Consider the following 57671-nt stretch of genomic DNA (forward strand, 5'->3'; position numbering starts at 1 on the left):
GCCCATCAAAAAATCGGCAAGCTGAAGTATTGTACTTTCGTGAGACTTGACATTCTGAATGTTTCGAAACACCCCGTATTTAGTATTCAGAATTTCTTTGAGCTTGCCCACTTTGTAAGCGCTCAAACTATCCTTAATATCGATGTACACATTATAAGTGAAGTTGCTTTTAATATTGTGGTTTAAAAGGTAGTAGTACATTTTATAATAAAATGTATCGTAATCCTGATTAAAAGCACCGTTGTTGATTTTATTTTTCCGAACAACAACAGTCCTAAAGCGAAGTTCGGTATCAAAAAAATAATCGACTAATTCTTTGTAAAATTGAAACTGAGAATTGGACACATTAGACCATTTTATTTCACCATAAAAATTGTGCTTTTTCTTTAGGTCGTTTATTCTTTCGGTATGACGTTTTACTTGATTGTATGCCGAACTCACATAGCCCAAAAGCATGAACGCTTTGTGATCGTTTTCGAGATGACAACTTTCATCACAATAAATATTGAATGTTTTTGAAATCATAATGCAACTTTATTTTTTCTTGAAATTTTTAAAGTGGTCGAATTCGACCAATTTAAAATCTTGTAATATCTCTTGGTATTTTTTTGAAAATGATATGATGCTTTAGCATAAAATCTTTTTCGAGCAAACAGTTGTCGGCATAGATGATGTATTGACTGGCTTTGTGTTTTATTTTTGCCATAAAATCATAATCTACTGTGGTTACTCCATCAACAATATAGTAAAAATAATAGTCGGTTTGGTCTTTTGTACCAATACGATAATTGTCCTTTTCTAAATTATCTACCGGAATAAACGTTGTTCTTGTTTCTGAATACCAAATGTATTTTAGGATATTCTCAATTCCGACAGCTTCATTTAGTATGTCTTCTTCGAGAAACAAAGGTTCGCCAAGTTGATAATAATCAAAACTTCCGCCAGTTCCTTCTACTGTTTTTTTATCTTCACCATAACCATTGATTACACGTTTTACACGTTCAGCAGTAATGGTGTTGGCATAATCTTCCATTTCTATCAAGATGAACTTTCTATTGCCTCCGTCTTGTTTGTTTAAGTTTAAAACTGCGTGCGCCGTTGTACCTGAACCTGCGAAACTGTCCAAGATTATGGAGTTTTCATCAGATCCAATTGAAATAAATCTTTTTAATAAATCAACTGGCTTTGGAAAAGAGAATTTTTTATCACCAAAAATGTGTTGTACTTCAGCCGTTCCTTTTCTGCTAGAAACCTCCGTATCTATTTGCATAGATCTCATTACTTTCGAATCTAGTCTCGTTTTTTGAACAATTCGATATTCACCGCTTCCTGTCACATATCCTATAATTTCTTTATTTAATTCACTAGCAGCCTTGGGTTTTCCCCATCTCCACACCCTAGGGATACCCTCCTTTTGAGATACTACAGGGTATACTTCAATCCAATCATTTTTCTTTTCCAATCCTATCTCATAAAAATCATTTTCAATTTTATTATTAGGGTTTAAGTAAAAAGGATAATATAAATTAGGTCGAGTTTCTGGATTAAAGGCTACATTACCATTGTATAATGGATATAAATTAAACTCTCCTTTGTCGTCTTTATACTTAAATTTTTTATCCTCTTCTTTTAGTTGGAAAGTAACTGTTGAGTTATAATTTTTAGAATAAAAAAGTGCATATTCATGAGTTTTTCCAATAGGACCATAATCAATTCCACTTGGAGAAGAGCTTATTACAAAATCTCCTAAAAAGTTTTTTTGCCCAAAAATTTCATCCATCAGTAACTTCAAATGTGCATGCTCATTATCATCAATACTAATAAAAATGACACCTTCTTTTGCCAACAATTTATGAAGCAATTTTAAGCGGGGATACATCATACACAACCATTTGTCATGGCGTGTTAAATCTTCTCCGTCTTTGCCTACTACTTCGCCTAACCATTTTTTAATTTTCGGATGGTTTACGTTGTCGTTATACACCCAACTTTCGTTTCCGGTGTTGTATGGCGGGTCTATATAGATACAATTTACTTTTCCTTCGAATTCCGGCAGCAAACTTTTTAGTGCTTCGAGGTTGTCACCGTGAATAATCTTGTTGCCACTGTTATTGGGTTCGGATTGTTGCACTCCATCAGCAAAGCCGTATTGAGGTTCCAGTATTTTGTATGGTACATCTTGGTGATGGTTGATTACTTTTTCTTTTCCTATCCAGTTTAATGTTGGCATCTTTAAATTTTAAATTACAAATTATGCCGACATGCGGCAGGAATATACATTTTGTAATCTTAAATATAATAGATTACAAAACACATCCTCTAAGCTACAAACATACAAAAAAAGCAATCTATAGTAATATGTTTTGATACAATATAACCAACTGAAATGTAATCAGCTTATTACATTTTAGTCTTTTTGATTGAGTTGTATCTTTCCCGAATTGAGTACAAGGGCTTTCAAAATTATTTAATTCTTTAAAACATAACACGAATAAATTTCAAATGAGTTCCTAGTTGTATTCTACCGAAAATTAACTTTTCGAATTCTATTCTGGAGTTGTCCAGCTCCGATTAATCAAAATAACCACTTAATTCATTTAACAGTTCTTCAAGCGTTTTTGTTTTTTTTAAAATTCCAATTCTTTTAAATCCAGTTCTATCACATTTCGGGACTAATACAGGACTAATTTTTGATAGTGTTTTTTCCAGTATTGTGTTTTTTCCAATTCATGACTATTATTTTTCATCTTGTAAAAACCCCTCGGGAAAATTAGTCAATCGGATATTTACGGTTTGACCTACTTGTATTTTTCCAGAATTCAGTACTGGAATTTATAAATTCGCTAAAATTTTAGAGAATAAAAAAACGAGTTTTTGCAAATGCTTTGCAAAAGAAAAGTAATGTTCGCAAAAGCCCGCATTACCCTCAATCCATATAAATTCCCGTCTAATATTTGCACGTAACAATCAAAATATTAGCCTAATACTCTAAGAAAGAAACGAAAATGCGAAAATGGATATTGATAACTTGTTACAAAGAAATTTATTAGGAGGTCAAGAGTACGAGCCGTTGTTTCCCAAGGTTGATTGTTACAATTACATCTTGAATAATTTATAAAACCAATACAACCTTTTAGTAATAGATGAGAAATATGAATTTAAATCACTGAAATGAGAAAAACCCCGCAATAATAGCGAGGCTCTTCCGTCTTATGAAAACAAATTTTGAATTATTTCTTATTTATATCATGGATTTTAAATTTTGAATTAAAAATTAGTTCTATTCCAAAATTGTCGTTTACTAATCTGGTTCATCTTGCTCAAAGCTCAATAACCCGTCTTCAATAACCAAGTTGTGCAATTCATACATTAGTTTCTCAACAATAACATTCATCTGAAGAGCCTCTTCTTTTTTGAGCTTAGACAACTTATGATGAAGGGTCATATGCTTATCTAAATAAGGAAAGAAATCAGTCCAGAACTGCTCTATTAGAGAATTATACTTTCGTATGTCTGAATCTGCATAGAGACATAACTGCCATAATGTTTGATTAGAAAGATAATTAGGCAGGTAATACGTTTTTACAAAAATGTACGTTCTGCAAAATGACATGAAAAATAATGCAAAAAGGTATTCTAAACCTTGATAGTTTTCTTTATCATCATTGGCTATTGCAAAAAATTGCAGGGCAATATTTTTGGTCGGCTTATAATAAAAATGCAGATCAGCGTGATAAGGATTGTGAGGAACCTCCCAGTGAAACTCAGGAAGATATTTACTCGATGAATATATCAGATATTCGTTTTGAATAATGCTGGAAAAGAAACTCTGATTCTGATACAGATTAGTCTGAATCCAGTAACGGCTGTGGCTTAACAAAACAAAATCATGTTTTCCGTCTATTTTGCTTTTTAGAGATTGAGTGATTAGCTTTAATTTTTCATTACCCGCCCCGACAGCTATAAGCATCAGATAATAAGTCGTTTTTTCGCCGTAGGTAATTTGATGATATAAGTAGATTTCTTCAACTTCTGCCATCTCTAATATAGTTTCTATTGCAGTATCTAAAATTATATTCTCCGGCTTCTTTTCAATTTCATATACAGCCTCATTACTTTCATGCAGTCCTTTCTTTATAAGCTTCTTTAATTCGGCAAGCCTTTTTTCCACAAGAAAATAGAGACTTCGCTGGGCAATTCCAACAGCTTCATACATTTCTTCCTTATAAATTACATCATCATCGGCAGACGCTTCTTTTGCTTTTGTAAATAAATCAGTAAGATAAAATTTGCTGCGGTTGTTTCTCACGAAGTATTTCTGAATATCAGGAATATATTCTATAAGATTGTTGATCCTTTCATCTAAGCTCAGCAAAGCAGATTTACTTCCTAAGTACAGTTCTTCTAAATAGTCAAGATCATATTGAACAAGTCTTGCATAGGATGTAAAAACGCTGTTTGAAGAACCTTCTGAAATGAGATTTTTAATCTGCCACGCATGAAGATCGTGATCGTGGTAAAAATTGTTTTCATACTCATTGAATCTCTTCTTGAATTTTTGCCATTTCTCTGCTTTGAAAATAGAATTTTCGAACTCATTATTCTGGTAGATAACCGCAGACTCACGGCAGTAAAACGCAAGGAAAGGAGAACCTAAAGAATAGTGATGACGAAGTTTTGAGGAGAAGATAAAAGCTATATTAACCTGAAGGTGTTCTTTAACTTTTCTTACCCACTTACTCTGCTGAAGTTTTTGAGCATCTATATTGCTTTCAATATTGATAATAAGACAACTAAATTCCGAATACTGTTGTTTGGTAAAAAATATTTGAATAACATTATACTGATGGGCTAATTGTCTGATTATATTTTCCAAATATTCATTTTCGAGTTTTGGAAAATTAAGTTTTTCTAGAGTTTTCATTATACCGTGTTTTTGAAGATTAGATAAAGGATGTTTTATTCCGTTGCAAGTTCAGTCTGAGCAGTTTTCTTTATTCTCTCAACACCTCTTTCTCTCATTAGTTCCCCCGCATCAAGCATTTTGATTAAATGGATATAAGGTGTCGTCAGGTCGGAGTCAGGATCTACATAATATGGAGACAATGAAAGCTCTGTGATTTCACATAAGAAAAATTCGAACTGTTGTAGTGTTCTCTCTTCAAATGCATTTTGAAGCACCAAAAAAGGATTGTCGAATTCTTCTTTGGTCAGGGAAGAAAGATGAAATACAGTTTCAGAGCGGGAAGACTCTTTTACTTTCCATTTCTTGTCTTTTGCCTTCAGGCAGTAACAGACTTTGAGAAAAGAGCATATAGCAGTGTAAAAGACAAAAGCATTGCAGGGTGCATCCTGTTTGAAAACTTTTCTCTTATAGCAGTGAAGTACTGCTTCACTTAAATTCTGTTTATAATAATCCAGATGTGCAAAATCAAAAATCGCGTCAAACGCCTCAAATGGATTTCCTGCCATAAACCCTGCCCAAAATCTTGTTTCGAAGGATATTTTATTCTTTTTCATACCTTGGAGATTTAATATTCACAAGCGAAGTTCTTCTCTTTAAAGTGGATAATCTATTCGAAAAGCGGATATAATATCTGATAAAAGGGATATTTTACAGGATATTTTTTTACCTTTGAACATCAGACTTTTTAATCCAAATGGCTTTATCTTTGAGCCTTCAGAAAATTGATACTCATTATGGAACAGAAAATACATCAGGGAAGAAACGTAAAACGCTTCAGAGAAATGCTTGGAATTAAACAAGAGGCATTGGCTTATGATCTGGGAGAAGACTGGAATCAGAAGAAAATTTCTATGTTGGAGCAGAAAGATGTAATTGAAGATAATATTCTTAGGCAAATCTCAAATGCACTAAAAATTCCTGTTGAGGCGTTTGAAAACTTTGATGAGGAGCAAGCAGTAAATGTTATTGCAAATACTTTTGGTAATAATGGTATTGGATATCAGAGAAATGATAATCCTACTTTTAATCCTATAGAGCAAGTGCTAAAGATGCATGAAGAAAAAATTGCGTTATACGAGCGTATGTTGAAGGAAAAAGATGAAATGATGGCAAGGCTTGAAAAATTAATCAGTAAATAATTCTAACAATTATTTTGGGAAAATATTATTAGAAAAAAAATCATTGATAAAATATAGTAATTCAACAAAGATACTTTCGAGTCTCTTATTTGCTCCCAAATTTTATTTTTAGGGAATTTCATTTGTCTCAATTCTAAAGTTTAAAAAAAATGTGAAATTTTGTTATCTAAAAAAAGATAACTTTACATAATTCATATAATTTAAAAAGATTCATAATATGGGAGAAACAATATCATTAATAGCTGATTTTTGCGGTATACTAGGATTTTTCATTAGTATTTTTGCAGTGTCTAAAGTATATACTCTAAATAAAACAATAGGCGATATAAACAATCAATCTGCAATTGGTAAGGAAAATAAACAATCAATAAAAACAAGTGTTAAATAGACAATCCATTCTCGGGTTTAATAATAATCAGGAGATTACTCAAATTGTAGTAGATGATAAATATATTCATCAACTAATTTCACTTCCTAACAACCCTAGTGATCTAAACAAATTAGTACTTCTTATATTTAATGGAATTACTGATAATGATAGCCAGTATGAAAGACGTAGTTTGCCACCAGATATTGATGAAAAACTTAGTTTCAATAATGTTTTGACCTATCGCTTTTTAATTGAATCAAATTATAGTGAGAATGCTTACTACCTCGAGAATGCATATGAATCCTTAAATACTGAAACGCCTGGTCAAAAAAAGGTTTTTTTGAATTATATAAATTCTATTTATTTAAAAGTTCTCGGTGATTTATTTCAGGATAATTCTACAATGAGTAAAAAAGAACTAATAAATAACTTTGCTGATACAATCATTTCAAATGTCATTAGTTCGCTTTTGATAAGTATAGGTTCAAACAATAAAGAGGTCGCGCATTTAAGTGGAGAAAGCATTAATTTAAATATTTTTACGATAGTTTGTCATGCATTTGTGGACTGTAAAGTATTAGAAAATCCTAACAATTAAATGTTATTACCACAAGATATTGCCCCAGAAAAAAGCCTCTATGTAATTGGTGGTAGGATTATAGAAATTTTCAATGTTATCAATAGAAGAACTATTGATACTAAATCTTTGTATAATTTATATATATCTGAATTTGCAAAAGATAACTTAAGTTTTAGTTATTTTCTATACGCCTTAGACTGGTTATTTATAATAGGTTTTATTGATATATATAATAACACAAAAGTTAAAAGATGCTTCTAAAAAAATTAATTGTAAGCAGGAGGGAAAAAATCATTAGAGATGTTCTTTTTAACGAGAAAGGATTAAATCTAATTGTAGACTCAACTCCCATTAGAGTTATGAATTCTGAATCTGGCAATAATGTCGGAAAAACCACATTCATTAGAGCAATCGATTTTTGTCTTGGTTCTACAGGGAAAGATTTATACAAAGATAAAGAAACAGGTAATGACAATATCGAAGTCAAAGATTTTCTATTTAACGAAGATGTTATTTTTGAATTAGACTTACTATCCAATGACAATAGCATAATAAAACTACGAAGAAGCTTTAATTCTGAAAATGATTTATTTATAGATAATGTTAAATATTCTGATTTAAAAAAATATTGCTTTAAGTTAAATGAATTGTTTTTCGGGATACCAGCTGCGCAGACGAAAATTAGTTTTAGAACTATAATAAAAAAATTTGTAAGATCTGACCAACATTCTGAATCAAGTCTATTAAAAGTCTTATCAACATTTAAAAGTGATAATGATTATGAGGCTATGTATCTATATTTATTTGGTTTTCCAGATCAAGAAATTATCAGTAAAAGATTAAATATTTTAACAGAAATAAAAAAATTAAATGCCTCATTAAAAAAAATGAGTGGTAAAAGTATATTACCTAAATTAGAAAGTAGATTAATACAAATCGATCAATCTATTTCGCTTCAAGAAAGTATAATAAAAACCTTTAATCTTCCTAAAACCTATGATGATTTATTAGACAAATTAAAATTTGTAAAATCAGACAGCACAGAGCTTTCATCTGAAATTGCGAATATCAATTTAAAATTATCATTAAGTAATAAATCCAAAAACGAACTTACTGAAAGTAAAAGCAATATAGATCCCAAAATAATTAAAAATCTATATCAAGAAGCTAAAGTGTTAATTCCAGAAATTCAAAAAACTTTCGAAGAAGTTTTAGAATTTCACAATAAAATGGTTTACAATAAATTAAATTATATTGAAAAGCACATTTTAAAACTTGAAAAAGAGAAGAGACAGAAAGAACAAATATTGAAGCCAATTTTGGATGAACAATCAAGAATTTTAACTTTATTAGATAACACAGGGAGCTTCGATGATTTAATAAAAGTTAGAGAAGAACTTAATGAATTGTATACTAATAGAGGGAAAATTGTTGGTCAAATAGACGAAATTAAAAAAATCCAAAAGTCTATTGAGGATAACACAGACGAACTAGAAAAAGTTAATGAAATTTTTAAAACTTATTTAGATGCTCTTAATGAGAATATTCAGGAAATATTCAATAAGCATTTTAAAAACTATACTTTCCAAACTCACGGAGAGCAAATCTACATACTCTATAATCCCGAATCAAGAAAATTTGAATTTGACAATATTAAAGGTAATGTTGGTGATGGTTATAAAAAAACTGACATTATCGCTCTAGACTTTGCATTCATAGATTATTTTGAAACTATGGGATTAAATTTTCCTCGTTTTGTTGTCCATGATAAGATGGAAATTATTCACAAAAATCAAATACTAAAAGTATTTGAAATTGCGGATAAACTTAATGGACAATTTATTATTTCAGTTTTAAAGGAAAGGTTATCATTTCTTGGAAATGAGTATATTCAAAATCACACAATTTTAGAATTGTCTGAAAACGATAAGTTTTTTAGATTTTAATTAGTTTAGAAATTTACCTTTATTAAAATGATTTCTTATACTGTTTATTTTTATATTAAATCATCGTCTTATTGATCTCTTTCTTTTTCTTTTTGGCAATTCATTATCAACAGCTGGATCGATTTCAAAAGAAAGTGATGATAAAATGGATGTTAATTTTTCGTTGTTAATCTTCCAATCCTCTAATGACGGTTCAGTTTGTTGCACTTGCTTAGTTGTTTTACTATCAGCACTAAATAATTCATGGAGTTTTAAGTTTTGATCAATTTCACTAGCTTTGAAATCTATCCTTGATTGTTCGTGAAAAAAGTGATTCTCTTGGGTGAAATCACCTTTATTTATTGTTGGTAAAACTTGAATAGCAAATTTTATCATTCGTTGCTGATACTCTTTTAAATTGTTTGGTTTTAACATCAAAACATTGAAATGAGCATTCCTAATTTGTTTTTTTATATCATCCATATTGATCGATTCTATTTCTATTTTTTTATTGATTTCATGCTTGTCCTGAGGGCTTCCATTTTTTAAAATATTTTGATTTTGAAATTTTTCAAGTTCTTTTCGTTTATAATTAAAATGTTCATCAAAAGTTTTTTCGTTCGAATTGATCCATTTTACTCTATCAAATCCCACTTGATATTCGTTATTGCCAATTTTTCTATTGGTTTGTTTTTCATTGCAAGTAGGGCTTAATTTTAATATTTGTGTTTTATCTTTTCTGGAAACAATTATGTGAATATGAGATTGAAGACCCTTTTTATACTCTCCAGAAATTTCCTTTCCATTAATAACCTCTTTATCTGTACCCTTGTATTTTCTAAAATGCTCAATTTTTGCAAAATAAACTAAATCAGCACCCGTTTTAATTCCTTTGTCTTGACGATTAAAATTCAAAGCATAGTTATCCATTACTTTGCGTCCATACTCTCTTATAAGATTATTAAATTGCTCTAGTTCAGATAAATTTAAGTCAAAAACACTTGTAACTTCCCTTTTACCAGTAGCCAGAAAGGCAATATGACTCAATTCATTCTCGCTGAAGCTAATTGTTGGAGCAAAATATTTAGCATCATTTGCGCCTAATTTTCTTTTATTATTATCGATAGAACTAATAACATCTATCGTGCTGATATTAATCGCTGAAGCCGTAAAGAAGCCTTGTTTCCTATTTTCTAATTGAGATATTTCACTCATTGAGGAAGACTTTTTGATGATTCTATCTAATTCTTCATTTTCCTTTTCTAAGTAAATAGCCAAGTTGGAACAACTTCCTTTATTGTCAGCTCCAAGTGTACTATGTGGTTTAGATATTGGCATTATGAAAAAAGAGATTTAATTTTACCCAAAGTACCGGATTTGTTTTTTTCGTCTAATAGTTGACAAATAAGCAAAATCGCTTGTCTGTTTTTTTGTAATTCAGAAATTACCATTTTAGTTCTTTCTTTATCATTGCTATTTATTTTATTAAGATTCTCAAAATGAGCTTTTTCTATTTCAGTTATTCGTTCTGAATGTTGGTTTAGGAGTTTATCTATCGAAATAATTAATTTTGAAATTTCTTCCTTTTGAGCATTTTGATAATTAAAAACATCTTGTCTTAATGGTTTCAAAATATCTCTTTCTTGAACTTTTAAAAAAGAGACTATCCTTTTATCTAAAGCGGCAACCATTAAAGATGGATTTTTGTTTACAGCATCTTTGGGATCGATACCTGTTTTTTTGAAATAATAAATCATCTCTTGTATAAGAGCACCCAAATTCATTTGTAAACCTTCAGATAATTTCCCAAGTTCTGAATGCGCTTTTTCATCTATAATAATACTTTTTTTAGTCATAATTATAATTTTTAATTATGTTAATCAGGCTATTATGGGTTTAATTATATTTAAATTATAAAACCTTATAACCTTCATTCTTAAAGAAAGCCTTATTTTCAAGGCTCTAGCCTCGCAGAGCAAGTAGGATAGGGGTTTTTCCGCCCCTGTCCTACTTGCTACTCTTTTAGAGACATTTAGATTGCGATATCTTAGAGATTTCTATTCTTTTAGACATATTTTTTTTGTCTAAAAATTCGTTTAAATCTTTGCATTCTGAATAAGTAATCCTACCATCTTTAGCTCCTGGAAATTGAGTTGAAATCAATTTAGTGTATTTGTCTCCAGCTTCATCATTATCTAGAAACAATTCGATTATTTTATAATTTTGTAGAATAGAAGTATTCTTTTCAAGTAATGCTACAGAGTTTAAAATCAAAGAATCTGATTCCTCCATTGGTAGATTATGCCAAATTTGCTGAAACGACAAATAGTCAAAAAAACCTTCATAAACCCTAAGTATTTGTGAACCATTGCGAATCAAAGTTATATCTTTCTTTTTCAAACAAATCTTCGCATATTTGGATCTTATTTCCCAACCTTGACTATTATTTTGAAATCCAATCCCGAAGTATTTTTTATCATTAATAATGTAGTGTACTTCTTTTAGCTGTTCAATATTTTTATAAAATTTTATACGTCTACTCTCCAGATATTGTAATAAAGCGAAATGTTGAATTGGAATTATTTTTTCAATTTGATTAGTGTTACTTTCTTTAATTGGGATTTCAGAAATTTGCTTTTGAAAAGAAAAAAGAGTGTCAAATTTTTCTAAGTAGGTCAAAGCCTCTGTAACATTAAATCCAAACTTTTGAATTACAAAATCTATTACGTTTCCTCCAACTTGTTCCCCATGGTCAAACCATCTGTTAATTTTTCTATTGAGTTTAAATGAAGCTGTTTTTTCAATCCTAAATGGAGACAGGTACCAACTTTCAGTTTCATTACATTTAGTGGGTTCACACCCTAAATTTTGAAGAACTTTTTCTATTGGTATTTCTCTTGCTTGTGTTGTATTCATTGCAGTATTTTTGCGGGTTTAAAAAATAAAAAAAATGATGAATTGATGACAAAGTACCATCAACCCAATAGTAACAGTGGTTTTACACGTCGTCATTTTGTCATCATGTCATCACTTTTAAAATTCAGTCATCATTTTTTATCATCATTTTATTTTTTGATGACAAAGTGATGACAAACAGAAGCCTTACTGTTGTTGGCTAAATTCTATATTGTCATCAATTCATCATTATAATCAGATAAAAAATCTCTAGTGATCGAATAATAACGACCTTTTGTTACGTTTTGATAAAAATCAAGGTCGTTAGTGATGCTTACTTTTTGATACTGGTTTGAATTTTTTGCTTGCTCTAGCTTCCAATTTTTGCGTATAATATTTTTTATTTCAACAGCATCATATCTAATCTTAAACTTGTTTAAAATGTTTAATAAGTCGGAGAAGCTAAAATCTAAATTTTCAATGTCCAAACTTTCCATTGTATTCAATAAAACATTAACTAATTCTCTTTCAATTTGATTTGAATTATACCTTACCAATTTTAACAACGCTTTTGTTTTAATCTGATCTGGAGTAAACCACATTCGTGATTGATTTTCAGTAGATAGTTTTCTATTGATTAAAAAATGTAAAAATGCTGGAATTTCATCGATTAGTTTTTGTAAAATACCAACATCCTCTTTTTGAAATTTATTAACCTTTATTACCCAAAAGCGAATTTCATCCGAGTCAATTTTAATAAATGAGGTTTCGTTGTTTGAACACAAAACGAATTTTCCAAAAAATGATGCTTCTTTTTTATCTTTTCCTTTTGCTTCTGTTTTATGAGTGTTGGTTGTAGATAGGTACTTTATTCGCTCGGTTAGTTCATCTGTCTTGAATAATACTTCATCAATACAAATTAAAAGTTTGGAACTCCAATCAGCGTTAAAATTTGAGGTGAAATCACTATTGGTCAGAAAAGTGAGGTTGTATTCAAATATTTCTTTAAGCCATTTTAAGAAAGTAGACTTGCCAGTATTACGTTCTTTACTCACTAAACATAAAATTGGAAGAATTTGAGTTGGTCTTAAATAAATAATTTGTAGATAATCAATTCCTAATTCCAATTGCTCTCCAAAAATATGAGCTAAAAAACTAAGAGTATTTTCAATATCTCCTTCACAAGGTGATTTACTTATTTGATGATAAGTATTATAATAATCCTGAATTCTTTTTAAAAAAAATTCAGGACGGTTCTCAGGAATACAAATGAAACCATCATATCTTTCAATTTCTGAAAGAACATTTTTACCATGATCTTGCCTTATCAGTTCTGGAGACCATATAACTAAAATTTCCACAAAATCACCTGAAGATAAAGGGTACAGGGATTTCTTAAAATAGGACGTACCTATTCGTAAATATTTCTCTTTCATTTTGTACAATGTTTTTTATTGTATCTTTGGAGGATATAACATAGTTAGAATTAAAATAAAGCGTTACAATTTAGCGGAATTGAACACTTTTATTTTTTTAACTGCTTGGAAAATTTAGACAAAACTTCCTCATCTGAATAGACTTTGTGCTTTCTAATCCATTCAACTATCTCAACTCGATCGAAGAATAAAGCCCCGTTGGTTGGCTTGTTATGAGGGATTAATTTTTTAGCAGATAATTTGTGAATCGTACTATCTGAAAAGCCTGTATAGTTCATGAGATCTTTAATAGTAAAAATCTCTTTTTGGAACTGATTACCTTTTGTAATCATCATTTTAATTTCATTTAACTGTTCAATAATTTTTTGTGGGTTCATAATTTTTGTTTTAGAATTATGAGGCTAAACTATTGGAATGAAACTAGATGAAACGTGGAATTGCGACTTGGTCACATAATAATTCAGGGGATTTACATTTTTTGAACACTTTCGTATATCTTTTTTTGAAAAAGGGTAACGGTTATTCTATTTTTATCGGATAATGATTTTTCATTTACAGGAATATATTTCCCTGCTTTTTTATATTGTAACAGAGAAGCTATACTTTTTTTAGGAATTACACTGTTTGGATCTAATTTTATCAAGAAAGGAATCATAAATTCATTGATAAAACCGTGTGTTTCCTGAGCGCTTATTTCTAATTTAAAAAAATAATTGTTCTTAACTTTTTTTAAGCAATTAGCAATCAAACTTTGAAAGTCAATTAATAATGTGTCATCGTTAAATAGTTCAATCTTTTTAAATTCAACATAATAGTAATTTATTGCCTCTCTATTAGCCTCAATTAAATCAGCTACTTTTTTCTCAGATATATTGTTTGAAGACTTTGATGTATTTTGGAACTGAGATAAATTACTATTTGACTTTTCTCTATTATATCGATTAAAAATATTATCACCTTTTAAAAAATACGTGGATGATACTGTAAGTAAAAATGAATAAATAATTCCTAAAATTAGAAGTATTAAATAGAATAAAATAAAATTACCATTGTATAATTGAAAAGCACTGTGTATAACTACCAAAATAGGTAATAGCGGGGCTAAAATAAGTGAAACCTTTTTGGAGGTTATTTTAGTATCTACCTTTTGTATTCGTTGATGAAGAAAGAAGAAAATTTTTTCAATTATTCTTGCCATAACGCTAATTATTTTTAATTGAAAAGTAAAAATACTAAAAAATACAGCTAATTGAAACAGAATGAAAAGTTTACTATCTTTACGAAGTCAGCAATTTGTTATACATATATTGTACTGATGAAAACAAAAAAGCCCTTACATTGCTGTAAAGGCTTGATTTTACTAGTGGTCCCACCTGGGCTCGAACCAGGGACCACCTGATTATGAGTCAGGTGCTCTAACCAGCTGAGCTATAGGACCGGTTAAGAGTGTGCAATATTACTACTATTTTTCATTTGCTCCAAATATTTTTGACTTAGATTTTAATATAGTTCAATTATTAGCTTATTTAAAACAGAAACCAACTGAATATTAGAATACTACTCATTTATATGTGCTTAAATTATTTTATTTCCTGACACAATTCTATCAAAACACCATTAGTGCTTTTTGGGTGCAAAAATGCAACGAGCTTATTATCAGCTCCTTTTTTAGGAATTTCATTCAAGACTACAAACCCTTCCTTTTTCAAACGCGCTATTTCTGAAACAATATCTTCAACATCAAAAGCAATATGATGAATCCCTTCTCCCTTTTTTTCTATAAACTTGGCAATGGGACTTTCTGGATTGGTTGCGGCAAGAAGTTCAATTTTGTTGGGCCCGTTCATAAAAAAAGAAGTTGTCACCCCTTCGGTTTCTACATCTTCAAATTTATAAGCCGGACCACCAAAGAGTTTTTCGAAAACTAAATTTGATACTTCTAAATCTTTAACAGCAATCCCTATATGTTCTATTTTTCTCATTATTTATACTATCTATTCAACGTTGGTTTTAAATTCAAGCAGTAAGCCAGCCGTAACAAAACTTATTTGATGTAAAATTAAACATTAAAAACAAAAAAAAGGGAAGCATTCTAAAAAGTAAGCGGAATTAAATCGCTCATAATAATTCTATAAAAAATTTCGATTGCATGAATTATAATTGTTATTTTGTAAATTCTAATTATGATTTGATATGTTGAAAAACAATTTAAAATACTCCTTCTTTCTATTGCTTTTAATTATTGTTGGATGCGCAAAAAGAGGCTCCATCACTGGCGGTTTAAAAGATACCATTGCCCCTGTTTTAAAAGTAAGTTTTCCTGAAAATTTCAATAAAAATTTCAAAGGAAACGAAATCAAACTAGTTTTTGACGAGAACATTAAACTCAAAAATCTTAACAAGCAATTGATTATTTCACCACCAATGAAATACGAACCGTCAATTCTGCCTACCACTCCAAGCAAAACGATTACTATAAAAATCAAAGATACATTACAGCCTAATACCACTTACAGCTTTAATTTTGGTCAAAGTATCGCTGACAATAACGAAGGAAATCCGTTAAATCAATTCAAATATGTGTTTTCAACTGGTGCTTATATCGACTCTTTAAGCCTTGGCGGAACTGTAAAAAGCGCTTATGATAAAGAAGTAGAATCATTCGTTTCGGTTATGCTTTATGACGTGAATGACACTTTTAAAGATTCAGTAGTCTACAATGAAAACCCAAGATATGTGACTAATACTTTAGACAGCTTGAAGACTTTTCGTCTTGAGAATCTAAAAGCTGGAAAGTATCTTCTTGTGGCTATGAAAGACTACAACAGCAACAACAAATACAATCCAAAAACGGATAAAATTGGATTCAGCAAAGCGTTTATCACTATTCCAAACGACACCCTTTACGAGTTGGAATTATTCAAGGAAACACTGCCTTTCAAAACGTTCAAACCAACTCAAGCATCTGGAAACAGATTGTTTTTAGGATATGAAGGTATCGTAAATTCTGCTGCTGCCCGACCAAAATTAATCTTGAAAAACAACACGGAAGTCCTTTCCAATATCATTACTAAATTACCAAAAAAGGATTCCCTTCAAGTTTGGTACAAACCCATCAAAGTAGATTCGCTAAATTTGGCTGTAGCCAAAGACAAATACGAAGCCAATTTCACCTTTAAAATAAAAGACCAAAAAAAAGACACCTTAAGTATCTCTGCTTTACAAACTGGCAACTTAAAATTCCGAGAGCGTTTTACTTTAGAAAGCTCAGCTCCATTAATTCGAATTGAGAATTCTAAAATAAGTTTAATCAACAATGCAAAAATCGCAGTCCCTTTTACCACTGAATATGACGAGTTTAATCAGAAATTGTATTTTGACTTTAAAAAAGAACCTTTAGAAAATTATACTTTTGAAATTTTGCCTGGAGCGTTAACTGATTTTTTCGAAAAATCGAATGATACGCTGACCTATAAACTAAATACGAGAAACACCTCCGATTACGGAAATCTTACAGTGGTATTAGAAAATGTAAAACAATTTCCTGTCATTGTAGAACTGACGAATCTAAAAGGAGATGTTTTAGCGACTGAATACAGCGAAAAAAACACCACGGTAGAATTTAATTTAATCGAACCTACGCTTTATACATTACGCGCTATTTATGACACTAATAAAAATAAGGAATGGGATTCCGGTAACTATTTGGAAAAACGCCAAGCCGAAGAAGTGATTTATTTTTCCAAGGAAATCGATGTTCGTGCTAACTGGGATGTAAATCAAGTTTTTGATTTGAGCATTCCTTACACTCCCGAACCTAAAAAGAAAACAGAAAAGAAAACCGAGAAGAGAAACTAGAGCTAAATACTTTTTATTTCAAAAGCATCTCTGTCGTTCAAAAAACCTAATTTCTGTCTGGTTTCCAGCATTTTTTCTTTGTCTAAAACCACTGAAAATAAACCTTCAGATTCTTCTGGTGCCAAGACATAGTTTCCAAGAAAATCGACTGCTTGCGAGTGACCAATATATTCATAATCATTCGCATCAGTTCCTATTCTATTCACACCAATCGCATAACTCATGTTCTCTATCGCTCGGGCTTTCAATAAAGCATCCCAAGCATTCGTTCTGATTTTTGGCCAACTTGCCACATAAATCAACACGTCATAATCCTCTGAATTTCTGGAAAAAGCAGGAAATCGTAAATCATAACAAATCAATGGGCAAATTTTCCAACCCAAATAATCCACCACTATTTTTTGGTCACCACTTGTATAGACTTTGTCTTCGCCAGCCAAAGTAAACAAATGCCTTTTATCATAAAATTGCATTTCTCCGGAAGGAAATACAAATACTAATCGATTGTAGAAATTTCCGTTTTCCACTATAACTAAGCTTCCTGTAATGGCACAGTTTCTGGCTTTCGCCAATCCTTTAAGCCAAGTTATTGTTTCGCCTTGCATTGTTTCAGCAACATTTTCCGGACTCATTGTAAAACCGCTCGTAAACATTTCTGGTAATACAATTAAATCAACTGCCGAAGCAATTTCATTTATTTTGGTCTCAAAATAATCGCGATTTAACTTTGGATTCTCCCAAATTAAAGGAGCTTGGATAAGGATGACTTGCATTGTTTTATTTTTTATAAAAATAAGAAATATCACAATACCATAAGTTCATTATATTAGCAAAAAACAACTTTATGAAAAAGATACTTCTTGTCTGCTCACTGTTATGTTCTATTCTGATTTTTGGACAAGAAAAATCAGGAGCTAAACAATTTTGGGAAAATTTGCAAAAACAATGCGGCAAATCATTTGAAGGTGAAGTAAAAGAAGGCGCTGCCAATGACACTTTTCGAGATAAAAAATTAGTAATGCACATTCGCAATTGTGACGAAAACACGATTCGGATTCCATTTTTTGTAGGAGAGGATAAATCCAGAACTTGGGTCTTAGCCTACAAAAATGACCGTATTCAATTGAAACACGACCACCGCCACGAAGATGGTTCTGAGGACAAAGCCACACAATACGGCGGAACAACCTCTAACTCTAGTACATCTACACTTCAGTTTTTCCCCGCAGATCAACAAACTTGTGATTTAATCCCAAATGCCGCTGCAAATGTCTGGTGGATTACTTTAGACGAAACTTCTTTTACTTATAATCTAAGACGCATCGGTTCAGACCGATTGTTTACCGTAAAATTTGACATTACAAAAGCAGTCCCAACACCTTCTGCACCTTGGGGATGGAAAGACTAAACAAATGCTGAAACCTTACTTTTAGTCATAAAAAAAAACGCATTCAACTTAATGAATGCGTTTTTTCAACTTTATATTCTTAAAGAATACTATTATCCTTTCAAACTTGCCGACATATACTCTCTGTTCATTCGAGCAATATTTTCAAGAGAAATTCCTTTTGGACATTCTACTTCACAAGCTCCAGTATTAGTACAGTTACCAAAACCTTCGGCATCCATTTGGCTCACCATGTTTAAAACCCTGTCAGTAGCTTCAATTCGTCCTTGTGGCAATAAAGCATATTGAGAGACTTTAGCAGCAACAAATAACATAGCTGATGAGTTTTTACAACTCGCTACACAAGCTCCACAACCAATACAAGCAGCTGAATCAAAAGCAGTATCAGCATCTTTTTTGTTAATTGGGATTGTGTTTGCATCAATAGTATTTCCAGATGTATTTACAGATATAAATCCTCCTGCATGTTGAATTCTGTCAAAAGAACTTCTGTCTACAACTAAATCTTTAATTACAGGAAAAGCTTTAGCTCTGAATGGCTCAATAAAAATAGTATCACCGTCCTTGAACATTCTCATGTGCAATTGACAGGTAGTAACACCTCTATCCGGTCCATGAGCTTCACCATTGATGTACAAGGAACACATTCCGCAAATTCCTTCGCGACAATCATGATCAAATGCAACTGGCTCATCCCCTTTCATGATTAATTCGTCATTTAAAATGTCAAGCATTTCAAGAAACGACATGTCTGGTTCAATATGATCTATCGGATATTCAACTATTTTTCCTTCTGCAGCGGCATTTTTCTGACGCCATATTTTTAATGTAAGTTTCATATTTTTAGTTTGAAAATCATAAAGTCGAAAGTCGAAAGTCGATTGACATTGAGTCATTTGACTTTTAGACGTTAGACAATAGACTATTATTTATAACTTCTTTGAACTAATTTCACGTTGTCAAATACCAACGGCTCTTTATGCAAAACAGCTTCACTTGGTTTTCCTGTGTATTCCCATGCTGCCACGTAAGCGAAGTTTTCATCATCACGTTGCGCTTCACCTTCTTCAGTTTGGTACTCTTCACGGAAATGTCCTCCACAAGATTCATTACGATGTAAAGCATCTTTAGCGAATAATTCTCCCAATTCAAGGAAATCGGCAACACGAGTCGCTTTTTCCAATTCTTGATTTAAACCGTTAGCATCACCAGGAACTTTTACTTCGTTATAAAACTCTTCACGCAAAGCAGCAATTTCTACAATCGCTTCGTTTAATCCTTTTGTGTTACGAGCCATACCCACTTTGTCCCACATGATCTTTCCTAATTTCTTATGGAAATAATCAACAGAATGTGTTCCTTTATTGTTCATAAATCTTTCGATTTGATCTTTCACCCCTTTTTCAGCAGCAACAAATTCAGGTAAATCTGTAGATATAGGACCCATTTTAATATCTGGTGATAAATAATCTCCGATAGTATAAGGCAATACAAAATATCCATCAGCTAAACCTTGCATCAAAGCAGAAGCCCCAAGTCTGTTTGCTCCGTGATCAGAGAAATTAGATTCTCCAATAGAGAAACATCCTGGAATGGTAGTTTGTAAGTTATAATCAACCCAAGTTCCACCCATAGTATAATGTACCGCAGGGTAAATCATCATTGGAGTTGAATATGGATTTTCATCAACAATTTTTTCGTACATCTGAAACAAGTTACCATATTTATTAGCAACAACTTCTGTTCCTAATTTAATAACTAAGGCAGTGTCTTTCTCGTCTAAATGTTTGATTCTTGCTTGGTCAACTCCATATCTTTGGATCGCTGCAGCAAAATCTAAATAAACAGCTTCTCCTGTTTTATTTACTCCAAAACCTGCATCACATCTTTCTTTAGCAGCACGAGAAGCAATATCTCTAGGTACTAAATTTCCAAAAGCCGGATATCTTCTTTCTAAATAATAATCTCTTTCTGCTTCAGACAAATCCGTTGGTTTCTTTTTTCCTTCACGAATCGCTTTTGCATCTTCTAATTTTGCAGGAACCCAAATACGACCATCGTTACGCAATGATTCTGACATTAATGTCAATTTCGATTGGTGATCTCCAGAAACTGGGATACAAGTTGGGTGAATTTGTGTGTAACAAGGATTTGCGAAGAAAGCACCTTTTTTATGGATTTTCCAAGCTGCAGTAGCATTACTTCCCATTGCATTTGTAGAAAGGAAAAATACATTTCCGTAACCACCAGAGGCAATAACAACCGCATGCGCTGAATGCCTTTCGATTTCACCGGTAACTAAGTTACGGGCGATAATTCCTCTTGCTTTTCCGTTTACGATTACTAAATCAAGCATTTCGTGACGGTTGTGCATTTTTATTTTTCCACGACCTATCTGGCGATTCATTGCAGAATAAGCGCCTAATAAGAGTTGTTGTCCTGTTTGTCCTTTTGCGTAAAAAGTTCTAGAAACCAATGTTCCTCCAAAAGAACGATTGTCTAACAATCCACCATATTCACGAGCCAGTGGAACACCCTGTGCCACACACTGGTCAATAATATTTGTAGAAACTTCAGCTAAACGATGAACGTTTGCTTCACGAGCACGATAATCACCACCTTTTACTGTATCATAAAACAAACGGAAAGTTGAATCTCCATCTCCTTGATAGTTTTTTGCAGCATTAATTCCCCCTTGTGCAGCAATGGAGTGCGCACGACGTGGTGAATCTTGAAAGCAAAAAGCTTTTACGTTATATCCTAATTCTGCTAAAGTTGCAGCAGCAGAACCTCCAGCAAGACCTGTACCAACTATAATTACATCTAAATTACGTTTGTTAGCAGGGTTTACTAAATTAATATGATCTTTATAATTTGTCCATTTGTCCGCAATTGGACCATTCGGAATTTTTGAATCTAATGCCATTATAATTGAATATTAATGATTGAAATGATGAAAAAGCGCAATAAAAATAAATCCGAAAGGAACCACATAAGCAAATCCTAATCCGAAATTTTTCAATCCTTTAGAATATTTATTATTAAATCCTACTGATTGAAAAGAAGAACTAAATCCATGGTTTAAGTGTACCGCTAACAATACAAAAGACAAGATATACAATCCTGTACGAACAGGACTTTCAAATTTCGCCACTAGCTCATGAAAATACCTTGTTTCATCCAATGGACTAACATCTACATATTTGTACACCATTTCAGGAACCCAAAAATCGTAAAAATGCAATGCCAAAAACGCTAAAATAACTGAACCGGAAATAATCATGTTTCTTGATGCCCAAGAAGAATTTGCCGCTCCGTTGTTCTTTGCATATGCAATTGGTCTGGCACTTCTGTTTTTGAAATCCAAAACAAAACCCATTATAAAGTGAAAAACCACTCCTACAATCAAAATAGGTTGTATTACGAATTGAACTAATGGATTATTTCCCATAAAATGAGAAATCGAATTAAAAGTATCGGAACTAAAAACCGATGTCATATTGATAAAAAAATGCTGTGCTAGAAACAACATCAAAAAAAGTCCTGAAAGTGCCATAGCTACTTTTTTTGCTATTGACGATTTCAATAATGCAGATTTTGCCATAAGATTTATATAATTTGTTTTAAAAAATTCTACAAAAATAAAGCAATTAGACAGTAACTACAACCTTTTCGCTGTTATTTATAATGATTTTAAAGTGTTTTACACAAAATATCAAGAAATTCTTAAATATCAAACATAAATCCAAAAACAGCCCGAAAAACAGTTAAACAAAAAAGAAAAAAATCTTAAATAATACGCCACGAAATTGACCGAAAACTAGTCCTCAAACAGCCTGAAATTACTAATTCAATAATTTTTATTGTTCTTTATTTCCAAATCAATAAAAACACCCGGCATGATGATTTTATGTCCCTAAAATAATTGTATCGAGACAATGCGTTTTTAACTTTACACGTTAAAAATTGAAGAATGAAAACAGGAATTGACGCCATCTCTTTTGATGTTGCAAAAATACATTTACCTATAAACACTTTGGCAAAAGCCAGAAATATCGAACCCGAAAAACTGGAAAAAGGACTAGGTTTAATCAAAATGACATTGCCGGACACACATCAAGATACAGTTGTTTTTGGCGCCAATGCATTGACAAAATTAATCTCAGACAACAACATCAACCTCAATGAAATCGCCCGAATTTATGTAGGAACAGAAAGCACCATTGACAGCTCAAAACCAATAAGCTCATTTTTGATTGCATTGATGGAACAAAAATTTGGAGAAAACACTTTGTCAGAATGTGATGTGGTTGATTTTACCTTTGCCTGTATTGGCGGAATTGATGCCATGCAAAACTGTATTGATTTTGTAACATTGAATCCAACAAAAAAAGCAATTGTTGTCACAACTGATTTTGCAAAATACGATTTAAACTCTACCGGAGAATACACGCAAGGCGCCGGAGCTTTGGCAATGTTGATTACTGCAAATCCAAGAATCATTGCTTTCGAAAACATTTGGGCAACCAGCACAAAAGGAGTTTTTGACTTTTTCAAACCGTACCGAACGATTTCGAAAACAGCAATTACTGGGAATTCAAATAACGAACCATGGTTTGAAAATTTAGAAAGTAAAATTGAAATTCACAAAGACCAACCTGTTTTTGACGGACAATATTCGAATCAATGTTACATGGACAGAACCAGAGATGCGTATTTTTCATTCAAAAAATTAAAAAATACCACCGAAACTGTTTATGATTCCTGGAAAAGCATCGTCATGCATTTGCCTTATGCTTTTCAGGGACGCCGAATGTTATCTGAAATATATGCTTTGGATGCTTCCAAAACAATTATTTCCGGTAATGAAGATGCATCAGAATATCAAAATAAACTGAAAGAAATCAGTAAATCAGAAGCCTACAAGGAATTTGTAAACGAAAAATTAATGCCCGCAGAAATTGCTTCTTCATTAATTGGAAATCTATACACAGGTTCTATTTTCATGGGATTACTATCAACTTTGGCTCATTTTTACGATACTGAAAAAGAAATAAGCGGCAGCACATTTGGTTTTCTGGCGTATGGAAGCGGTTCAAAATCGAAAGTTTTTGAAGGAACGATTCAACCGGACTGGAAATTAGCAATTGCTGGTGTCAATCTTTTTGAAACAATAGAAAAAAGCTTTGAAATTGATTTTGACACCTACAACAAACTACATAAAAAGGAGCAAAAAACCAGCATTCAAACGCCTAAAAACGAATGGACTTTGGACCGAATTGAAAACGAAATTCCTAATTTAATTGGCGCTCGCTATTACAAATGGGTAGATTAATTTATACTTCAACAAAAAAGCACCGACAATTCACAGTTGAACTTTCGGTGCTTTTTTTATTTAAATACAGAATATGTTTAACTGAATTTTGTCATGTATTGCTGCACAATTAAATCTGTGTTTTCATTGCGCATTTTTTGCTCTAAATGAATTGGAGGCGAAGCTCTTTCCAAACAATTTTTAACAGCACAAGTTTCGCAGGTAACCCCAACAACCTGTTTCTTGATTGAATCATTTTCGATAAACTTGAATTTTTTCTTCATTCCAGGTGTAATCAATATTCCTACCGAAATACTACGAATACAATCTACCTTAAACGGATCCGGCGTTGCCGATGAAAAAACAAGATATTCATTTTTGCTGTTTTCATAACTGGAGATTTGCGCATCAAAAAAGTGATTTTTCTTTTGCCTCAAAGATTCCTCAATCGTGCGTATAGAAACCCATCTTCGGCAGTAATGTTCATTCATTTCATTCGCATGTGGTTCCTGCTGATTGGTAATGTGTAATTCCTTTTTTATTTGATACGTATCCGTTCCTATCTGATGGGACAATCGTAGGAAAAAGAGATTTTTTAACTGAAAGTCTTTTGGTAAAATATTAGTCAATCTTTGATAGAACGATTCAGGCGAAACATTAAATCCGCTCATCAAAGCAATCATTTCCTGAGGCTTCGGGTCAGTTTTTGACAAAAATAAATTCAGTTCATCTATCAATTTTTGCCTTGGAATAAGCAACGCTCCGGCAAAATAGGAAGCGTAAAAATTATTCAGGACTTGGTCAAAATTATCAAACTTAATCCAACTGAACGTATATAACCTTTCGGTGATTTCAAGGTAATTATACGCAATTTCTTTGGCTAGAATAAATGCCTTTTGAGGCTCGTCAATATCTAATGAAAGCAATAGCGTCTTGCTTTTTGGCACAAATATCGATCTCAAATCTCCCAATTGTTCCTGCTCAGAAAAAACGAGTTCTTTTATGGTATAACCGTACTCTTCAATTAATATCGCTGTGAGCTCTTCAATCGAAATCTTGGTGTCAATATTTACATGAAACGCCTTGGAAAACTGCAACACTTTCTGCTCTAAATCTTCAAAATAGTTTGTATGCGCTTCTTGGTACGAACGCAACGAAGCCAAAAAGAAACTCTCTCTTGTCAAATTATAATGTTGCGCAATCTCAATAATCGTGCTGATAAACGCATTGACTTTTGCAGGAGCATTGGCAATAATATCGATAAGATCATTTTCCTGAATCCCGAAAATCTCCAGAGGAATCTCTTTTAGAATCCCAGATTTCAGGATTTCTCCAATAGGTGCCAAATTATTATCCAGTTTCAACGAAACCATATTGTCATAAGAAACATCCAGTTTTTCAGACAACAGAATGATTTTATCCGTTTTAGGATATTTTTTTCCTTTTTCAATTTCGTTCAAATACGATTTTGAAAGGTCTGTGATTTTTGCCAAACCAAATAATGACAGATTCTTATTGGTACGAGCCTGCTTCAGTTTTAAGCCAAAAATTAACTTGATATAATCCTTTTCTATGTTCATATCTCAAAGATATACTAAAAAAATATTTTCGCCAAAAAAAATATTTTTCATTTTTAGCGTACGTTCGCTTGTTTTGTAAAAAACTTTTTGTAACATTGTAGTGTAAAACATTTTAACCATGAAAGATATTCTTGAAATAACCGAAAAAACGTTACAGTTTTCACCTGAAACGAAAGAGCATTATCCAGCAATTTTGACGGATGAAGCTATTGATTTAATAACAGAATTGCATCACAGATTCAATGCCAAAAGACTTTTGCTATTAGCCGAAAGAAAAAATCAACAGCATTTATTTGATGCAGGCGCGTTACCAACTTTTCCTTCTGAAACAAAAAGCATCAGAGAAAGTAATTGGGAAGCTGCAAAAACTCCAAAGGATTTATTAGACCGAAGAGTCGAAATAACCGGACCGGTCGATAGAAAAATGGTTATCAATGCATTGAATTCAGGAGCAAAAACGTTCATGGCTGATTTTGAAGACAGCACTTCTCCTACTTGGAGCAACTTAATGATAGGCCAGCAAAACCTGAAAGATGCGGTGAATAAAACCATCACTCTTGAGGACACTGTGAAAAATAAAAAATACAGTCTGAACAACGAAACTGCCGTATTGATTGTTCGACCAAGAGGCTTGCATTTGCCGGAGAAAAATATTTTGATTGATGGAGAACAAACTTCAGGTTCCTTAATTGACTTTGGTTTGTATGCTTTTCACAATCACAAACAACTTATTGAGGATGGAACGGCACCGTATTTTTACATTCCAAAACTGGAACATTATCTGGAAGCAAGATGGTGGAATGAAGTTTTCGAATTCACGCAGGAATATTTGGGCGTAAAAAATGGGACATTCAAAGCCACGGTTTTAATCGAAACCATAACTGCCAGTTTTCAATTGGACGAAATCATTTTTGAATTGAAAGATCATATTGTTGGTCTTAATTGCGGACGATGGGATTATATTTTTTCGTACATCAAAAAACTAAGAAAAAATCCAGCTTTCCTAGTTCCAAACAGAGATCAAGTGACCATGACTTCACCATTTATGAGTGCGTATTCCCAATTGGTCATTCAAAGATGTCACAAACGAAATATTCATGCAATTGGCGGAATGGCAGCGCAAATTCCGATAAAAAACAATGAAGAAGCCAATAAAATAGCTTTCGACAAAGTAATTGCCGATAAAGAACGGGAAGTTAAAAATGGTCATGACGGCACTTGGGTCGCACATCCGGATTTGGTTTCGCTCGCCATGACGGTATTCGATAAAAACATGCCGACTAAAAATCAGATTCATGTAAAAAGAGAAGACGTACACGTTACCGAATGCGATTTACTGGAAACTCCAAAAGGAACCATTACCGAAGAAGGCGTTCGAAAAAACATCAGTATTTCCGTTTTATATATTGCTTCATGGCTCAACGGACAAGGTGCTGCAGCCTTACATAATTTAATGGAAGATGCCGCTACTGCTGAAATTTCGAGATCTCAATTGTGGCAATGGCTACAAAACGAAGTGGTTTTAGACAATCAAAAAGTACTGAATGAAAAATATTATCACCGACTAGCGATGGAAGAATTTGAGAAAATCAGAAAGCTCGTTGGAGATGAAAATCATGACAAACAAAAATACAGAATGGCGGAGCAATTATTAGACATTTTGGTCGTGAACGATAATTTTATCGAATTTTTGACTATTCCCGGATACAAATACATTTAAAAATTAATTGCAATAGATATTAACAAACAACCAAAAAAATGAAAACTACAGAAACAAGAATTCAAGAATTAGTTACTGACTGGATTACGAACCCAAGATGGAATGGCATTGAGCGACCTTACACTGCTGAAGAAGTGGTGAAATTGCAAGGTTCTTATCAAATAGAACATAGTGTTGCCAGAATTGGAGCCAATACTTTATGGAATAAACTAAATGCTCAGGATTTTGTTGCCGGACTTGGCGCACTTACCGGGAACCAAGCCATTCAAGAAGTCGAAGCAGGATTAGACGCCATTTATTTGAGCGGTTGGCAGGTAGCTGCTGATGCAAATGTAGCCGGCGAAATGTATCCTGACCAATCTTTATATCCTGCTAATAGTGTTCCATTGGTTGTAAAACGTATCAATAATGCCCTTTTGAGAGCGGATCAAATACAAGTTGTGAACGGAACAACCGATAAAAAACAATATTTAGTGCCTATCGTTGCTGATGCCGAAGCTGGCTTTGGAGGAAACCTGAATGCTTTCGAATTAATGAAAGCGATGATTGAAGCGGGAGCTGCCGGAGTTCATTTTGAAGATCAATTGAGTTCTGCCAAAAAATGTGGTCACTTAGGTGGAAAAGTATTAGTTCCTACTCAAGAAGCCATTAACAAATTGATTGCGGCACGTTTAGCAGCTGATGTAATGGGAACACCAACACTGATTGTTGCTCGCACCGATGCAGATGCTGCCAACTTACTAACTAGTGATATTGACCCACGAGATGCCAAATTCATCACCGGTAAAAAAACTGGAGAAGGTTTTTTCTATGTAAATTGTGGTGTGGAACAAGGAATTGACAGAGGATTGAGTTATGCACCTTATGCTGATTTAATTTGGATGGAAACCAGCAATCCAGATCTTGATTACGCAAGAAAATTTGCTGAAGGAATTCACGCAAAATTCCCGGGAAAAATGTTGGCTTATAATTGTTCCCCTTCTTTCAACTGGGCTGCAAAATTATCAGTTGCCGAAATGGAAACGTTCCGAGAGGATCTCGCTGCAATGGGATACAAATTCCAATTCATCACTTTAGCCGGATTCCACGCATTGAACACCAGCATGTTCGAATTGTCTAAAGCCTACAAAGAAAGAGGAATGGCTGGCTATTCTGAATTACAGGAAAGAGAATTTGCTTTGCAAAAGCACGGTTTCAAAGCCGTAAAACACCAAGGCTTCGTAGGGACTTCTTATTTTGATGCGGTACAAAACACCGTGACAATCGGAAAATCTTCAACCACTGCCATGAAAGATTCTACAGAAGTAGCACAGTTTTAGAAAAGTAACAACCATAAAAAAACACGATTTCAGATGAAATCGTGTTTTTTGTTTTTAAAATAAAAGGTCCGTTTATTTCGATTCTATAATTTCAAGATCCGTAACGACTTTCTGTTTTCCTTTTTGAATACTGATTGTATTCACTGAAATTGGAAGATAAAATTTACCGTTTTTAGCTGGTTCTAATTTTAATTTTTTGTCTTTCTTTTTCCAATTATCCGCTGTTGCTTTGGTTATAGAAAGATCATAAACGTATTTGTTTAATCCTTTTACAGCTTTTATCTTCTGAGAATAAACGACTTCTTTAAAGCTGTTTTCAATTTGCAAAAGCACCTCCGATTCCTCATTCGAATAAAACCAAATCTCTGCTTTTGGTTCTGAAGCCTTAGCCCAAGAACTCCAACTGCTGCCCCATTCTCTTGATTTTTTTATCTTTTTAAGCTCAAAAACATGAAGATTTTCAGCTATGACTTTATCATTCAATTGTTGCACTTGTTCCAAATTAACTTTGTACACTGAACGACCGTGAGTTCCCACCACTAAATCTTTTGCTTTCTTTTGAATCACTACATCGTGAACGGCCACGTTTGGAATTCCACTAGAAAAATCATCCCAGCTCGTTCCTTTGTTTAACGAAACATACAATCCGTTATCCGTTCCCACGTACAAAACATTCTCGTTGACATTATCTTCCACAATTACATTCACTGGACTTGCAGGCAAATTATTGGCGATATTTTTCCAAGTTTGCCCAAAATCATCTGATACATACACATAACTGGTGAAATCATCATTTCGATATCCGTTTAAAGTCGCATACACTCTTTCTTTCTTGTGTGCCGAAGCCACGACTCTGGAAACCCATCGGTTTTGAGGTAAATCTCCCGAAATTTTATTCCAAGTCGCACCGCCGTCTTTCGAAACATGAATCAATCCATCATCACTTCCCGTGTAGAGCAAACCAAACTGCAATTGACTTTCGCTGATGGCGGCGATTGTTCCAAAAGCTACATTCCCTTCTTTAGCTCCTTGCGTCAAATCAGGCGAAATAGCAGTCCAAGTTTGTCCTTGATTCATCGAACGGTGCAAGAAATTAGATCCCATGTATAAAATATCTTGGTTGTGCGAAGACAATAAAATAGGCGTTTGCCAATTGAATCGAAATGGTTTTTCGGCCTTTTTTGGCTTTGGAGAAATATAATCACGTTTGTTTTTTGCACGATCAATTCTGTAATAATTTCCAAATTGGAAACCTGTGTAAACAATACTTGGATTTCTTTTGTCAATTTGAGTTTGCATTCCGTCTCCACCCATCAAATTTTCGTATGGATATTTTCCGGTTTGGTACCATTCTGATGAATATTTATAAGTACTTGGCCCAACCCAAACGCCATTATCCTGCATCCCACCATAGATATTATACGGTTCTTGCTCATCCACATTCACTGCATAAAACTGACTTACGGAATGTGAATTACTTTTCACCCAATGCACTCCATCATCATATGAAATGTTCAAACCGCCGTCATTTCCATTAATTAAATGCCCTGATTTATTTGGGTTCACCCAAACTACGTGATGATCTGCGTGAACATTCTCTTCGCTTATGGAGGTGAATGTTTTCCCGCCATCATTTGATTTTATAATAGGCACACCCGACAAATAAATTTTATTCACATCGTTTGGATCAACAGAAATAACACTGAAATAATACCCGTACGAATAAAAGAAATCATCGATAAAATCTTGATGGGTCTTCGTCCAATTTTTCCCTCCGTTACTTGATTTGTAAACTTCGGCTCCGATAACTTCTGTTTCGGCCAAACTATTTATTGCATCCAAAACCACTTTTGCAGCTTCGTTTGGTTGCAAATACCCGTTTTCAACCCAATGCTTGATGTTTTCGGCTCTGTATTTTTCGGTCAATCCGTAATTCTTTAGAATAGAATTCAGACTTTTATTTGGTAATTTCAAGAATTCGTCTCCCGGCATTGAAAACGCAATCGGTAACGAATTGCTTTTTTTGGATTGCAACGGTCTTTTGAATTGGTTATCCAAAACAGCATAAACGTTATTGTCGTCATATACCGCTAAACCAATTCTCCCAACGCCTTCACCAACAGGGAATCCGCTTTCAGCATTCGTGAAAAGCTTCCATGTCAATCCCGCATCTTCACTTTTATAAATTCCCGAAGTGGCGCCACTTCCTATAAAATCCCACGCTTTTCTGTCTTTACTCCAAGAAGCCGCAAATTGAACCTTGAAGTTTTTTGGCGAAACAGCCACATCAATAATACCGGTTTCATCGTCTATATAAAGGGTTTTACTCCATGTTTTTCCTCCATTTGTCGTTTTATAAATTCCTCTTTCTTCATTTTTTGAATACAAATGCCCCACTGCGCCCACAACAACTTCATCTGGATTTGATGGATTAATCAGGATTCTGCTGATGTGATGACTGTCGTGTAATCCCATATTTCGCCAAGTCTTTCCTTTATCTTCGGATTTCAAAACTCCAATTCCGGCATAAGAGGATCGGGACGAATTTACTTCCCCAGTTCCTACCCAAATCGTTCCTCGTTTCCAATCTATCGCGATATCACCTACATTTTGCGTTGGCGCCGCATCCATAACCGGCGAAAAACTCATTCCGTTATTATTCGTGTACCAAAGTCCGCCTGAAGCATATCCTACATAAAACTCGGTTGGATTTTCCGGGTTTACGTCCACATCCACCACTCTGCCACTCATCACCGTTGGCCCCACATTTTCGAAAGTAACACTTTGAAAAAGCGATTGATTTTCCATTCCTTTTTTGGCTTCCAATGATTGCTGAATCGCTTCCGCAGAAACTTGTCCCCAAGAGATACTTTGTACGATAAGGGCTGAGAAGAGTACTATTTTTTTCATAAAAACTGATTTGAATTGGAAAATTAATCATAAAAATAGTTATCTGAAAATTTTATAGTGTAATTAACATCCGTTTCTCTCAAAGTTAGTATTTTTGAATATTCAATGTATAAAAACGAATTGTTATGAAATATCATCAAATTGACCGAGATTTATTTATAAAAAATAGAGAAAAATTCATGGCTCAGATGAAGCCAAAAAGCGTTGCCATCTTCAATTCTAATGATATTTATCCCGTTTCTGCCGATAGTACTTTGCCATTTGCACAACACCGCGATATCTTTTATTTAAGCGGAGTAGATCAGGAAGAAAGTATTTTATTGCTTTTCCCCGATGCGCCATACGAGCACCAAAGAGAAATGGTTTTCTTGAAAGAAACCAGCGAACACATTGCAATTTGGGAAGGTGAAAAACTGACTAAAGAGCGTGCTTTTGAAGTAACAGGAATCAGAACCGTGTATTGGTTGCAGGAATTTGAGAAAGTCTTATTCGAAATGATGACGCACGCTGACACGATTTACATCAATACAAACGAGCATTACCGCGCTACAGTAGAAACTGAAACGCGTGAAGCCCGTTTTGTAAAATGGTGGAAAGAGAAATATCCGGCACATGCTGTCGCAAAAAGTAATCCGATATTGCAACGTCTTCGCTCCGTAAAAGAAACCGAAGAATTGGACTTAATCCAAAAAGCCTGTAATATTACGGAACTTGGTTTTAGAAGATTATTGTCTTTCGTGAAACCAAACGTTACCGAATACGAAATCGAAGCCGAGCTGATTCACGAATTCATTCGCAACCGTTCCAGAGGTTTTGCTTACACGCCAATTATCGCTTCCGGAAATAATGCCAATGTGTTGCATTACATCGAAAACAACCAACAATGCAAAGCCGGTGATTTGATTTTACTGGATGTTGCGGCTGAATATGCCAATTATTCCAGTGACATGACGCGTACCATTCCAGTTTCAGGAAAATATACCAAAAGACAAAAAGAAGTGTACAATGCCGTTTTAAATGTAAAAAACGAAGCGACCAAAATGCTGACAACAGGTACTCTTTGGAAACAATACCATATAGAAGTTGGGAAATTAATGACTTCTGAATTGCTAGGTTTAGGTCTTATTGACAAAGCCGATGTGCAAAACGAAAACCCGGAATGGCCCGCTTATAAAAAATATTTCATGCACGGAACTTCCCACCACATGGGATTGGACACGCACGATTACGGAATCCTGACCGAACCCATGCAAGCCAATATGGTGTTCACCGTAGAGCCTGGAATTTACATTCCTGCCGAAGGTTTCGGAATCCGTCTGGAAGATAACATCATCGTTCAAGAAAGCGGTGAACCATTCAACATGATGCGCAACATCCCAATTGAAGTGGACGAAATCGAAGAATTAATGAACAGTTAATTCCTTAAATACATACAATCAAATCGGTTTACAGCAATGTGAACCGATTTTTTTTTTGGGGCGCAACCCAGCTTCCGTAAACTCCAGCTGCGTCGGGCTATCCGCTACAAGTCCTCGTCTCGTCCAAAAAGACAAGACTGTGGGCTTTCCGCTATTATCCCTTGCGCGCTACAACGAGAAAATCTGTAATTCCAAAACACGAATTCCAAAATTCATGGTAAAACTGTAACTTTATAATCACCCTTCCGACTTATTTAAAACAACAACTATTTTTTAAAACATATTCAATATGTGATTTGAACCATTAAGAAAAATTAAGCTCTGATTCTTAATGAAACTTAATTTCTTAATGGTAAAAACTTTTAAATAAAAACTTAAAACACAGAAATCATGCAAGCACACGAAATAGACTACCACATTTACGGCGAGGAAATGCAATATGTGGAAATAGAACTGGACCCACAGGAAATAGTAATTGCCGAAGCGGGAAGTTTTATGATGATGGACAATAATATCCAAATGGAAACCATTTTTGGAGACGGTTCCGAACAAGAAAACGGATTGTTTGGTAAACTTTTAAGCGCCGGAAAAAGAGTGCTTACAGGTGAAAGTCTTTTTATGACAGCGTTCATCAATCAAAACAATACCAAAAGCAAAGTTTCATTCGCATCGCCTTATCCAGGAAAAATAATCCCAATTGACTTAACACAATTTGGCGGAAAATTCATTTGCCAGAAAGACGCTTTCCTTTGCGCTGCCAAAGGCGTTTCTGTTGGAATTGAATTCTCTAAAAAACTCGGTCGCGGATTGTTTGGCGGTGAAGGTTTCATCATGCAAAAAATTGAAGGCGACGGTCTGGCCTTTGTGCATACCGGCGGAACATTGGCCAAAAAAGAATTAGCCGCAGGCGAAATCCTAAAAGTCGACACCGGCTGTATTGTTGGTTTTACCAAAGATGTTGATTATGACATTGAGTTTATTGGCGGAATCAAGAATTCCATTTTTGGCGGAGAAGGTTTATTTTACGCAACACTTCGCGGTCCGGGAACAGTTTATGTACAATCCTTGCCTTTCAGCCGACTTGCTGACAGAATCATCGCATCTGCTCCAAGAGCTGGTGGAACCAGTCGTGACGAAGGAAGTTTATTAGGCGGATTAGGAAGTTTGCTCGATGGAGATAGACGATTTTAAATTTTATGAACGGCTTGCAGAAATGGGAGCCGTTTTATTTTAAAGGAAGTTGAATTTGTGGTAAAGGTTGACAAAGAGTTTTGTTTACAATCTTTTCTCTCATTAATTTTTTCTTGTTAAAATGTCTAGATATGTTTTGAATAATTTCTGTGTAATTATCTTTAATCACTTTCCCATTCTCATCTTCTGTTTCATGATAAAAAACCTTGATGGAGCGACAGTTATTATGTTCAAAAACAGTATTCAATAATGTTCTATCCGATAATCCGCAAGAATGCCCCATAATCAGAACTTGGAATTTATTAGCATCAATAAAATCAAGTAGATTTTTATAATTAGAGTTCTGTAAGTATTGAAATGATTTAAAATTCTTTAAATATTCATTATCATCTAAATTTTCGATTATCTTATAATCTTCATCCATTTCATCTCCGAAACCAAAATTAATTTTATGTTCGTTTTCATTTCCTATTATCCCATGTATAGCAATATGTATTTTTGCTAAATCATCATTTAAATTTTGAGCTCTTAAATACCTAAGTGCCGTTGGAGTATAATTAAAATTTAGAATTCTCAACAAGCCTTTTGAACCTTCTATTTTTCTAGTTTCTAACTGATTTTCAATTTCTTTAAAATCATCATTTGAGAATTCCTTATCAAGATTTAATTCCTCATTAGGAATAGAAATAGGTCTTAGAATATCACAAAACTTAAATTGATCATAATCTGAATCTTTAATTACCCCTACATTAAAAGAATCAACAACTTTTTCTTTTAAATATTTTTCTAAAAGTTTTTTTACTTGTTCAAATTCTTTATTTAACAAAACAACCTGTTGCTTTTTTTCATTTGATTTAAGTGATCCGTGCTTTGTAATTATTTTTAATTGATTATAATATAGATTTTCAATATCAACCCATTTTTCAATATTTATCTGATTATTAATATTTAAAAAAAAGTTATTAGTAAATTCTAAAGTACAGTATCTCTCATATCTTGAAATAAAATACTTCAATGTTTCAAAATTACAAACACTTTTTTGCCAATCCGATTTTGCATTATAATCATTCCCAATTCGTGAAATATTTGAAACAAATAAACTATCACTATATGAATGATTATTATAAAGTTCTTTCAAAACATTAATCCAATAATCATCAATAAAATCTTTGTAAGAAGTCGGCAATCCATGAGCCAAATCAAATCCGTTTCCAATAATAACAAGTCTGTTCATATTTACAAATGCTTTTCTCAAATATACTATTTTTAATACAAGCGCATTAATGAATTGCTTACATGACCTTATATTTCTTAAATGGTTAAAAAAATAAAATGTTACTTTTGTAGACTAAATTTCCATTTTGAAACAAATTCTCTTTAAAAACACCAACATCTCCTATTCCGATACCGGGAAAGGAACCGCTATTGTCTTACTTCATGGTTTCTTGGAAAACAAAGGCATGTGGGATTTTTATATTCCGGAGTTTGCTAAAAAAAACCGCGTCATTACTATAGATTTATTGGGACATGGCGAAACGGAATGTTTGAGTTACGTGCAAACGATGGAAGATAATGCCGATGCGATTCACTCTGTTTTATCGGAATTACGCATCCGAAAAGCCATTTTTGTCGGGCACTCTATGGGTGGTTATGTTGCTTTGGCTTTCGCCGAATTATATCCTGACACTATAAAAGGATTGGTTTTACTAAACTCGACCGCAAGAGCCGACAGCAAGGAACGAAAAACAAATCGGGATCGAGCTATTAAAGCGGTAAAACAATCTTTTATGAATTTTGTTTCACTTTCTATTGCAAACTTATTCAGCGAATCCAACAGAGAACGACTTTCATCCGAAATTGAAAGCGTAAAAAAAGAAGCTTTAAAAACACCGCTACAAGGAATTGTTGCGTCACTGGAAGGAATGAAAATACGACAAGATCGGGAAGTGTTATTGCATCTTACACCCTATCCTAAATTATTAATTCTGGGCGAAAAAGATCCTGTTTTAAATTACGAGGAAACCAAAGAACAAATTGAAAACACAACAGTAAAACTGGTGACTTTTCCGGATGGACACATGAGTCATATTGAGAACCAAGACCAATTATTGATTGTATTGTTGGCTTTTTTCAAAAGCATCTAAATCATTCCTGATTTCAAATAGCCTTTTTCAACCAATTCGCTTTTGTCTTTCAAGTAGTGCATTTTTCCTTCTTTCATCAACGCCAGTTTTGTGGAAACCTTAATCACATTTTCATAATTATGGTCCGTGATAATAATGCCTTTTACACTGGACATTTCTGTAATTAATTCATTAATTTTTTCAATCATTATGGGCGACAAACCATTATAAGGCTCGTCCAGCAAAACAAATTTTGACGCATTATTCAGGATTAATTTAATCTCTAAATACCGTAATTCTCCGCCGGATAAATGCTTTATTTTTTTATCTAACATCGATTGAATCATTTCATCAGCATAGAAATCCTGTAATTTCTCTTTGGCAATCGACAATAAGATTGTCTTTTTTATCGAAAATGAATTTGGAATAAAATTATCTTGAGGCAAGTAACTGATTTCATTTAGTAAATCTCTGGTTTTTGATTTCACGACGCCATCCACTCGAACAAATTTAAAATCGGCAGTTACAATTCCGAAAATGATTTTCAACAAAGTAGATTTTCCGGAACCATTTCTTCCTAAAATGCCAATGATATCAGCCGTTTCGCATTTCAAATACACATCGGAAACTATGATTTTTCCATCATATTGTTTTTGAACACTGTCTACTTCTAAAATATTTTTAGTCATACGAGTTTCAGTACTACATTAATGAATAAAATCAGCACCATCGAAAAAACAAAATTCATCAGAAAACCATAAACAAACAATTGCATTTTTGAAATTCCGTTGTTGTAATAAAACAGGTATTCATTTTTGGCATTTACTTCTTTTATCAAAATACTGATGAAGAAACCAAAAATAATAAGCACATATTTGAAGGTTTCAAATCCTCCAAAAATCCATGCCAAAGCGCTTATTGACATGTTTATCGTCAATGTACTTTTGTAAAACTCAAAGATGTTGGCTAATTTTCTGATTGTGAATTCTATTTAAATTATTTTCTCTTCAAAAGGAATATTCTCGTCTAAAATTTCGCTCAATAAAAGAACCATTTGTTCTAAATAATTACTCAAAATTTCTTCATTTATAATTGAATTTATTTCTTTGTCTTCTTTAAAATTAAATGGAAGAAACCCTGCTTTTAAATTCTTAAAAGAGATAATTCCGGCTTCAATTGGCTTTCCTTTTGCCTCATGTTCATACATATAAGCATACGCGAGCACCTGAATGATTTTATCGCTTTTAATGTCTTCGGTTAATCCTTTCCAGGATTTCAAAGTGACGCTTACTTTTTCTACTTTTCCAGTTTTATAATCAATGATTCGAATGATTCCGTTGCGCTCTTCAATTCGGTCCACATTTCCTTTTATCAGTACCGGAAAAGGCAAATTAGGATGATGTAATGGTCGCTCGAAAGTTTGTTCTAACGCTAAAATTTTTATTGCGTCGCCGTTCTTAATACTTTCCAATTCCACTTTCAGGAAATTCGAAACATTTCGTTTAGCAACTTCAAACGCCAATAAATTTCGACCTTTTTTGATTTCGCCTTCTTTATACACCAATTTGAATTGCTTCAAAACCTCAGCGTCAATTTGTTTGAAACAATTTAAAATATCACTTTCCGAAATAAATTTGCCAATGAAAGGTTCATACAAAACTTTCAAAGTTTCGTGGATAATGGTTCCCAACGTATTCAAGGCAATATTTTCCTCGACTTCTTCGACTTCGCTGATGCGTAAAATCTTCTGGAAATAAAACTGAATTGGATTCCGAATATAACTCGTCAATGCCGATGGAGAAAAACCTTTTTCGGCAATTTCTTTCAATCGTCCCATCACACTTTCCGATTTTGGAATCACCATCGGTTGATATGCTGTTTCGGGTAAAACAGCATTATAAATTTCGTGTGTCAATGTATGATTTTTTTGCTTTTCGACTTCGAGTTGCGTTATGAATCGGCTTTTTTCACCCGCATCCAATCCTTCACTTTCGGTATTATACAGCAAGTAGATATTTTTGGCGCGTTGTAATAAATGATAAAAATGATACGTATAAATAGCGTCTTTTTCTTTGAATGTAGGTAAACCCAATTCGCGTTTCACATCATACGGAATAAACGAATTTTGTGATTTCCCCGCAGGAAATTTTCCTTCATTCATCGAAGTGACAATAACGGTGTCAAAATCCAAAACACGACTTTCCAGTACTCCCATAATCTGTAAGCCGTTCAACGGTTCTCCTTCAAAAGAAACTTCAGCCAAATCAATTACTTGTTTGTAAATGGCATAAAGCGTTTCTATTTTATCGATATGTTCGTGCTTGGAATAGTAATTAATCAGTTTATTGATGACTTTGAAAATAGCAAAAACAAAAGCCTTAGTGATTTTTTCTTCTTCGTTGTCGTTACTTAAATTTTCTTTTATGGTTTGCAATAATTTAGAAATAGTCTCTAATACCGGAATCGAACCATTTTCCCATTTTTGGAATAACAAGAGAAACAACTCGCTTGGAATTACATTCAATTCCATCAATTTATGATGCGTAATAAAAGTATAATTATTTTGATTGATAGTATGGACAAGCGCGCTGGTTTTCGCATACGGCTCCACCAAAGGATGCGTCAAAATATCCAAAACATCTTTGTAATACAAGACATAACTTTTGGCATTTCTGGACAACGCATTCGTGTGCATTTTGAATAATTTTGCAATCAAAATCTGGGCTGGATTGTTCTTGCTTGAATATCCCATTGTGATATTCAAAGCACCAACGCTTGACGGTAACGAATATAAAAGCGGCACCAGAAGATTTTCCTCGCCTAAAACCACAGCCACTTTATCCAACTTCCCGTTTGGATTTTTATTAATGACATTCTCAATAATACTTCCGGCTATTTTGGCTTGACCAATTGTTTTGGGCGTTCCAATAACCTGAATATTTTTAGTCTGCGAAAAATCATCTACAATCCACTCAAACGGATGCTGTTTATAATGCTTCCAGCTTTCTTTGAAACGTCGTACAAACAGTCCTGCATCGTGATACGGATCATTGAGAAAGGTTTGGTCTACGTCCCAATAAATTTTAGCCTGATCAGAAGCGATAAGGTGCTGGATTATTTTTTCTTCGGCTGCATTCAACGCATTAAAACCGGCAAACAGGAATTGTTTCTCTTGTACAGAACTTGAAAAATGATTTAAGTTATTTACTGCCTCACGATAAATCAAGCCTTGATAGCCGATTCCTTTATTCAGTAAATGTGTATAAAGAGATTGATAGTAATTGGGTAGTAATTTCCAAAAATCAATGTATTTTTCTAATAATACAGTTTTGTTTTCGACTTCAATTCCCCATTTTTTTATGTCTTCGATATCCTTCAAATACGAAAGAACATGAGAAGGCTCTAATAAATAGCGGTCAATTTCATTGAAATCTTGTAGCAGTGTTTTCGCCCAATTGGCAAACAATTCAAACGTTTGTTGGTTTGCTTTATCGGTAATGGATAAATAGACTTCGTAGAATTCAAATAATAGTTCAATGGGATCTAAGGTGCGAATACCTGCAATATTTTGAACAAAATCTTCAATACTTATAATTTCAGGAGAAAGTATATTTGTGGTAACCTGATTTTTTAGCGCTTCAATCAGGAATATTTTAGCTCGTTTGTTTGGTAAAACTACAATCGTATTGGAAAGATTGCCTGAGTAATTTTCAATTAAAACTGCGGCTATTTTATCTAAAAAAGAAGTATTTGTCATTCTATAAAAATAAAAAAAACGCCTCGATAAATCGAGGCGTTTTCATAAATATTTTAGAAAGAAATTATTCTTTAATCAAAGATATTTCAACTCTTCTGTTCATTGCTTTTCCTTTTGCAGTTTTGTTAGTTGCAATTGGTTTAGTTTCTCCGAAACCTGTAGATCTAAGTCTATCAGCAGCAATTCCGTTTTCAATTAAATAATTTTTAACTGCAGCAGCTCTGTTCTCAGATAAAGTTTGGTTAAGTTCATTACTACCATCACTATCACAGTGACCTTCGATCATGAATCTTGAATAAGGATATTCTTTTAAGATTGAAGTGATTGATTGTAAAACTGTGTAAGTTCCTTTTTGGAAAGTAGATTTACCAGAATCAAACAAGATAATTTTACCATAGTTATTTAAAGTTTTCATAACTTCTTCAGAAACTTCTGGACAACCTTGATTAGCAACAGTACCTCTTACGTCTGGACATTTATCATCTTTGTCTAAAACACCATCTCCATCAGTATCTGGCCAAGGACAACCTGCGTTTTCTTTTGGACCTGCAACAGTTGGACATTTGTCATCTTTATCAGCTACTCCGTCTCCGTCAGTATCAGGACAACCTTTCAATGCAGCTAAACCAGCAACTTCTGGACAAGCATCATCTTTATCAGCAATTCCATCTCCATCTGTATCAGGACATCCGTTCAATGCAGCTAAACCAGCAACTTCTGGACAAGCATCAGCACTGTCTTGAATTCCATCTCCATCAGTATCAGGACATCCGTTGAATTCTTTCAAACCAGCAACTTCTGGACAAGCATCATCTTTATCGTAAATTCCATCACCATCAGTATCTTTACCTCCAAATTTGAAGATAAGACCTGCTGAATGTTGAAAATGTGATGGAGCATCTGGAACACCAGCTGCATCTTCTCTATCTCCAAAAGATTTTTTATATTTTGTAGTAAGCTCTAAACCAACATTTTCAGTAAACCAAAAAGTTAAACCAGCACCAGGATTTAATGTTCCGAAACTGCTATCTCCTAAAAAAGTATAACCTCCACCAACTGACAGAGAAGGATCAATAAATTTAGAACTAATTAAGTTCATGAAACTATATTTAATAGTTGCATCAACACCGTAATACATTAAATCACCTGGATTAGATACTACATATCCACGAGCATCATGACCTACTTCGTTTGGAGCAAACCTTACATATTTGTCAATTTTATTTACTGATCCAGAAAGACCAAAAGAGAAATTATCTCCTACGTATCTAGATACACTTAAATAAGACACAGAAGGAAGGATGTTCCAGTTGTCTTTAACTGCAAATGGTTGAGAGAAATGTTGATCTAGCCAATTATGTCCTCCACCAGCACTAGTTCTAGTGTCAACGGCATTAACTCCAAAAGAGATTGCCCATGGATTGTTACTGTCTTGTGCGTGAGAACTTAATCCCATGACCATCATTACAGCAACTAAAAGTTTGTTAAGATGTTTCATACTTAATTTTTTTAATTACAATTTAGTTAATTATAAACAAAAGTAATGCGTAAATTTTTAACTACAAAACTAAATGTTAAAAAAAACCCATAAAAACTGCCAAAAGTGGAAATTATATAACTTCAATTAAAAATTATATAACATTTAACATTCTGCCAACTTCAACAAAAGCACTGATAGCCTTATCTAGATGCTCTTTTGTATGTGCTGCAGATAACTGTACTCTAATTCTCGCTTTATCTTTAGGAACCACCGGAAAAAAGAAACCAATAACATAAATCCCTTTTTTCAAAAGCTCCTCTGCCATTTTTTGTGACAATTTTGCATCATATAACATAACAGGAACTATCGCAGAATCGCCTTCAATAATATCAAAACCTGCTCTTTTCATCCCTTCTTTGAAATAATTAGTATTCGATTCTAATCTATCTCGCAATGAAGTATCCTTTTCTAATAATTCAAAAACTTTAATAGAAGCTCCAACAATTGCAGGAGCAAGAGAATTAGAAAACAAGTAAGGTCTGGAACGTTGGCGTAATATTTCAATAATTTCTTTTTTGGCAGTTGTATAACCTCCCATTGCACCACCAAGTGCTTTGCCTAATGTTCCGGTAATAATATCTACTCTCCCCATTACACCTTTTGCCTCGAGCGTTCCTTTTCCGGTTGCACCAATGAATCCGGCAGCATGACATTCATCTACCATAACCATCGCATCGTATTTATCTGCTAAATCACAGATTTTATCCAAAGGAGCTACGACACCATCCATAGAGAAAACACCATCTGTTACAATCAACTTGAAACAAGTTCCTGCATCAGTAGCTTTGATTAATTGTTGCTCCAAATCTTCCATATTGCTATTTTCATAACGATATCGAGCTGCTTTACACAAACGAACACCATCTATGATAGAAGCATGATTCAAACTATCTGAAATTATCGCATCATTTTCTCCTAATAAAGGTTCGAAAACTCCGCCGTTAGCATCAAAAGCTGCCGCGTAAAGAATAGTATCTTCAGTACCATAAAATTCAGAAATCTTTCTTTCCAATGTTTTGTGAATATCCTGAGTTCCGCATATAAAACGCACCGATGACATTCCGAAACCATGTGTATCCAAAGCGTCTTTTGCAGCCTGAATCACTTCTGGATGTGATGACAATCCAAGATAATTATTAGCACAAAAATTCAGAACAGTTTCTCCTGTAGAAATAGTGATTTCTGCTCCTTGAGGCGAAGTGATAATTCTTTCTTTTTTGAAAATTCCATTATCTTCAATAGTCTGTAATTCTGCTTGAAGATGTTCTTTTATTTTTCCGTACATTGTTAGTGTTTATTAATTCGTTTTATGTTTATAAATATCTCAGGCTACAAATTTACTACATCGATTTCTTTTCCTATATATATAAGTGCTTTTTTTATCACTTTATATCCCATTAACTCAATTGCCGTTTGATAATTTTCCAATTGCTGTTTGTATTTCACATTGTGTGTTCCCGTTTTATAATCCAATAACAAAACTTCTTTGTTTTTAGTTAAAACCATTCGGTCTGGTTTAATGATCTTACCCTCTTTTTGAATAATAGTTTGTTCATTCAAAACTTCATTCCCTTCGGCAAAACAAATTCCTAATTCACTGTGATTGACAATTTCTTGAATGGTATTAAAAACTATTTCTTTTTGATCAAAAGTTATCAATCCGTTTTCAATAGACTTTGTAATTGCCAAATCAACATCGTTTTTAGTTTTTACAAAAGATAAAATTTCATGAATTACATTCCCATATTCTATAGCTTCCTGCTGATGCGTTCCCCACATTAATGCTTCGCGCTGCGCAATTTTTATATTCTTCGGATTTAGAATTTCAGAAACCAAAGGAATCATTTTTGAAGTGTCGATGTGTTGTTTTGCTGAAGATAATTTCGCTGGATTTCCAAATTCATATTCCAATTTATTTTCATCAAACCCAACTTTATTATCCAAATAATTAATAAAAAAACTACACATATTATTCTTTGGAATTTCGCCTTTACTAGATAAATTCATATTCGAAATTACATATAATTGCTCCTCAGCTCTTGTCAAAGCAACGTATAAAACATTGATGTTATCTAATAATTCTTCTTGCTTTTTTTGATTATAAACCTCCGCAGCTTCGACTCCAAATCCTTCCACCGCTTTACTATTGTCAATCAACACTTTTGGCAAACCAAAATCTTGTTCCTCCGCGTTGAGCCATAATTTATCTTTTGGCTTTAGACTATAATCTTCCTCTGCAAAAGGAAAAATCACAACCGGAAACTCCAATCCTTTCGATTTATGAATCGTCATAATACGAACTGCATTAGTCCCTTCCGGAGATGGAATACTAAATTTCTCCGCATTTTTATCCCAGAAATTTAAGAAGTCCGAAATCCCTGCTTGGTTGCGAATGTCTCGTTCCAGAACAATGTCCAAGAAATATTGAACGTAGGCATTACTAACTTTTGGGTTCAGGAACTTTGCTATTATTGTCTCCACCGCTTCATACAATGATTTTTTTCTAATGTTTTGAAACGAAAGCGAAACATCGAAACTCATCAACCAATTTTCGAAATCAATTTCCTGAAACAACGCCATTCCTTGAGCAATAAAATCGTGAATCGGTAATTTATCCTGACTGTTTTGCGCTAAATATTGAAGAAAATTTGCTTTGGATTCTAAATCAGAACTGTTTTTCAAATATTTCAATAAATGAATAATTAATCGAACTTCGGTGGCATTTTGAATCATCAAAGTTTCCGATGACAAAAGTGGAATCCGTTGCTCGGTCAAATAATTAGCAATCGCAATTCCCTGGCTTCGTTTTCGAGTCAGAATCACAATGTCTTTGTATTGAAAGCCTTGTTGTAGTACTTTTTGAATCGTATTTAATGTCGCTAAAACATACAAATCGGTTTTATCCAAAGTTTCTTCATCTTCCGAAGTTTCAACTTTTGGAATGAAAGAAATATTTACGTAGCCACCAGTTTTATCATTCGTTTTTTGATGACTGTGATTTTCATACAAATCTTTATAATCCAAATGTTCGAATTCGTTCGAAATCAATTTGAAAAAATCATTGTTAAATTCGATTATTTGCGAATAAGAGCGGTAATTTTTATCTAAATGTTCGAGTCTTTTGTCTGGGTTATTGAACGGATTTTGGTCTTTACTCAACTCGATAAATTGCTCTGCTTTCCCGCCACGCCATCTGTAAATAGATTGTTTTGGATCGCCAACAATCATCAAAGTTCCTTTTACTCCAAAATCATCCTGACCCGAAAGCGCATTATCAATCAGCGGAATCAGGTTTTGCCATTGCATTTCGGACGTATCCTGAAATTCATCAATAAAAAAATGACGGTAGCGCTCACCTAATCGTTCGTATATAAAAGGAGCTGGCTGATTTTGAATTTCGCGATGGATAATCGCATTAAATTCTGAAATAGAAAGTACATTTTGCTCTTCCTGAATTTTGGCTAATTCATTACTTACGGTATTTAGTAATGATAATGGCGTAATGTTTTTCAGGAACGCTTTATAGAAATTTATCTTTTCGAAAGCCGTGTAAACTTTAGTAAGAATTAGCAAAAATTCAGGAATAAGGTTTTCAATAATCGCTCGATCTTTTGCCGTTTTATTGATTGCAATATCATCAAACTCATGAAAAGTTTTATTCTTGGGATTGAATTTTCCTTGCTGAATACTATTAATATGATTTGGAAAAGTCCCTCTGGAAAAAGATTTTACATCAATTCCGTTTTTATCAATTACCGTTAGCGCTTCTTCTGCAAAAATAATAGTTTGCTTTTCTAAGTCTTTGCAGGCTTCGGAAAGTTTGTTTTTTATTTCGACAAATTCAGTGATGGATTTATCTTGAAAATGCGTGATTTCATTTCTGTTATTTTCGTTTAAAACTAACCGACCGGTTTCGAGAATTTCACGAGAAATATCCCAAGATTTATCATCATCGGTTTTTTCCATCGTGAAATCAATTAACAATTTTGTTAATGTTTCATCTTCTCCAGCTTGAGCAATAATAGCATCGACGGCTTCTATCAATAAATTTTCGGTATCCAAAGTGACTTCAAAAGTCATGGGTAAATTCAAATCGTGCGCAAAAGCACGAATCACTTTATGTGTAAATTTATCAATGGTCGAAATATCAAAAGCGGCATAATTATGAATAATGTGCTTGATGATTTGTTGCGATTTGGTTTTGATTTGGATAATAGACAATTCGGTATCTATCGCTAAATCCTGCATTAAATCCTGCGCTTTTGAACTAGGTTCCTCTTTGGCAAATTCAGAAAGACTGCCTACAATTCTGGATTTCATTTCGTGAACCGCTTTATTGGTAAACGTAATGGCGAGAATGTTGCGATAGGCATCATTTTTTGGCGCAACAAGGATAATTTTTAGGTATTCTTTGACAAGCGCATAGGTTTTTCCGGAACCGGCCGATGCGTCGTATATGGAGAATGAAGGTCTTTGCATTAAGATTTTAGATTTCTGATTAACGATTTTAGATTTCTGATTTAGAATTAGCGTCCTAATTTCTCAAATCCCCTAGCCCTGATGGAAACGACATCCTTTTTATAAGGTGATTTTTCATCATCTTATAAAAAGATATAGTGAACAGCAGGAAATAGCTTCTAAAAACACAACAATTTTTAGGTTGTTTTTAAAAATTGTTCGTATAAAACTTAAAAGTAGTATTTTTGCATCATGGAAACAAATAGACAGAAAAAAATAGGTGGGGTTATCCAAAAAGATTTGGTTGACATTCTGCAAGGTGAAGTGAGAAAAAACGGATTGGCTAATTTAATCATTTCGGTATCCAAGGTTACTGTGACTACAGATTTATCAGTAGCGACAGTGCATTTAAGTGTTTTTCCTCAGGAAAAAGCAAAAGAGATTTTAGAGGCGGTTAAGTCGAATGCTAAAAACATTAAGCATGATTTATCACAACGTGTTCGTTTGCAATTAAGAAAAGTTCCCAATTTAGTTTTCTTTATTGACGACTCTTTAGATTACATTGAAAAAATTGACAATGCTTTAGCGAATAGAGATAATCCTATAGAAAACAGAGATCTTTTGGACAAACGCAGATTTCAATAAAATTTGAATTTTCCCCTTTACATAGCCAAACGCTACATTCGTAGCAATAGTAAAAATAATGCTATCAATATTATCAATCGCATTGCCAGCATGGGAATTATTGTTGGCGCAATGGCTTTGTTTGTGGTTTTATCTGTTTTTAGCGGGTTGAAAGTTTTTAGTCTTTCGTTTACGAATGAGATTGATCCCGACCTAAAAATAAGCAGCACTCTGGGAAAATCCTTTTTGATTTCTCCAAATCAAGAAAGCCAAATCAAGAAAATTGACGGCTTAGTTTCGTATACTAAAATTATTGAAGAGCGTGTTTTATTCACTTTTGACGGAAAACAGGAAGTTACCTACTTGAAAGGTGTTGATTCTAATTTCAGTAAAGTAAATGCCATAGAAACAAAACTTTTCAATGGACAATGGTTGAAACCAAATACGTATCAAGTGGTTGTGGGCTACGGAATTTCCCAAAAATTCTCCATGGGATTACTGGATTTTAATCGTCAATTAGAAGTTTTGGTTCCAAAACCCGGAAAAGGCGCTATCGAAAATCCAGAAGAAGCTTTTAACAAAACGGATCTAATTCCTGTTGGGATTTATGCCATTAGCGAAGATTTGGATTCCAAATATGTTTTTGCCGATTTAGGTTTAGCGCAAGAATTATTGGAATACAAAACCAATCAGGTTTCCGGGATTGAAATCAAGACAAAAACCGATGCTGACGAAAGTGTAATTACAGAAAAACTTCAAACTATTTTTAACAATAAAATCACCGTAAAAAACAGGGCGCAACTCAACGAATCGCTTTATAAAATGTTGAATACCGAGAATATAGCCGTGTATTTAATCTTTACTTTGGTGATTGTTGTGGCGCTTTTTAACTTGATTGGTGCGTTAATTATGATGATTTTAGACAAAAAAGGAAACCTAAAAACCCTTTTTAATCTTGGAACCGAAATCAAGGATTTACGAAAAATATTCCTGCTTCAAGGCACTTTATTGAGTGTTTTCGGCGGAATTATTGGCTTGGTTTTAGGAATTATTATTGTGTTGTTACAAGAATATTTTCAGTTGGTCATGATTACTCCTGCACTGGCGTATCCTGTGATTTTTTCTCTCGAAAACGTACTAATCGTCATGGGAACTATTGTTGCACTAGGCTTTATTGCTTCCTTAATTGCAAGTAGTCGCGTGAGCAAGAAGTTGTTGGATTAATTTTTTTAATTAAAAAGAATATTTACATTTACCTTTCTTAAAATCTCAACGCTATGATAGTTTCTGTCTAGTCCTTCTTTATTTATAAAATAATTAGGGCCACTTTATTTACTTTTAGGTCCAGCTAATACGTCTGGACTGTCCATCTTATTAATCCTAATTTATCATGACAGAAACAACAATAGAAAAAAACTTGTTTTCTCGAATTTTTACAACATTAAAACAAGCTATCAAAGGAGATGAATCTTTTGATTATACCTCTGGAAGTATCAAAAAAGGAGTAATTCTTCTAGCCATTCCCATGGTATTGGAAATGCTTATGGAATCCGTTTTTGCTTTAGTCGATTTATATTTTGTCGGTCATTTAGAGCAAAGCAGTTATGCTATTCAAGCGGTTGGCTTAACCGAATCAGTAATCACGATTGTTTATTCTATTGCTATCGGAATTAGTATGGCTGCTACTGCGGTTGTTGCTCGTAGAATTGGCGAAAAAGACCCTGTTGCTGCTGCAAAAGCAGGAATGCAAGCCATTATTATTGCATTTGTTATCAATACAATAATCAGCATTTTTGGTTTTATTTACGCCAAAGATATTTTGTTATTTATGGGAGCCTCTATTGAAGCTGCTGAATATGGGCTAAACTTCACTCGAATTATGATCGGCGGAAGTTTATGCATCATGCTTTTATTTCTTATTAATGGAATATTCCGTGGTGCAGGAAATGCTGCCATTGCCATGAAAAGTCTTTGGTTGGCTAATATTTGCAACATTATTTTATGTCCCATATTAATTAATGGATTTGGACCTATTCCTGCTTTTGGATTAATGGGTGCCGCAATGGCAACAACTATCGGAAGAAGTATTGGTGTTTTGTACCAATTGTATCATTTATTTAATGGCAGGGGAATATTAAAAATCATACCTTCTTATTTTATTCCAGATTTGGAACAAATAAAAGCATTGGTAAAAATCGCTGCTCCTGGAGTATTACAATTTGTAATTGCTTCCTGCAGTTGGATATTTCTGGCTCAATTGGTCGCCACAACCGGTGGAGATCATGGTTCAGCTGGATATCAAACGGCATTGCGCATCATGATGTTTTTTATTCTTCCTGCTTGGGGATTAAGTAATGCCGCAGCGACTTTAGTAGGTCAAAACTTAGGTGCTAAAAAAATTGAACGTGCCGAAAAATCAGTTTTTACCACCGCAAAATACAATGTAATTTTTATGGCGATTATTACGGTTATTACACTGATTTTTTCCCGATCTCTGATTTCATTTTTTACTAACGACCTGATTATTCAAAAGATTGCCGTTGAAGCATTACAGACAATGTGTTTGGGATATGTTTTTTACGGAATAGGGATGGTTTTAATTAATACATTCAATGGAGCCGGTGATACCTGGACTCCAACAATGATTAATTTTTTTGGATTCTGGTTGTTCCAAATTCCGTTGGCTTATTTATTATCCAAATATTATAAAATGGGACCAACAGGTGTTTTTATAGCGATTCCTATAGCCGAAACCGCAATTACTTTGGCAAGTATTGTTCTCTACAAAAGAGGAAAGTGGAAACGCATCAAAGTATAACAAAAAAGGCTTAACAATTGTTAGGCCTTTTTTATTTTAAACAACTTCATATCCTGCATACGCTTCTTCAATCTCATTCAAAGCAGCAAATAATTCTTCAGGACGATCCAGCGTTACTAATTTTTGTTTGTAAGGTTTAAAAGAATGAATTCCTTTGAAATAATTGGTGTAATGTGGTCTTGTTTCAACAATTCCTAATCTTTCACCTTTCCATTCCATTGCCCAAGTGAGGTGATTTCGTACGGCTTCTACTCTATCAATAACAGTAGGTTTTGGCAAATGCTCGCCAGTTTTGAAGTAATGTTTGATTTCATCAAAAATCCAAGGATAACCAATTGCGGCACGACCAATCATGATTCCGTCGATGCCGTATTCATTTTTATAGTGTAATGCTTTTTCTGGAGAATCAATATCTCCGTTACCAAAAATAGGCATCGTGATTCTAGGATTATTTTTTACTCGGGCAATGTGCGACCAGTCGGAATGACCCTTGTACATTTGTGCACGAGTTCTAGCATGTATGCTCAAAGCGGCAACGCCAATATCTTGTAAACGCTCAGCTACCTCATCAATATTAATGGAATTATCATCCCAGCCCAAACGGGTTTTTACAGTTACCGGCAAATGCGTGCTGTCGATAACAGCCTGAGTCAAACGAATCATCAAATTAACATCTTTTAAAACTCCGGCACCAGCACCTTTGCAAACCACTTTTTTGACAGGGCAACCAAAGTTTATGTCTATTAAATCTGGGTTTACTGCGGAAACAATTTTGGAGGACATCGCCATTGCTTCTTCGTCTCCGCCAAAAATCTGGATTCCTACGGGCCTTTCGTAATCGAAAATGTCTAATTTCATTCGGCTTTTGATGGCGTCACGAATTAATCCTTCGGAAGAAATAAATTCCGAATACATCAAATCAGCACCATGAGCTTTACACAATCTGCGGAAAGGCGGATCGCTCACATCTTCCATAGGTGCGAGAAGTAAAGGGAATTCGGGTAATATTATGTTGCCAATCTTGATCATCTTCATTTAATTTGGTGCAAAATTACGTTTTTTAGATGAAAGGATAAAAGAAGAAAGAAGAAAGACTTAGTATTAAAGCGATTAGTTTGCGAATTCGGGACTTTGAAACTGTCTAATTTAGCTTATATTTGCAGATTAATTGTCGCTGTTTGGCGATTGCGTGAGGGATAGCAGCGGAAAGCCCACAGCAAAGTGTAGCGACAGCGGAACTTTGCGAGGACTTGAAACGCATGGCCCGACCCTTGTGGTCACGCCCAAAATAAATTTGATATAAACGGAAAATGAAACATATTAGGAATTTTTGCATTATTGCACATATTGATCACGGAAAAAGTACGCTTGCTGACCGATTACTTGGTGCTACACAAACAGTAACTGCTCGTGAAGAAAAAGCGCAATTGCTTGACAACATGGACTTGGAGCGTGAACGCGGGATTACGATTAAGAGTCACGCGATTCAGATGGAATACACGTATAAAGGACAAGAATACATCCTGAATTTGATTGATACTCCGGGACACGTGGATTTTTCGTATGAGGTTTCTCGTTCGATTGCAGCTTGTGAAGGCGCACTTTTGATTGTAGATGCTGCGCAAAGTATCCAGGCACAAACGATTTCGAATTTATATTTGGCTTTGGAGAATGACTTGGAAATTATTCCAGTTTTGAATAAAGTAGATTTGCCAAGCGCCAATCCTGAGGAAGTGAGCGATGATATTATCGATTTACTTGGATGTAAATTAGAAGATATTATTCACGCTTCAGGTAAAACTGGTTTTGGTGTTGAAAATATATTGGCAGCAATTATCGAAAAAATTCCACCTCCATCAGGAAATGTTGACGAACCGTTACAAGCATTAATTTTTGACTCGCATTACAATCCGTTTCGTGGTATTGAAGTGATTTTCCGTGTAAAAAATGGACAGATTAAAAAAGGCCAGAAGATTAAATTCATGGCTACCGGAAACGAATATTTTGCAGACGAAATTGGTACTTTGAAATTAAACCAGGTTCCGAAACAGGTGATTTCGGCAGGTGATGTTGGCTACTTGATATCTGGAATTAAAGAAGCGAAAGAAGTAAAAGTAGGTGATACGTTGACCGATGCAAAAACGCCAACAACAAATATAATCACTGGTTTTGAAGATGTTAAACCAATGGTTTTTGCGGGAATTTATCCTGTGGATACCGAAGATTACGAAGAGTTGAGAAACTCGATGGAAAAACTGCAGTTGAATGATGCGTCATTAGTGTTTTTACCGGAAAGTTCAGCAGCTTTGGGATTTGGTTTCCGTTGCGGATTCTTGGGAATGTTGCACATGGAAATTATCCAGGAACGTTTAGAGAGAGAGTTCAACATGACTGTTATTACAACAGTTCCCAACGTTTCGTATTTGGCTTACACCAAAAAAGATCCGACAACACCACTTATAGTAAATAACCCTTCGGACTTACCGGAGCCATCTCGTTTAGACCATGTTGAAGAACCTTTTATTAAAGCAACCATCATTACCAAATCTGATTATGTTGGAAATGTAATGAGTTTGTGTATCGAAAAACGTGGATTGATTACCAATCAAACATATTTGACTACAGAACGCGTAGAATTGACTTTTGATATGCCGTTGGCAGAGATTGTATTTGATTTTTATGACCGTTTGAAAACCGTTTCTAAAGGATATGCTTCCTTTGACTATACGCCAATTGGGATGCGAACTTCTAATTTGGTTAAAGTAGATATCTTGTTGAACGCTACCATTGTGGATGCTTTGTCATCTTTGATGCATGCCGACAATGCGTATTCTATTGGAAAAAAAATGTGTGAAAAACTGAAAGAATTAATTCCGCGCCAGCAATTTGACATTCCTGTTCAAGCTGCAATTGGGGTAAAAGTAATTTCACGTGAAACCATAAAAGCGTTGCGTAAAGATGTAACTGCCAAATGTTATGGTGGAGATATTTCCCGTAAACGTAAATTATTGGAAAAACAGAAAAAAGGTAAAAAACGTATGAGATTAGTGGGGAATGTTGAAATTCCACAAGAAGCGTTTATGGCTGTTTTGAAGTTGAATGATTAAAAATTATTTTAAATTATAAATGAAACCTGACGATGTAAAAATTGTCAGGTTTTTTTGTTTTTATTTATTCTTCAACCATTCAAACAATCGTTTTCCATCTTCGAATTTAAATAATTGGGTTCCTTCATTCATCGTTGCTGCTGAACCGCAAGCGACTCCCCAACGAATAACTTCTTTCAGGCTTTTATTTTGCGAAAGCGCCCAAACCATCCCACCAACCATACTGTCACCGGCACCTACTGTGCTTTTTTTGGCAACGTTGGGAGCTGGTACAAAATCATAGGAATCTTTTGTAACCAATACTGCACCTTGCGGACCAAGGGAAACGACTACGATTTCGGCTCCGCCTTTCGCAATGATTTGTTTTGCGGCTTCGTTTACTTCTTCCAGTTCCAACCGCTCAACGCCTATTAATTTTGCAAGTTCTCCAACATTGGGTTTGATCATATAAACACCAATTTCTAATGCTTTTTTTAAGGATTCACCAGAGGTGTCCACAATTAACTTAGCATTTGATTTTTTGGCTATTTCAGCAATTTTTTGATAAAAATCTATTGACAAACCTTCATTCAAACTTCCACTGGCTACTAGAAATTTTAGATCAAAATTAGCTATGGTTTCTAATATTCTTTTGCTTTCTTCTTCTAAAATTTTTCCGCCTGTAAATCCAAATCGGTATTGTGAATTGGTATTATCATCTACCGCAACAAAACTTTCTCTCGTCCAAGTTTGGACTTCGATTGCTTTAAATTCAACTGATTCTTTACTAACCAATTCCTCAAGCATTTTACCCATTGGTCCACCTGAAGTAAATACAGCTAAAGATGACCCTCCTAGACGGGAGATTGCCTTAGAAACATTGACTCCACCACCTCCCGCATCATAACGAGGCTCATCACATCTTATTTTTTGTTCTGGGACTAATCCTTTAAAATGAGTGCTTTTATCTAAAGCAGGATTAACTGTAAGCGTAACTATATCAAATGATTTCATCTTTCACAAATTTTACTACTCTAAAGGTCGGATAAAATTCATAAAAATTGGTACAAATCAAGGCGAATATTTCTTCGTATATTTGCAACCTCAAAAACAATTAAAATAATGATTGAAGATAAAAACCCACAACGAACAAGTATTGCTCAATTAGGAGAATTTGGATTGATAGACCATTTGACAAAAAACTTTGAAATCAACCAACCTTCGACTTTAAAAGGAATTGGAGATGATGCTGCCGTTTTGGATTTCAAAGATAAAAAAGTAGTTGTTTCTACAGATTTATTGATAGAAGGCGTACATTTTGATTTGGCTTACATGCCCTTAAAACATTTAGGTTATAAAGCAGTCGTAGTAAATGTTTCCGACATTTGCGCGATGAATGCCAAACCAACGCAAATCACGGTTTCTGTTGCTGTATCAAATCGTTTTCCTTTGGAAGCATTAGATGAATTATTTGCAGGAATTACGCATGCAGCGCGTGAATATAATGTAGATGTTATAGGTGGCGACACTACCTCATCACAAAAAGGATTAATCATCAGTATAACTGCCATTGGAGAAGCAGATGAAGAGGAAATCGTGTATAGAAATGGCGCTAAACAAACTGATTTATTAGTGGTTACTGGCGATATTGGAGCTGCTTATATGGGATTGCAAGTTTTAGAAAGAGAAAAGCAAGTTTTTCAGGTGAACCCAAATTCACAACCAGATTTAGACGCGTATACCTATTTAATTGAACGTCAATTGAAGCCCGAGGCACGCAAAGATGTCCGCACTTTATTACATGCTTTAGAAATAAAACCAACTTCAATGATTGATATTTCTGATGGATTATCATCTGAGATTATGCATTTGTGTAAGCAGTCCAAAGTGGGTTGTAATTTATACGAAGACAAATTACCTATCGATCCAACATTTATTAATGTTTGTGAAGAATTTAATATCGATAGCACGACCGTTGCCATAAACGGAGGAGAAGATTACGAATTGCTTTTCACAATTGCCATGGAAGACTTTGAAAAAATCAAAGCAAATCCAAATTTCACTATTATTGGTCACATGACACAAGAAAGTGAAGGCATTCATTTAGTAACTCGCGCCAATACAAAAATTGCCTTAAAAGCACGTGGCTGGGATGCTTTGACACAATAAAATTTCTTTAAATAAAACAAAAAACGACACCAATTAAGTGTCGTTTTTTTGTTTAAGAAATTAAAAAAGTAATCCTTTGCTTTTAGCTTCTCGGACTAAGTCGATATCGCTACCTTCTTCTATCTTTAATAGTTCTTTTAATTTTATTTTTCGCCTCTCAATTGCTCCTAATGAAATTGGAATGTATTGAGGAATGTCACTCAGCTTAGTTCCCTTTGAAATATGAAATAAAATTTCTTTGTCAAATTGATCAATTTCTATACTATCTTCTTCCGATTGAGATAACATTTTTAGAACAGACTGACTATAATATTTTTCATTTTTTATAACTTTATCAAAAGCGAAAAGTAATTCATCAAATGTTAAATCATTTTTTATGACCAATCCATTAGGATTTATAGTTTTGATAATGGTTTTTATTTTTAATAATTCTGTATACATTGTAAGCAAAATTATTTTACAGTTTGGCATAAATTCCGATATTAATCTTGCCAAATCTTCTCCAGAATAAATATTTTTTTCTTCATAAGGTGGCATACTAATATCTAAAAAAGCGATATCAAACAACAAAGCATCTGGATTTGTAATAATGCCATAAGCCGATTCGCAATCTTTAGCTTGAGTTATAAAAAACTCAAATTCATCAGGATTATATCTAGCAATTGCATTTTTGTATCCTTCTATAATAAAAGGGTGGTCATCAACGATTAATATATTGTTGTTTTTTGTTGATTGGTCAATTATCATTTCTATATAAGTTTTTTATATTTATTCTATTGGGACTGTAATTGTTATAATTGTCCCTTCTCCTTTTTTTGATTTTATATCAACGACTCCATCACATTCATTGGTTCGAAAAAGTATATTCTGCAAGCCTATTCCTTTTTTAGCTGTTTTAACATTAAAGCCTATTCCGTCATCACTCATCATCAAAATTAGATGATCCTCTTCTTTTTTTAGTTCAATTTTAATGTTATCAGCGGTAGCGTATTTATTGATGTTTTGAAGTGCTTCCTGAAGAATTCGATATAAATTAATTTTGACCGAATTGCTTACTAATTCCCATTTTATACCCGAATCAATAATTGAAACTAATTTTGATTTAAATGTCTTTTTCTGGTCTTCAAATAGGTTGTCAACAATAGCAACGAAGTTATTAATTAATTCTGATTTTTCTCTATTTAGATCATGAGAAATTTCACGAATATCCTGCTCAATACTTTTCAGCTCTGTTAGGTAGTTATTTCTTTTTTCAACAGCAGTTCCATCATCAATTTTATTTAGACTGTCTAGGTTAATCCGAACTCCAAACATCCTTCCTAAAACGCCATCGTGTAATTCACGAGCTACTCTTTTTTTCTCCTTAATTCTAATCCCTTCAATGGTATTCTGTTGTGAAATCATTAAATTATAGATTTCCTCATTTGCTTTTTGCTGTTGTTGTTTGAACTGTAACTCTCGATTTTTAGCTTTCTGCGTTTTAATCACAAAAGTAAACAACCCTAACATTGCTAATCCACTGAAAATAAAAACTAAATTCCTATTTTGAGTTGTTAAACTTGTGTTCTCACTCTTTATTTGATCTGTTTCATACTCTATGCGGGTAAATTTTTCACCCATATTCCTTTCTACCTTTTGCAAACTATCATTGATGTGAATATATTCTTTAGTATAAACTGATGCTTTTTTGGGCTCAATAATTGCTAATTGTTTAAGACCTCCTAAAACATTTCTGAAGTTTTTAGTTCTTCTAGAAAGTTCAAGCGCCTCTTTAGAATAATTTATTGCTTTAACAGTATCTTTTTTGGAAGCAAAATATTCTGATAAATGAATTTTATTCAGAAAAATACCCGTCGTTAATTTTAGACTGTCTCTAATTTTTAAGGACTTGTAAAACATATCAGGAAGACCATCAGTCTCTTTTAATTTACTTTTAGAATAAGCTAAATTATCCAACAACATAGCATACAAAGAAACTTTATCAATACTTAAATTTTGTTGCTCTAATCCTTGCTGAAAATAGATTTTAGCTTGTTTATGTTCATTTAAATTTTGATAAACTAGCCCCATATTATTCAGAGAAGTCGCTTTTGATTGAAACTGTAATGCTATTACATTATCATCTATACTAGACAAGGCTTTTTTATGGTAAGTAATGGCATTATCATATTCTCCAATTTCATTATATATTACGCCCAATAAATTATAGGACTCATATAAAATATCATTAGCTTTTTCACCTTTTATAACGCGTAAAGCATCAAACACTTCTAATTCACTTCCCGAAAAATCATTTTCACCATATCTTAGATAAGCTTTACTTAGACGCGTTTTAGCTAAATTATAAGTGTCGTCTAATTTATCATAAATTTTTTCAGCATTGGAATAATTTAAAAAAGCACTTTCTGAGATGGTTTGTGTACAATAATAGTCTCCTAAATAAGTATAAGCCTTAGCTATGTTTACAGAGTCCTTACTACTAACTGAATTTTCTAGAACTAGATCTACTGTAATTTTAAAATCCTTCCAATTATCCATGTTATAATAACGGTTGGCAACTCTGAACAAATTAACTCTATTTAAAGAGTCATTTGATTGGAGTTTAATAATGTTTAACGCTTTCCGATTAAACTGTTCTCTCTTCTCTCTAGTTGATTGAAAGTCATTTGCTAAAGTTAGATATGATGAAAGACTGTCTTTAGACGTTATTACATTATTCTCTATTTCATTTTTTTTGGAACAACCAAACAAAACAAAAACCAGCAATAATACTTTATATATGTTATAAGTCTTTTTCAATAATTAATTTTGAATTTCATCAAAAATACTAAAACTATTGACATAAAAAAAGGCTATCAAAAATTTGATAGCCTTATTATTATTTTTAAATTAAATTTAAAAAATTTAATCAATTTTTTTGTTTCCTCCAACACTAGCTCCGCCTGTTAAATCTATTTTTTTATTTCCTCCAACACTAGCTCCGCCTGTCAAGTCTATTTTTTTATTTCCTCCAACACTAGCTCCGCCTGTTAAATCAATTTTTTTGTTTCCTCCAACACTAGCTCCT

At 33.6% G+C, this 57671-nt stretch carries 47 protein-coding genes and 1 tRNA gene (2 of these 48 running past the window's edge); 18 read left to right on the forward strand and 30 right to left on the reverse strand.

The window, feature by feature from the left end:
• The 4 genes from QLS65_RS03240 to QLS65_RS03255 all read right to left on the reverse strand — a co-directional run.
• Window positions 1–525, reverse strand: partial view of a DUF3800 domain-containing protein gene (locus QLS65_RS03240; protein ID WP_282715169.1) — the 5' portion only. Its footprint begins 147 nt before the window's first position; the window shows 525 of its 672 coding nt (coding positions 1–525); its start codon is at window positions 523–525; its stop codon lies off the left edge, out of view.
• 52 nt (window positions 526–577) lie between these two features.
• Window positions 578–2230 (reverse strand): site-specific DNA-methyltransferase, encoded by a 1653-nt coding sequence (locus QLS65_RS03245; protein WP_282715172.1) that lies wholly within the window; start codon window positions 2228–2230, stop codon window positions 578–580.
• A 1071-nt stretch (window positions 2231–3301) separates the two neighbouring features.
• A complete protein-coding gene (locus QLS65_RS03250; RefSeq protein WP_282715173.1) occupies window positions 3302–4924 on the reverse strand; it encodes a hypothetical protein in 1623 nt (540 codons plus the stop codon).
• A 35-nt stretch (window positions 4925–4959) separates the two neighbouring features.
• Window positions 4960–5520, reverse strand: coding sequence for a hypothetical protein (locus QLS65_RS03255; RefSeq protein WP_282715175.1), 561 nt, complete (start codon window positions 5518–5520; stop codon window positions 4960–4962).
• 180 nt (window positions 5521–5700) lie between these two features.
• On the opposite strand from QLS65_RS03255, the gene QLS65_RS03260 reads away from it, so the two are divergent.
• The 5 genes from QLS65_RS03260 (at window position 5701) to QLS65_RS03275 (ending at window position 9001) form a co-directional block, all read left to right on the forward strand.
• Window positions 5701–6105, forward strand: a complete 405-nt coding sequence (locus tag QLS65_RS03260; protein ID WP_282715176.1) for a helix-turn-helix domain-containing protein — start codon at window positions 5701–5703, stop codon at window positions 6103–6105.
• A gap of 217 nt (window positions 6106–6322) precedes the next feature.
• Complete coding sequence (locus QLS65_RS03265; RefSeq protein ID WP_282715178.1) at window positions 6323–6493, forward strand: hypothetical protein; 171 nt, start codon at window positions 6323–6325, stop codon at window positions 6491–6493.
• On the forward strand, window positions 6483–7073 hold the full coding sequence (locus QLS65_RS03270) for a hypothetical protein (RefSeq protein ID WP_282715180.1): 591 nt from the start codon (window positions 6483–6485) through the stop codon (window positions 7071–7073). The genes QLS65_RS03265 and QLS65_RS03270 overlap by 11 nt, the downstream gene beginning before the upstream one ends.
• The gene (locus QLS65_RS16175) at window positions 7074–7316 is read left to right on the forward strand and encodes an ABC-three component system middle component 6 (protein ID WP_428831867.1); all 243 of its coding nucleotides are present in this window, start codon (window positions 7074–7076) and stop codon (window positions 7314–7316) included.
• Complete coding sequence (locus tag QLS65_RS03275) at window positions 7307–9001, forward strand: hypothetical protein (protein ID WP_282715183.1); 1695 nt, start codon at window positions 7307–7309, stop codon at window positions 8999–9001. The genes QLS65_RS16175 and QLS65_RS03275 overlap by 10 nt, the downstream gene beginning before the upstream one ends.
• Before the next feature lie 60 nt (window positions 9002–9061).
• On the opposite strand, the gene QLS65_RS03280 is transcribed toward QLS65_RS03275, so the two are convergent.
• From QLS65_RS03280 to mce, 8 genes are all read right to left on the reverse strand, one after another.
• Complete coding sequence (locus QLS65_RS03280; RefSeq protein ID WP_282715185.1) at window positions 9062–10318, reverse strand: DUF5712 family protein; 1257 nt, start codon at window positions 10316–10318, stop codon at window positions 9062–9064.
• Window positions 10318–10836, reverse strand: a complete 519-nt coding sequence (locus QLS65_RS03285) for a BfmA/BtgA family mobilization protein (protein ID WP_282715187.1) — start codon at window positions 10834–10836, stop codon at window positions 10318–10320. The genes QLS65_RS03280 and QLS65_RS03285 overlap by 1 nt, the downstream gene beginning before the upstream one ends.
• Window positions 10837–11002: 166 nt before the next feature.
• Window positions 11003–11896, reverse strand: a complete 894-nt coding sequence (locus tag QLS65_RS03290) for a toprim domain-containing protein (RefSeq protein WP_282715189.1) — start codon at window positions 11894–11896, stop codon at window positions 11003–11005.
• Window positions 11897–12102: 206 nt separating this feature from the next.
• On the reverse strand, window positions 12103–13311 hold the full coding sequence (locus tag QLS65_RS03295) for a primase-helicase family protein (RefSeq protein ID WP_282715191.1): 1209 nt from the start codon (window positions 13309–13311) through the stop codon (window positions 12103–12105).
• 89 nt (window positions 13312–13400) lie between these two features.
• Window positions 13401–13688, reverse strand: a complete 288-nt coding sequence (locus QLS65_RS03300; protein ID WP_143376224.1) for a helix-turn-helix transcriptional regulator — start codon at window positions 13686–13688, stop codon at window positions 13401–13403.
• 92 nt (window positions 13689–13780) lie between these two features.
• Window positions 13781–14509, reverse strand: coding sequence for a hypothetical protein (locus QLS65_RS03305; RefSeq protein WP_282715194.1), 729 nt, complete (start codon window positions 14507–14509; stop codon window positions 13781–13783).
• A 166-nt stretch (window positions 14510–14675) separates the two neighbouring features.
• Window positions 14676–14749 (reverse strand) — tRNA-Ile (locus QLS65_RS03310).
• A 142-nt stretch (window positions 14750–14891) separates the two neighbouring features.
• Window positions 14892–15293: a methylmalonyl-CoA epimerase gene (gene mce, locus QLS65_RS03315; protein ID WP_282715196.1), complete on the reverse strand. Its 402-nt coding sequence runs from the start codon at window positions 15291–15293 to the stop codon at window positions 14892–14894.
• A gap of 211 nt (window positions 15294–15504) precedes the next feature.
• Between mce and QLS65_RS03320 the strand changes: the two genes are divergently transcribed.
• Window positions 15505–17169 (forward strand): Ig-like domain-containing domain, encoded by a 1665-nt coding sequence (locus QLS65_RS03320; RefSeq protein ID WP_282715197.1) that lies wholly within the window; start codon window positions 15505–15507, stop codon window positions 17167–17169.
• A 2-nt stretch (window positions 17170–17171) separates the two neighbouring features.
• Here the strand turns inward: QLS65_RS03320 and QLS65_RS03325 are convergent, their stop codons facing one another.
• A complete protein-coding gene (locus QLS65_RS03325; RefSeq protein ID WP_282710984.1) occupies window positions 17172–17942 on the reverse strand; it encodes a nitrilase family protein in 771 nt (256 codons plus the stop codon).
• Between the two features lie 71 nt (window positions 17943–18013).
• On the opposite strand from QLS65_RS03325, the gene QLS65_RS03330 reads away from it, so the two are divergent.
• Window positions 18014–18577: a hypothetical protein gene (locus QLS65_RS03330; RefSeq protein WP_282715200.1), complete on the forward strand. Its 564-nt coding sequence runs from the start codon at window positions 18014–18016 to the stop codon at window positions 18575–18577.
• Between the two features lie 92 nt (window positions 18578–18669).
• Here QLS65_RS03330 and QLS65_RS03335 read toward each other — a convergent pair whose 3' ends face one another.
• From QLS65_RS03335 to QLS65_RS03345, 3 genes are all read right to left on the reverse strand, one after another.
• Complete coding sequence (locus QLS65_RS03335; RefSeq protein WP_099714167.1) at window positions 18670–19416, reverse strand: succinate dehydrogenase/fumarate reductase iron-sulfur subunit; 747 nt, start codon at window positions 19414–19416, stop codon at window positions 18670–18672.
• A gap of 86 nt (window positions 19417–19502) precedes the next feature.
• Window positions 19503–21503, reverse strand: coding sequence for a fumarate reductase/succinate dehydrogenase flavoprotein subunit (locus tag QLS65_RS03340; protein ID WP_282710986.1), 2001 nt, complete (start codon window positions 21501–21503; stop codon window positions 19503–19505).
• 12 nt (window positions 21504–21515) lie between these two features.
• Window positions 21516–22181: a succinate dehydrogenase cytochrome b subunit gene (locus QLS65_RS03345; protein WP_099714165.1), complete on the reverse strand. Its 666-nt coding sequence runs from the start codon at window positions 22179–22181 to the stop codon at window positions 21516–21518.
• Between the two features lie 369 nt (window positions 22182–22550).
• Between QLS65_RS03345 and QLS65_RS03350 the strand changes: the two genes are divergently transcribed.
• A complete protein-coding gene (locus QLS65_RS03350) occupies window positions 22551–23912 on the forward strand; it encodes a hydroxymethylglutaryl-CoA synthase family protein (RefSeq protein ID WP_282715202.1) in 1362 nt (453 codons plus the stop codon).
• A 77-nt stretch (window positions 23913–23989) separates the two neighbouring features.
• Here the strand turns inward: QLS65_RS03350 and QLS65_RS03355 are convergent, their stop codons facing one another.
• The gene (locus tag QLS65_RS03355) at window positions 23990–25471 is read right to left on the reverse strand and encodes a helix-turn-helix domain-containing protein (RefSeq protein ID WP_282710989.1); all 1482 of its coding nucleotides are present in this window, start codon (window positions 25469–25471) and stop codon (window positions 23990–23992) included.
• A 118-nt stretch (window positions 25472–25589) separates the two neighbouring features.
• On the opposite strand from QLS65_RS03355, the gene aceB reads away from it, so the two are divergent.
• Both aceB and aceA read left to right on the forward strand, forming a co-directional pair.
• Window positions 25590–27191, forward strand: coding sequence for a malate synthase A (gene aceB / locus QLS65_RS03360; protein WP_282715204.1), 1602 nt, complete (start codon window positions 25590–25592; stop codon window positions 27189–27191).
• A 38-nt stretch (window positions 27192–27229) separates the two neighbouring features.
• On the forward strand, window positions 27230–28510 hold the full coding sequence (gene aceA / locus QLS65_RS03365; RefSeq protein WP_282715206.1) for an isocitrate lyase: 1281 nt from the start codon (window positions 27230–27232) through the stop codon (window positions 28508–28510).
• A gap of 72 nt (window positions 28511–28582) precedes the next feature.
• Here aceA and QLS65_RS03370 read toward each other — a convergent pair whose 3' ends face one another.
• Entirely contained in the window at window positions 28583–31420 is a 2838-nt protein-coding gene (locus tag QLS65_RS03370) for a beta propeller repeat protein (RefSeq protein ID WP_282715208.1), read from the reverse strand.
• A 125-nt stretch (window positions 31421–31545) separates the two neighbouring features.
• On the opposite strand from QLS65_RS03370, the gene QLS65_RS03375 reads away from it, so the two are divergent.
• Window positions 31546–32838 carry an aminopeptidase P family protein gene (locus QLS65_RS03375; protein ID WP_282715210.1) on the forward strand — a complete coding sequence of 431 codons (1293 nt, stop codon included), beginning with the start codon at window positions 31546–31548 and terminating at the stop codon, window positions 32836–32838.
• A gap of 390 nt (window positions 32839–33228) precedes the next feature.
• Window positions 33229–34029, forward strand: coding sequence for a TIGR00266 family protein (locus QLS65_RS03380; RefSeq protein ID WP_282710995.1), 801 nt, complete (start codon window positions 33229–33231; stop codon window positions 34027–34029).
• A 34-nt stretch (window positions 34030–34063) separates the two neighbouring features.
• On the opposite strand, the gene QLS65_RS03385 is transcribed toward QLS65_RS03380, so the two are convergent.
• Window positions 34064–35284 (reverse strand): AbiH family protein, encoded by a 1221-nt coding sequence (locus QLS65_RS03385; RefSeq protein WP_282715212.1) that lies wholly within the window; start codon window positions 35282–35284, stop codon window positions 34064–34066.
• A 106-nt stretch (window positions 35285–35390) separates the two neighbouring features.
• Between QLS65_RS03385 and QLS65_RS03390 the strand changes: the two genes are divergently transcribed.
• A complete protein-coding gene (locus QLS65_RS03390) occupies window positions 35391–36173 on the forward strand; it encodes an alpha/beta fold hydrolase (RefSeq protein ID WP_282710996.1) in 783 nt (260 codons plus the stop codon).
• Here QLS65_RS03390 and QLS65_RS03395 read toward each other — a convergent pair.
• The 6 genes from QLS65_RS03395 to QLS65_RS03420 all read right to left on the reverse strand — a co-directional run bounded on the left by QLS65_RS03395 (window position 36170) and on the right by QLS65_RS03420 (window position 45928).
• Entirely contained in the window at window positions 36170–36841 is a 672-nt protein-coding gene (locus QLS65_RS03395; RefSeq protein ID WP_282715215.1) for an ATP-binding cassette domain-containing protein, read from the reverse strand. The genes QLS65_RS03390 and QLS65_RS03395 overlap by 4 nt on opposite strands.
• A complete protein-coding gene (locus QLS65_RS03400; RefSeq protein WP_282710998.1) occupies window positions 36838–37077 on the reverse strand; it encodes a hypothetical protein in 240 nt (79 codons plus the stop codon). Before QLS65_RS03400 ends, QLS65_RS03395 begins: the two co-directional genes overlap by 4 nt.
• A 66-nt stretch (window positions 37078–37143) precedes the next feature.
• Complete coding sequence (locus tag QLS65_RS03405; protein ID WP_282715217.1) at window positions 37144–39909, reverse strand: PD-(D/E)XK nuclease family protein; 2766 nt, start codon at window positions 39907–39909, stop codon at window positions 37144–37146.
• Between the two features lie 64 nt (window positions 39910–39973).
• Window positions 39974–41407, reverse strand: coding sequence for an OmpA family protein (locus QLS65_RS03410; RefSeq protein WP_282711000.1), 1434 nt, complete (start codon window positions 41405–41407; stop codon window positions 39974–39976).
• A gap of 133 nt (window positions 41408–41540) precedes the next feature.
• Window positions 41541–42734, reverse strand: coding sequence for a glycine C-acetyltransferase (gene kbl / locus QLS65_RS03415; protein ID WP_282715218.1), 1194 nt, complete (start codon window positions 42732–42734; stop codon window positions 41541–41543).
• 44 nt (window positions 42735–42778) lie between these two features.
• Entirely contained in the window at window positions 42779–45928 is a 3150-nt protein-coding gene (locus QLS65_RS03420; RefSeq protein WP_282711003.1) for a UvrD-helicase domain-containing protein, read from the reverse strand.
• A 231-nt stretch (window positions 45929–46159) separates the two neighbouring features.
• Between QLS65_RS03420 and rbfA the strand changes: the two genes are divergently transcribed.
• The 3 genes from rbfA (at window position 46160) to QLS65_RS03435 (ending at window position 49349) form a co-directional block, all read left to right on the forward strand.
• On the forward strand, window positions 46160–46552 hold the full coding sequence (gene rbfA, locus QLS65_RS03425) for a 30S ribosome-binding factor RbfA (protein WP_091166278.1): 393 nt from the start codon (window positions 46160–46162) through the stop codon (window positions 46550–46552).
• Between the two features lie 3 nt (window positions 46553–46555).
• Entirely contained in the window at window positions 46556–47755 is a 1200-nt protein-coding gene (locus QLS65_RS03430) for an ABC transporter permease (RefSeq protein WP_282715221.1), read from the forward strand.
• Window positions 47756–47921: 166 nt separating this feature from the next.
• Window positions 47922–49349 (forward strand): MATE family efflux transporter, encoded by a 1428-nt coding sequence (locus tag QLS65_RS03435; protein ID WP_282715223.1) that lies wholly within the window; start codon window positions 47922–47924, stop codon window positions 49347–49349.
• A 36-nt stretch (window positions 49350–49385) separates the two neighbouring features.
• Here the strand turns inward: QLS65_RS03435 and dusB are convergent, their stop codons facing one another.
• The gene (dusB, locus tag QLS65_RS03440; RefSeq protein WP_282715225.1) at window positions 49386–50378 is read right to left on the reverse strand and encodes a tRNA dihydrouridine synthase DusB; all 993 of its coding nucleotides are present in this window, start codon (window positions 50376–50378) and stop codon (window positions 49386–49388) included.
• A gap of 281 nt (window positions 50379–50659) precedes the next feature.
• Between dusB and lepA the strand changes: the two genes are divergently transcribed.
• Window positions 50660–52456, forward strand: coding sequence for a translation elongation factor 4 (gene lepA, locus QLS65_RS03445; RefSeq protein ID WP_282711015.1), 1797 nt, complete (start codon window positions 50660–50662; stop codon window positions 52454–52456).
• Window positions 52457–52516: 60 nt separating this feature from the next.
• On the opposite strand, the gene QLS65_RS03450 is transcribed toward lepA, so the two are convergent.
• The gene (locus QLS65_RS03450; RefSeq protein ID WP_282715227.1) at window positions 52517–53449 is read right to left on the reverse strand and encodes a 1-phosphofructokinase family hexose kinase; all 933 of its coding nucleotides are present in this window, start codon (window positions 53447–53449) and stop codon (window positions 52517–52519) included.
• A gap of 108 nt (window positions 53450–53557) precedes the next feature.
• Between QLS65_RS03450 and thiL the strand changes: the two genes are divergently transcribed.
• Complete coding sequence (gene thiL / locus QLS65_RS03455; protein WP_099714143.1) at window positions 53558–54604, forward strand: thiamine-phosphate kinase; 1047 nt, start codon at window positions 53558–53560, stop codon at window positions 54602–54604.
• A gap of 60 nt (window positions 54605–54664) precedes the next feature.
• On the opposite strand, the gene QLS65_RS03460 is transcribed toward thiL, so the two are convergent.
• From QLS65_RS03460 to QLS65_RS03470, 3 genes are all read right to left on the reverse strand, one after another.
• Window positions 54665–55351 (reverse strand): response regulator, encoded by a 687-nt coding sequence (locus QLS65_RS03460; protein ID WP_282715229.1) that lies wholly within the window; start codon window positions 55349–55351, stop codon window positions 54665–54667.
• A gap of 21 nt (window positions 55352–55372) precedes the next feature.
• Complete coding sequence (locus QLS65_RS03465) at window positions 55373–57403, reverse strand: tetratricopeptide repeat-containing sensor histidine kinase (RefSeq protein ID WP_282715231.1); 2031 nt, start codon at window positions 57401–57403, stop codon at window positions 55373–55375.
• A gap of 105 nt (window positions 57404–57508) precedes the next feature.
• Window positions 57509–57671, reverse strand: partial view of a 3-oxoacyl-ACP reductase gene (locus QLS65_RS03470; protein ID WP_282715232.1) — the 3' portion only. 119 nt of this gene lie beyond the right edge of the window; the window shows 163 of its 282 coding nt (coding positions 120–282); the start codon falls outside the window, past its right edge; its stop codon occupies window positions 57509–57511.

It is taken from the genome of Flavobacterium algoritolerans (assembly GCF_030010385.1).
Lineage (GTDB): Bacteria > Bacteroidota > Bacteroidia > Flavobacteriales > Flavobacteriaceae > Flavobacterium > Flavobacterium algoritolerans.

What these genes read in the sequence shown, in the direction of transcription:
- QLS65_RS03245 (WP_282715172.1), bottom strand. Translation starts at nt 2,230, where the DNA reads ATGCCAACATTAAACTGGATAGGAAAAGAAAAAGTAATCAACCATCAC.
- QLS65_RS03250 (WP_282715173.1), bottom strand. Translation starts at nt 4,924, where the DNA reads ATGAAAACTCTAGAAAAACTTAATTTTCCAAAACTCGAAAATGAATAT.
- QLS65_RS03255 (WP_282715175.1), bottom strand. Translation starts at nt 5,520, where the DNA reads ATGAAAAAGAATAAAATATCCTTCGAAACAAGATTTTGGGCAGGGTTT.
- QLS65_RS03260 (WP_282715176.1), top strand. Translation starts at nt 5,701, where the DNA reads ATGGAACAGAAAATACATCAGGGAAGAAACGTAAAACGCTTCAGAGAA.
- QLS65_RS03265 (WP_282715178.1), top strand. Translation starts at nt 6,323, where the DNA reads ATGGGAGAAACAATATCATTAATAGCTGATTTTTGCGGTATACTAGGA.
- QLS65_RS16175 (WP_428831867.1), top strand. Translation starts at nt 7,074, where the DNA reads ATGTTATTACCACAAGATATTGCCCCAGAAAAAAGCCTCTATGTAATT.
- QLS65_RS03275 (WP_282715183.1), top strand. Translation starts at nt 7,307, where the DNA reads ATGCTTCTAAAAAAATTAATTGTAAGCAGGAGGGAAAAAATCATTAGA.
- QLS65_RS03280 (WP_282715185.1), bottom strand. Translation starts at nt 10,318, where the DNA reads ATGCCAATATCTAAACCACATAGTACACTTGGAGCTGACAATAAAGGA.
- QLS65_RS03285 (WP_282715187.1), bottom strand. Translation starts at nt 10,836, where the DNA reads ATGACTAAAAAAAGTATTATTATAGATGAAAAAGCGCATTCAGAACTT.
- QLS65_RS03290 (WP_282715189.1), bottom strand. Translation starts at nt 11,896, where the DNA reads ATGAATACAACACAAGCAAGAGAAATACCAATAGAAAAAGTTCTTCAA.
- QLS65_RS03295 (WP_282715191.1), bottom strand. Translation starts at nt 13,311, where the DNA reads ATGAAAGAGAAATATTTACGAATAGGTACGTCCTATTTTAAGAAATCC.
- QLS65_RS03300 (WP_143376224.1), bottom strand. Translation starts at nt 13,688, where the DNA reads ATGAACCCACAAAAAATTATTGAACAGTTAAATGAAATTAAAATGATG.
- QLS65_RS03305 (WP_282715194.1), bottom strand. Translation starts at nt 14,509, where the DNA reads ATGGCAAGAATAATTGAAAAAATTTTCTTCTTTCTTCATCAACGAATA.
- mce (WP_282715196.1), bottom strand. Translation starts at nt 15,293, where the DNA reads ATGAGAAAAATAGAACATATAGGGATTGCTGTTAAAGATTTAGAAGTA.
- QLS65_RS03320 (WP_282715197.1), top strand. Translation starts at nt 15,505, where the DNA reads ATGTTGAAAAACAATTTAAAATACTCCTTCTTTCTATTGCTTTTAATT.
- QLS65_RS03325 (WP_282710984.1), bottom strand. Translation starts at nt 17,942, where the DNA reads ATGCAAGTCATCCTTATCCAAGCTCCTTTAATTTGGGAGAATCCAAAG.
- QLS65_RS03330 (WP_282715200.1), top strand. Translation starts at nt 18,014, where the DNA reads ATGAAAAAGATACTTCTTGTCTGCTCACTGTTATGTTCTATTCTGATT.
- QLS65_RS03335 (WP_099714167.1), bottom strand. Translation starts at nt 19,416, where the DNA reads ATGAAACTTACATTAAAAATATGGCGTCAGAAAAATGCCGCTGCAGAA.
- QLS65_RS03340 (WP_282710986.1), bottom strand. Translation starts at nt 21,503, where the DNA reads ATGGCATTAGATTCAAAAATTCCGAATGGTCCAATTGCGGACAAATGG.
- QLS65_RS03345 (WP_099714165.1), bottom strand. Translation starts at nt 22,181, where the DNA reads ATGGCAAAATCTGCATTATTGAAATCGTCAATAGCAAAAAAAGTAGCT.
- QLS65_RS03350 (WP_282715202.1), top strand. Translation starts at nt 22,551, where the DNA reads ATGAAAACAGGAATTGACGCCATCTCTTTTGATGTTGCAAAAATACAT.
- QLS65_RS03355 (WP_282710989.1), bottom strand. Translation starts at nt 25,471, where the DNA reads ATGAACATAGAAAAGGATTATATCAAGTTAATTTTTGGCTTAAAACTG.
- aceB (WP_282715204.1), top strand. Translation starts at nt 25,590, where the DNA reads ATGAAAGATATTCTTGAAATAACCGAAAAAACGTTACAGTTTTCACCT.
- aceA (WP_282715206.1), top strand. Translation starts at nt 27,230, where the DNA reads ATGAAAACTACAGAAACAAGAATTCAAGAATTAGTTACTGACTGGATT.
- QLS65_RS03370 (WP_282715208.1), bottom strand. Translation starts at nt 31,420, where the DNA reads ATGAAAAAAATAGTACTCTTCTCAGCCCTTATCGTACAAAGTATCTCT.
- QLS65_RS03375 (WP_282715210.1), top strand. Translation starts at nt 31,546, where the DNA reads ATGAAATATCATCAAATTGACCGAGATTTATTTATAAAAAATAGAGAA.
- QLS65_RS03380 (WP_282710995.1), top strand. Translation starts at nt 33,229, where the DNA reads ATGCAAGCACACGAAATAGACTACCACATTTACGGCGAGGAAATGCAA.
- QLS65_RS03395 (WP_282715215.1), bottom strand. Translation starts at nt 36,841, where the DNA reads ATGACTAAAAATATTTTAGAAGTAGACAGTGTTCAAAAACAATATGAT.
- QLS65_RS03400 (WP_282710998.1), bottom strand. Translation starts at nt 37,077, where the DNA reads ATGTCAATAAGCGCTTTGGCATGGATTTTTGGAGGATTTGAAACCTTC.
- QLS65_RS03405 (WP_282715217.1), bottom strand. Translation starts at nt 39,909, where the DNA reads ATGACAAATACTTCTTTTTTAGATAAAATAGCCGCAGTTTTAATTGAA.
- QLS65_RS03410 (WP_282711000.1), bottom strand. Translation starts at nt 41,407, where the DNA reads ATGAAACATCTTAACAAACTTTTAGTTGCTGTAATGATGGTCATGGGA.
- kbl (WP_282715218.1), bottom strand. Translation starts at nt 42,734, where the DNA reads ATGTACGGAAAAATAAAAGAACATCTTCAAGCAGAATTACAGACTATT.
- QLS65_RS03420 (WP_282711003.1), bottom strand. Translation starts at nt 45,928, where the DNA reads ATGCAAAGACCTTCATTCTCCATATACGACGCATCGGCCGGTTCCGGA.
- rbfA (WP_091166278.1), top strand. Translation starts at nt 46,160, where the DNA reads ATGGAAACAAATAGACAGAAAAAAATAGGTGGGGTTATCCAAAAAGAT.
- QLS65_RS03435 (WP_282715223.1), top strand. Translation starts at nt 47,922, where the DNA reads ATGACAGAAACAACAATAGAAAAAAACTTGTTTTCTCGAATTTTTACA.
- dusB (WP_282715225.1), bottom strand. Translation starts at nt 50,378, where the DNA reads ATGATCAAGATTGGCAACATAATATTACCCGAATTCCCTTTACTTCTC.
- lepA (WP_282711015.1), top strand. Translation starts at nt 50,660, where the DNA reads ATGAAACATATTAGGAATTTTTGCATTATTGCACATATTGATCACGGA.
- QLS65_RS03450 (WP_282715227.1), bottom strand. Translation starts at nt 53,449, where the DNA reads ATGAAATCATTTGATATAGTTACGCTTACAGTTAATCCTGCTTTAGAT.
- thiL (WP_099714143.1), top strand. Translation starts at nt 53,558, where the DNA reads ATGATTGAAGATAAAAACCCACAACGAACAAGTATTGCTCAATTAGGA.
- QLS65_RS03460 (WP_282715229.1), bottom strand. Translation starts at nt 55,351, where the DNA reads ATGATAATTGACCAATCAACAAAAAACAACAATATATTAATCGTTGAT.